Genomic DNA, 57,671 nt, shown 5'->3' on the forward strand with positions numbered 1-57,671 from the left:
TTGAATTTTGAAATTTCTATACAATCATAAACTGAAACATCAACATTCGTTAATCAAAATTGAATATTCAACATTCTTTGAACTTGGAATATTCAACATGGAATTTTGAATTTTGAAATTTCTATACAATCATAAACTGAAACATCAACATTCGTTAATCTAAATTGAATATTCAACATTCTTTGAACTTGGGATATTCAACATGGAATTTTGAAATTAAAAAAAAGACCGCCATTACTGACGGTCTTTTTTTATTGAGCTAAGTGGTGTAACTGTTATTTCCAACCACCACCAAGATTTCTATAAATATGCACCAATGTATTTAATTGATCTTTCTTGATTTCCACCAATTGCAATTGCGATTCTAAAGCATCGCGTTGCGTCATTAACACTTCAAAATAGTCTACACGTGCCGATTTGAACAAATCATTAGAAACCTCGATAGAACGGTTTAAGGCATCTACTTGTTTGGTTTTTAAACCATAACTGCTTTCTAAATTTTTGATTCGGAACAATTCTGTTGACACTTCAAAATAAGCATTTAAAATGGTACGTTCGTAATTGTATAACGCTTGTAATTGTCGTGCATTGGCTTTATTGTACTCGGCTTTTATCGCATTTCGATTGATTAGCGGACCAGCAATATCACCTACTAACGAATACAACAACGATTCGGGAACCGTAAACAAATACGATGGTTTAAACGCTTGCAATCCTAATGAAGCTGAAATATCCAACGAAGGATAAAATTCGGCACGCGCTACTTTTACATCTAGTTTGGCAGCAACCAACTCCAATTCGGCTTGTTTAATATCGGGACGATTAGCCAACAATTGCGAAGGAATACCCGAATTTATGGTCGCTGGAGCTACACTCACAAAACTTGTTTTATCTCTTTTTATTTCTTGCGGATAACGTCCTAATAAAAAGTTGATTCGGTTTTCGGTTTCTTTAATTTGTTGTAAAATTTCAAACTCCATATTTTGCGAAGCCAATACTTCCGCTTGAAACTTTTGAACACCCAATTCGGTAGCACGAGCACCGTCTTTTTGAATTTTTACAATCTCTAAAGCATTTTGTTGCAATTTGATATTCTGTCTAACAATTTCCAACTGATTGTCTAAAGACAGTAATTCGTAATACGAACTTGCCACCTCAGCAACAAGATTGGTAACGACAAAATTTTTCCCTTCAACAGTAGATAAATAGCGCGTTACAGCAGCTTTTTTGGCATTGCGTAATTTCTTCCAAATATCAACTTCCCAATGTGCGAGCGCAGCCACGCGATAGTCTGTTAATGGATCAGGGAATTCTTGCCCTGGTGTAATTTCTGTAGAAGCATCTCCAGCACCTTGACTGGTATAACGTCCTACTTTTTCTACTCCTGCTCCAGCACCAATGCCAATTGTTGGCAAAATAGCACCTTTGCGCATACGGATTTCGCTTTTGGCAATTTCAATTTCTTGTAACGTAATGAGCAACTCTTGGTTGTTTTTTAACGCCACATCAATTAAATCGGTTAGATTTTTATCTTTAAAAAAGGTTTTCCAAGGCGTTGTTGCCATGTTCGCAGTATCTTTACTGGTTACATAGGCTTCGGGCATTGGTGCGCTAGCTGGTGTTGGTGCAACTGCTGGCGCTTTACAACTTACCACCGCTAGAGAAAATCCTAGCGGGATAAGGTAATGGTATAACTTTATATTATTCATCATCATTGTGCGTATCAAATTCTTCGGTTAATGGATTTTCTTCTTCGTTTTTAACGAACTTGGTTTTTTCAGAAATTCTGCCAAAAATGTAGTACAATCCTGGGATAATTAGTACCCCACAAATGGTTCCTATAAGCATTCCACCTGCAGCAGCCGAACCTAAGGTTCTGTTTCCAATTTTACCCGGATCTGTCGCTAATGTCAATGGAATTAATCCTGCAATAAAAGCAAATGAGGTCATCAAAATTGGTCTGAAACGCACTGCAGCTCCTTCTTTCGCAGCATTCAGTACCGAAGCACCTTGACTGTGTTTTTGGGCAGCAAACTCCACAATCAATACCGCATTTTTACCCAGTAATCCAATGAGCATTACAAAGGCAACTTGAGCATAAATGTTGTTGGCCAAACCGAACAATTTTAGGAATAAAAACGCTCCGAAAATTCCGGCTGGTAATGATAAAATCACGACTAAAGGCAAAATAAAACTCTCGTATTGTGCAGCAAGTACTAAGTAAACGAAGCCAAGACAAATTAAGAAGATGTAAATCGCTTCGTTTCCACGAGCCACCTCATCGGCAGATATTCCGGCCCAATCAATTCCGAAACCTCTAGGAAGTGTTTTTTCGGCTACTTCTTTTACCACTTCAATGGCCGTTCCACTACTGTATCCAATAGCAGGAGCACCACTAATTTCGGCAGCAGTATACATATTGTGTCTCGTAATCTCTGAAAGTCCGTATACTTTTTCCATTTTCATAAAGGCAGAAAACGGCACCATTTCGTCACGATCATTTTTAACATACAATTTCAAAATATCTTCTGGAAGTGCTCTAAATTCAGGTGAAGATTGTACAATTACTTTGTACTGTCTACCGTATTTAATGAAACTGGTTTCGTAATTACTTCCCACCAAAGTAGAGAGTGTATTCATAGCATTGTCAATGCTTACGCCTTTTTGTTGTGCAATATCGTTATCAATATCAAGCATGTATTGAGGGAAACTGGCACTGTAGAATGTAAATACCGAAGTAAGTTCGGGACGTTTTTTTAACGCAGCCACAAAATCTCTACTCACGGTTTCCATTTTTTTATAATCGCCAGAACCAGCTTTATCCAACAAACGCAACTCAAATCCACCGGCAGCTCCATAACCTGGTACTGCAGGAGGTTGAAAATATTCGATTGTAGCACCCGAAATATCTTTGGTCTCTTTCTCCAACTCTTCGATTATTTCTTCAACGTTGTGTTTACGTTCGTGCCAATCTTTTAAATTAATCAAACAAGTACCCGTATTAGAACCTGTTCCTTCGGCCAAAATTTCGTATCCTGCTAAAGCTGAAACTGACTTTACTCCTTCCACTTTTTCGGCTACTTTTTGAAGTTTTTCAGCAATTTGATTGGTTCTTTCTAAAGATGATCCTGGAGGCGTTTGGATGATGGCATAAAACATTCCTTGATCCTCACTAGGAATAAATCCAGAGGGAAGGCTGTTGTTTATGAAAAATATACCCGTACAAAATGCCAACAATACTAGTAACGAAACAGACCTTCTGTTGATGAACGTAGACAATATTTTTTGGTATTTTGATGACAAAATATTAAACTTATTATTGAATCCGTCCAAAAAGCGATTGATTAAATTTTTAGGTCGTGCGACACCATGAGTATTTTTCAACATTAAGGCACATAAAGCTGGTGTTAAAGTTAACGCCACAATACCCGAGAGTATGATGGCAGTTGCCATTGTGATCGAAAACTGACGGTAGAAAATCCCAACTGGACCCGACATGAAGGCCACAGGGATAAACACCGCCGCCATTAAAAAGGTAATAGCGATAATAGCACCACCAATTTCTGACATGGCTTTTTTAGTAGCTTTTCTGGCAGAAAGATGTTCTTCTTCCATTTTGGCATGGACGGCTTCAATTACTACAATCGCATCATCGACGACGACTCCAATCGCTAAAACCAATGCAAATAAAGTGATTAAGTTTATCGTGATTCCAAACAATTGCATGAAAGCAAACGTACCAATAAGCGATACTGGAACGGCTATAGCCGGAATAAGCGTGGAACGCCAATCACCCAAAAACAAAAACACCACTAAACCAACCAAAATAAACGCTTCGACTAAGGTATGAAGTACTTTTTCGATAGAGGCATCCAAAAACTTAGAGGCATCATAACTGATTTCATAATCCATTCCGCTTGGAAACGCTTTTTTCAATTCTTCAAGCTTGGCTTTAACGTCTCTAATTACTTGACTTGCATTACTTCCATAGGACTGTTTTATCGTAATTGCAGCTGATGGCTTTCCATCAAGACTAGAATAGATGTCGTACATGGAACTTCCAAACTCAACATCAGCCACATCTTTCAATCGTAATAACTCACCGTTAGCATTAGAGCGAACCACTATATTCTGATAACCTTCTTTAGTAGTAAAACGCCCTTTGTATTTTAATACATATTCAAATGCTTGTGATCGTTTACCCGAACTTTCACCTGTTTTCCCTGGAGAAGCTTCTAAACTTTGATTACTAAGAGCTTCCATAACCTCATCTGTAGAGATTTTGTACGCCAACATTCTGTCGGGTTTCAACCAAATACGCATGGCATAATCACGGTTTCCTAAGATATCCGCAAACCCAACACCATTAACACGTTTTATATCAGATAAAATATTGATATCAGCATAATTATATAAGAATTTTTGGTCTGCTTTAGGATCCTTACTGAATAAGTTTACGTAAAGCAACATATTGGGTTCTTCGCGAGTAATTTTCAACCCTTCACGAATTACTAAAGGAGGAAGTTTATTGGTTACCGAAGCCACACGGTTTTGGATATTAATCGCAGCTTGATTAGGGTCAGTTCCCAAATTAAATACCACTTGAACCGAAGCTTCACCATCATTTCCTGCATTAGAAGTAATGTATTTCATTCCGGGAACACCGTTGATGGCACGTTCTAATGGAATTACTACTGCTTTAATCATCAATTCGCCATTGGCACCAGGATAATCGGCAGTAATATTAACTTTGGGAGGCGAAATAGAAGGAAATTGCGTTACTGGTAAACCCAACATTGACAATATTCCTAAAAAGACAATAATTAGCGATATTACAATCGACAATACAGGTCTTTGTATAAATTTATTAAACATTTTTTATTTTTTTATATCGTTATTACACTACTCCGATTTTAGTCTCAAGGTTGAAATTACTTTCTTTGGATCAAGGTAATCGTATTTAATTTTATCATTATCGTTGGCTTTTTGAATACCTTCTAATAAAATTTTATCGTCAACAGTTATTCCAGATTCCACAACATACAAATCAGGCATTTCACCTTTAATTGTAATCTCACGAGATCGAAGTACATTATTTTTATCGACTACAAACACAAACTTTTTATCCTGAATTTCATAGGTCGCTTTTTGCGGAATAACCACGGCATTTTTAACAGGAACTTTCATTTGAATCTCACCTGTTTCCCCATTTCTTAAAAGTTTATCAGAGTTTGGGAAACTCGCTCTAAAGGCAATATTTCCTGTTTCGTTATCAAATTCACTTTCAATAACTTCTACTTTTCCTTTGTATTTTAAAGGCTGTCCGTTGGCTAAAAGTAAAGTTACATTGGTATCGCCTCTATCTTTTACATTGTTTTGATATTCTAAGTATTCTGGTTCAGAAACATTAAAATAGGCAAACATTTTACTGTTGTCTGAAAGACTGGTTAGCAATTCACCTTCGTCGATAAGACTTCCTAATTTTTTTGGGATTCTATCAATGGTACCGGCAAATGGTGCTCTGATTTCGGTAAACGACAAATGTAATTTTGCCAAAGAAACTTCAGCTCTGGCTTGTTCCAATTTAGCTTGAGCCATGGCTTGTTCGCTTTTAGAAACTACATTTTTTTCGGCCAACATTTTGGCATTTTGCAACTCTATAGAAGCGGATTGAGCTTCAGCTTGCGCTTTTAACAATTCGGCTTCGTAAATTTTAGGCATGATTCTGAATAACAACTGACCTGCATTTACATATTGCCCTTCATCGACATAGATGTTTTGAAGAAATCCTTTTTCTTGTGCACGAATTTCAATATTACGTACCGAACGAATTTGCGAAACATATTGTTTAGTAAAAGACGTATCAATAACGACTGGATTGGTAACAGCAAATTTTACAGCTTCTTCTTTTTCTTCTTTTTTGGAATTACAACTGGTAAGTGACAATAAGGCAATTAAGCCTAAAAACACGATTTTTCTTTTCATGATTAAATATGGAAATTATGCGATTGGATTATTGGAAAATTATTCCTTTAAGCTAATATTTAACAGCATACAAAATGATATAACTATTTTCATGTGAAGTAAAATTACAAATTACTATCACTAAAATAAAAATTATCTTTAGTAATTGCTATTATATATCAAATTCTTAAAACTTTTTGAGAAAGGTAGATGGGACAGGAATTGACCCTTGAGTGTAGAAAAATTTCAAAATATTTTTTACACTCTAATAATGCAAATTGTTGGCTATTTAACGAATATAAGGTATTCATCAAATCATACTTACCAACTAAGAAATTGGTTTTACAATGGTCATTATTATTTTCATTTGCAAAATAATCATCTTCAAAATCAACATCAGAATCTTCTATTACAACGATACTTTGATCTTCAATGGTAGGTTTGATATGCTTTTTGTGAGCAAAATTTTGAAATGATGAATTGGTAGAATTGGCGGTATGAGCACCTGCATAAGAATAACTCCCACATCCTATTAGTAGGAAACTAAAGTACAGTATAATTGAAATTACCCTCATAAGCCGGCAAAATTAGTTAAAATGTTAACAAAACAAAATAAATCGTAGTTAAGAAATGTATAAACTTACGAAAACGTTGTTTTTTTATGTTAATGATATCGTATTCAAACAAATACCTACAAAAAAGCCCTAAGTTCGTCTTAGGGCTTTTTTTGTATTTATTTAACGTCTATAAGTCGTTCAACATTTTGGAAATCTCATCCAATTTTGGCGTTAAAATGATTTCAATTCTTCGGTTTTTGGCTTTGCCTTCTGGGGTATCGTTACTCATTAAAGGCGCGAATTCTCCACGACCAGCTGCGGTTAAATTTTGTTTATTAACTCCTTTATTTTCCGAAAGTATGTTTACAATTGCCGTCGCTCTTTTGGTAGATAAATCCCAGTTGTTTTCAATTCCACCACCAAGATTTCCAGTAATTTTATCGTCGTCGGTGTGTCCTTCAATTAATATAGACAAGTCTGGATTTTGAGCCAATACTTTACCCACTTCCACTACGGCTGTTTTTCCTTCGGCATTTACCGACCAACTTCCGGTTTGGAATAACAATTTGTTTTCCATAGACACGTATACTTTTCCGTCTTTTTCATGAACCGTTAATCCTTTACCATCAAACGCTTTTAAGGATTTCATCAAGGTTTCTTTCAACTTCTTCATACTAGCGTCTTTGGCGGCTATGTATGACTCTAACTCGCTTAAACGTTTAGAACTGGCATCCAAATCGGCTTTTAATTTATTCAAGCGATCTTGTTCTGCTGCCAACGATTTTTCTTTTGCTTCCAATTGGGCTAACAATTCACGGTTTTTATTAATGTTTGCCGAAAGCGCATCGTTACTGTCTTTTTCTAACGCATTATAAGAGGCTTGAAGTGTTTTCAAATTCTTATCTGTAGCGGCATAATCGGCTTGTAATTTATCACGTTCTGCTTTAAGCTTGTCGTAATCCGCTTTGAGTTTGGCACCATCGGTTTCCAATTGATTTTTGGCTTTGTTTAAGGCCTCATTATCATCGGAAAGTTTTCTGTTCTCTTTCTTTAAATCAGCAAATTTATTTTCCAAGTCGTTGTAAATCTTTTTAGACACACAAGAAGTGGAAAGTGCTAACACTAATAATCCTAGGGAAATCTTTTTAATCATTGTTTTTGTATTTATTGAATCGAATCAAAATTAACCCATCAAAAGGGTTGTTCATCTATTAAAAAATTGTGTTATTAACATTGTTATTGACATTTTAGGTTTCCCTATTTAAGCTAGAACGTTTTGTTGGAAACGATTGTGGTTCTTAGCCGTGATGGAAGTGGAAACCCTTTTTCAAGAAAATTGTATTTTTTTCTTAGTGAAGGAAAGCGACCAATGGAAGCTCTTTCTTTGCTTTAGAAAAAAACAATTTTATGAAAAATGTTGCAACGAACAGCGCGATAAGCTACTCATCAATTTCAACTACAATTGGGCAGTGATCAGAATGTTTGGCTTCGGGTAAAATAACCGCTCTGGTCATTCGGTCTTTCAAATTTTCACTCACTAAATTGTAATCAATGCGCCAGCCTTTGTTATTGCCTCTAGCTCCGGCGCGGTAACTCCACCACGAATAGTGGTGCGGTTCTTTATTAAAATGACGAAAACTGTCGATATATCCCGATTTCATAAAGCCGTCTAGCCATTTTCTTTCGGAAGGTAAAAACCCCGAAACGGTAGCATTTCGAATGGGATCGTGAATATCAATCGCTTCGTGACAAATATTATAATCGCCGCAAATCACCAAGTTCGGTACCTCTTTTTTAAGATGATTGATGTAGTTTTGAAACTCATCCATGTATTGAAATTTATAATCCAATCGGTCGATGTTGGTTCCCGACGGCAAGTACAAACTCATTACTGAAACGGTGTCAAAATCGACACGAAGGTTTCTTCCTTCAAAATCCATGTGCTGAATTCCGGTGCCGTATACGATATTTTTGGGTTCGGTTTTACATAAAATGGCGACGCCGCTATACCCTTTTTTCTCAGCTGGAAAATAATATTGGTAGGCATAACCTGCATTTGCAATTTCTAATATCGGAATTTGATCTTCTTTAGCTTTTATTTCTTGAAGACAAATAACATCGGGATTGGCTTGTTGCAACCAGTCTAAAAATCCTTTAGAAATTGCAGCTCTAATCCCATTTACATTATAAGAAATGATTCTCATTGTTAAATTTTATAGTTTTTCAAAAATAGTTAAAATGCCTAAGAATCAAAATGCAATAAACGAATTATAATAAATCTTTAACACCCTAATCGATTTCATTATTTTTTAGAGGTAAATTCGTAAGAATTATTATCTTTGTTACTTGCTCAAAAAACAAATACATAAATGGGTTTAGTTACTGCCAAAGAAGTTGCAAAGGCTATAAATGCTGATAAATATGGAATATTCGGAACTTTTTCTGGGTGGTTGCTTATGAAAGTGCTAAAAATTTCTACGCTCAACAAAATCTACGATAGAAATAAACATTTGAGTGATTTAGAGTTTTTAAATGCCATTTTGGATGAGTTTCAAATTAAGTTTGAAATTCCGGAAGAAGATTTAAAACGGTTGCCAAAAGACGGTGCCTATATTACCATTTCCAATCATCCGCTTGGAGGAATTGACGGTATTTTACTCTTGAAATTGATGCTTGAAAGAGAGCCCAATTTTAAAATTATTGCGAATTTTTTGCTTCATAGAATTGAACCTATGAAAAAATATATAATGCCGGTAAATCCTTTTGAAAATCACAAGGATGCTAAATCTAGCGTAATCGGTATTAAAGAAACCTTGCGCCATTTGAGTGATGGAAAACCGTTGGGGATGTTTCCAGCTGGTGAAGTTTCAACGTATAAAGACGGCAAGTTAGTCGTAGACAAAACTTGGGAAGAAGGTGCTATCAAAGTAATTCGAAAAGCACAAGTGCCTGTCGTTCCTATTTATTTTCATGCTAAAAACAGCCGTTTGTTTTATTCGCTTTCCAAAATTAACGACACCCTTCGCACGGCTAAATTACCCTCGGAACTGTTAACTCAAAAAGATCGTATTATTAAAGTGCGCATTGGAAAGCCAATTCCGGTTGCCGAACAAAATGAACACCAATCCATTGAAGAGTATTCGGAGTTTTTACGAAAGAAAACCTATATGTTGGCGAATTCTTTTAATGAAGAAAGCAAACAACTGCTATCGGTGCCTAATTTAAAGACGCCTAAAAGTCCGAAACAAATTGCTACGCCTGCCAATCAAGAAAAAATGGTGGCTGAAGTAAACAAACTAAGAGATACCGATTGCCGATTGTTGCAAAGTAAAAACTATGAAGTTTTTTTTACAGAAGCCGACAAAATTCCGAACATACTACACGAAATTGGTCGTTTGCGCGAAGTGACTTTTAGAGAAGTTGGTGAAGGAACAAACGAATCTATAGACTTAGACAAATACGATCAATACTACCATCACATGTTTCTTTGGGATGATGAAACCAAGCAAATTGCTGGTGCTTACCGAATGGGATTGGGTTCGGAGATTTTCCCAAAATACGGCATGGAAGGATTTTACTTGAATGATTTGTTTCGATTTGAAAGCGAATTACACGAAATGATGCACAATTCGATTGAAATGGGTCGTGCGTTTATCATAAAAGATTACCAACAAAAACCAATGCCATTGTTCTTGCTTTGGCGCGGAATCATTCATACTACGTTACGTTATCCAGAACACAAGTTTTTATTGGGTGGTGTAAGTATCAGTAATCAATTTACCGATTTTTCGAAATCGTTGATGATTGAATTTATGAAATCCAACTACTACGATCCGTATATTGCCCAATACGTTCATCCGAAAAAGGAATTTAAAGTAAAACTTAAAGACGCCGATAAAGACTTTATCTTTGATGAAGCCGAAGCCGATTTGAATAAGTTTGATAAAATCATTGACGAATTGGAACCAGGTAATTTGCGTCTTCCGGTTTTGATTAAAAAATACATCAAACAAAATGCGCGCTTGGTAGCCTTCAACGTCGATCCTTTATTCAACAATGCTATTGACGGATTAATGTATATCAGGATTGCCGATATTCCAGAAAGCACTATGAAACCTGTTATGGAAGAATTTCAGGCGGAACTAGAACGAAAGTTGGGTGAAAAATTAGAATAGTTCTCAGGTTAAAAATCATAAAAAAAGCTAAACGTAATGTTTAGCTTTTTCTTTTTATTATAAATCCTTAATTTTTTCTTGGTATGCCTTCCAATCGGCTTCGGAAATGGTTTGTTTCTTTTGGTACTTTTTACCTTTTAAATACTCTAAAATGTATTTCGCACGATCTTCCGATTCGGGATGGGTTGAAATCCAACCAAAACCATCAGGGGTATCGTGTTTTTGGGCTAATTCATACATAAAATCAGCCATAGGTTCTGGATTGATGTCTGCTTTCAATAGATACTTTACGCTTTCCATATCGGCTTCTTTTTCTAGAGCTCTATCATAGGCTGTAGAAGATAGTGTTTTGAAAATTTCTTTAAGAATAGCGCCACCTTTACCTCCAGAAGCAGCAGAAAGTAAAACCGACAAGCCTACTTCTTTCGAAAGTTTTTTCATGACATGGTTTTTTTCAATGTGAGCAATTTCATGTCCTAACACACCTTGTAAGGCCTCTTGTTTTTTACATTCTGTAATTAATCCTGTGTAAACTACCAAATGGTTGTTGGGTAATGCAAAAGCATTGATTTCATCTTTCTCAACAATATGAACTTTCAACGAATCACGCTCTATATTATTGGCTTTGCAAATGGGTAAAATCAATTTATCCAATTCTTTTACAATAGAATCGTTGGTAACTACATTTTCAGTTTCCCGAATTTGATCCCAAATTAAATCTCCAATTTTATTTTCGGCAGCAACGGTGTGTTTTTCGATTTTAAAAAATCCAACAAAATCAACACGCGACAAGGCAAACCACATTCCGAAGAACACAACTGCAATGGTCAATCCTTGAAAAATAGTTTTATTTATCATTGGGTTTGCAAATTAAATTAGTAAGATTTCCGAAAAACCATTGTTGAACGTGTTTCCCTTTTCGAGTTTGAACTGCACTATAAATTGTAGAAATAAACTCTAGCAAGTTGAATAAAAAAGCAGTGAATAAATAGGCAAAATACCTGTTGGTAACGTGTTCGTGTCCAAAAATTATGGAAACCGTCCACCAAAATCCGAAACTGTTCATGCACAATAAAGCCATTTGAGAAAATAAAGCTTGCATACAATGCCATCGCACAAAATAAGTGCCTTTTCTATTGGCAATAAAGAAAAAGAAAGTGGCTATCAAATTGATAATGGGCAAAGGTAATCCGGCTACTAAAGCCACTAAAGACATTAAATAGCTGTTGGATGCTTTTTCTGCTTCGTGATCTGAAGGCTTGTAAACAAATGTTGATTCTTGAATCATAATCCTTTTTTAATGTTCCAAATCCAATTTAGTAAAACCAATACAATCAACAAAACAGCAAGCCATTTAGTTTTTAGTATGGTTTCTAATTTATTATAACTTTTATAAAAAGTCTGTTTGTGCGTTGCCCAATCGAAGCCAATCCAAACCGGTAAAATCAGCATCAGTATAGCAACAATTATTCCGAAAGGATTCATTTGAAGTGCTCCTAAAAAATCTCCTTTCAGAAGCATTTTTATAGCTCGTGTAGATCCACAAGACGGACAAGGATAACCCGTTGCCTTCTTAAAGAAACAAAATCTCAAATTAGAACTTTCGGAATAATTTATGTTGTAAAAAAGATATAAAAATCCACTCAAACAAGCTATTACAATAACTATATATAACTTGTTTTTAGACATGAATTAGTATAACGAATTTTGGAACATTTGCATGTTTTTCTCACGAGTAGCTCCCATAATTATGAACCAGTCAATAATAGTCCAAATTCCGAAACCACCACAAGTCAATAGCTTTCCAATTCCCATTCCAGTATCTCCAATCATAAAACGGTCAATTCCTAATCCACCGCCTAATAAAGAAACGATGATGCTAGTTGTTGGATCTTTAAATTGAATAGTTTGTACCATTCCCCATTTTGATTCGTCTAAACTCAATAATTTTTCTCTTACAGCCATTAAATGATGTCCTTCGAAAAACTTAGAATTTGCCATCATGAACATGTCTACTTTACTTGATTCCATAAATTTTTGTTTTTTTTGGTTAGTATTTTTTTGTTTTGATTTGTCTAAAATATAAAAAAATAGTTATTGGTCGGTAATTTAGTACAAAAGTTGCATGATTTTTATCTTTTGTAAAAATTAATAATCTTATTAACAATAGTTTGCGCCAGTTTTTCATGGCTTTCATACGTCCATCCTGCTATGTGTGGTGTTAGCAACACGTTGTCGGCTTCTAGTAAATATTGAAAGGCGGCAGGTTTTTCAGTATCAATAAACAAATTCTCAAACGATAGCTTTTCGTATTCTAAAACATCCAAACCGGCACCAAGAACTTTACCCGATTGTAAAGCCACCACCAAATCGGCTGTTACTACATTGTTCCCTCGTGAGGTGTTAATGAACCAAAAAGGTTTTGCAAAAGCATTGATAAAATCAGTATTTACCAATTTATCAGTTTCAGGCGTCCAAGGAATATGCAAACTCAACACGTCTGCTTGTTGCTGTAATTCTTGCAGGCTAACTTGTTGGGCATTTTCATCACCAACTTGTTCTTGAATATCATAACACAGAACGGTTACGTCAAAACCAAGTAATTTTTTAGCAAATGATTTACCCATATTGCCATAACCTATGATTCCGATGGTTTTGTGTTCTAATTCAAAGCCGCGATTGCCTTCACGAATCCATTTGCCTTCACGAACCAATCGATCGGCACGATTGAGTTTGTTCATTAACGACAACAACATTCCGAGTGCGTGTTCACCAACCGCATTGCGATTGCCTTCGGGCGCTGCAATGAGATGTACTCCTTTTGCAGCAGCATAATCACAATCGATACTCTCCAATCCGGCACCTACTCGCGCTATAAATTGCAAATGGGTAGCTTTATCCAAAAAGGATTGGTCTATTTTAAAGCGACTTCGAATGACTATTCCATGATAATTATGGATTTTTGCTTCAACTTCTTCTTTTGTAGACGTAAAATCGGCTTCATTTTGAAAACCCGCTTGTTCTAATTGTTCCCATAGCAACGGATGATTGCTATCGATATGAAGAATTCTGATGTAATTAATTGTATTCATAATCTGATTAAAGGATAAAAATACTTATTTTTGAGATACTAACACTAAATTATCTGCCATGAAAAACGTATTTTTATTAATCTGTATTGGGATTGCACTACAATGCTTTGGGCAAAAAAAATATTCGTTTGATTGTGCTTTAGCGTATAAAGAACAATGCAAGTTGCATGAAAAGCCAACTGAAATGATTTATTTGATCAATACACAAAAAAACAATTATACCCTTTCCACACATCAAAACAAGGATTCCACAATTTTATCAATTCATTTCAGAGACGAACTTGGCGTTTCGGTAAATGGAGCTATGAACAAAAATGATTTTTACAAAGCAGAAACTATTACAAATGAATGCACACAAACGTTTCGCTACAAAGGTTTAGTCAAAGAAAACTATAAAATTGAAAATTGTAATGACACCATTATTAATGATACTTTATATTATCATTACAAAATTTTTAGCCTAAAAAGTTTGAGTTATCAAAAGCGTAAAAACATTGTTACAGCGCATTTTATTGTCGACAAAAAAAATACATTAAAATATGCTTTTACCATGGCTTCATTGATTTTTAATATAGATTCTAATAAAATCAAAATTCCATTTGGAATAGCAAAAACAATATATTATACCAACACAGAAGGCATAATTACAAGCAAGATGGAGTTGAATGGAATTATTAAAGTAGACAAATACCTAACCATTCCGGAAGAATGTGATTATACTAAAGATGAAATTAGAAATTATAAACCTACCGTTACTTTCAATAGATAACAACTAATTTGGCTATAACCCTAGCACTAATTTAGCTATGGTAAAATACAATAAAATTCCAAAAACATCATTAGTAGTTGTGATGAATGGTCCTGTAGCAATAGCTGGATCGATTTTATTCTTATGCAGAAACAACGGAACTAAAGTTCCAAGCATGGCTGCAAAAAGAATAACTACAATAATGGAAATGGAAATCGCGATTCCTACATGAAATTGACCAAAAACTATCGTATGAAAAATCAATAAGAACAATGAGATTATGGTTCCCGACATCATGGCTACAATCAATTCTTTTTTAAAGTAATTTTGACTAAACTCTTTAAGCGAACCATTGGCCAATCCTTGCACCACAATAGCCGAAGCTTGCACACCAATATTTCCAGCGGTTGCTGAAAGTAGTGGTACAAAAATAATTAGCGTTTTATATTGTTCAAAAGCCGTTTCATTGCCTTTAATAATAAAAGAGGCTACAATCTCTATTATCATACCAATTAAAAGCCAAGGCAAACGGGCTTTTATCATTTCGAAAACACTGTCACCTGCTTCAACGTCTTGGGTAATACCCGCAGCCATTTGGTAATCTTTGTCGGCTTCTTCCTTGATTACGTCAACGATATCATCGATGGTTACACGACCTACTAAACGACCCATTTCGTCTATTACCGGAATGGCTTCCAAATCGTATTTTTGCATGATGCGAGCTACCTCAACATTGGGAGTATCTACTTTAACATAATCTACTTTCTTAATGTAGACTTCACTAATCATCGTTTTGGTAGAGGTCGTCAATAAATCTTTTAGCGAAAGCCTTCCTTTCAATCGGTTTTCATCGTCAACTACATATATAGAATGTACTCGTGTTACATGTTCGGCTTGGCTTCGCATTTCTTTAACACACGTTAGTACGTTCCAGTTTTCGTTCACTTTCACCAACTCTTTTCCCATCAATCCACCGGCAGTGTCTTCGTCGTAACGCAACAAATCGACAATGTCTTTGGCGTGTTCAACGTCTTCAAGTTCGGAGATTACTTCTTCTTTTTTACTTTGAGACAGTTCGGCGATAATGTCGGCTGCATCATCGGTATCTAATTCGTCTAACTCTTCTGCAATTTCTTTAGGAGAAAGTCCGTGTAGAATTTTTTCACGAACATCATCCTCTAATTCCGTTAAAATTTCAGCCGTAATTTCACTATCTAAAATTTTGAAAATATAAATAGCTTCCTCAATTTCTAATTCGTCAAAAATTTCGGCAATATCAGCATGGTGCAAATCGTTCAACAAAAGTTCCAGTTCTTGGTCTTTCTTTTGGTGAATTAATTGCTCAATTTGCTCTAAGAGCTCTTTGCTGATTTTAAATTGCATAGGCTTCTATTTTTTGGGTAAGTTCAATAAATTGATCCACTGATAATTGCTCCGGACGGAGGTCAAAGATACTATCTTCTCTCAAATTATCGGACAAATTTAGCGATTTTAAACTGTTTCGCATGGTTTTTCTGCGTTGTTGGAATGCCATTTTTACAACCGTGTACAGCATTTTTTCACTGCACGGTAAAGTGTAGTTTTCTTTTCTTCGCATGCGCATAACACCCGATTTTACTTTTGGTGGTGGAATGAATACATTTTCATCCACTGTAAATAAATATTCCACTTCGTAAAATGCTTGTGCTAAGACCGATAAGATTCCGTATACTTTACTGCCTTTTTTAGAACAAATACGTTCGGCAACTTCTTTTTGAAACATGCCGGCAAATTCGGGAATTTGATTGCGGTATTCTAATGCTTTAAAAACAATTTGAGTTGAAATATTGTAGGGAAAATTTCCAATAATCGCGAACTGTTTGCCTTCAAAAACTTCGTTGATGTTGTATTTCAAAAAATCTTTAGAGATAATTTTATCTTTCAGCTTTGGAAAATTTTCGTCCAAATAAGTTACTGATTCGGTATCAATTTCAATAACATAAGTGTTGACCGGTTTTTCTAATAAATACTTGGTCAAAACGCCCATTCCTGGACCTATTTCTAATACATCGTTATATCCTTCAAGATTGAGCGTATCAGCAATGGCTTTGGCGATAGATTCGTCTTTAAGAAAATGTTGTCCGAGGTGTTTTTTGGCTTTTACTTTTTCCATAATCAGTGCGAGTAAAGAAATAATCTCGCTATTTTTTAGTATTTCTCGCAAAGGCTCTAAGGCGCAGAGCAAATTGTTTGTTTTTTTAATTCGTCTGAAAAAACTCAGAAATAAATTCCAATTCGGTTCTAAAAGCCAACATTTTATCTCCAAAAAGACGCACTGCTTCTTCTCTCAATCGCGGTGCATCTTCATTGTAATAACGCTGTAATGTTTCTCTACTATCGGTAGTATATTGAATAGCATACGTCAATCCACCCAGTTCTTCTTCTACTAAAACACGAACCAATCGCGCCGAAGTGAATTTTCCTGTAGCTAAAACTTCTGGAATGTGTATTTGTTGCATCCAATGCAACCACTGGTGGTGAACGCTTTCGTCTATATTGGTAGTAACGTTGTATAAAATCATTTTTTTAGGTATTAATCCAAACTCTAAATCTCTTTATCGCCGCGCAATTTTCGGTATTTCTTTTGCGCCGTGACATAATAAATGCTGTCTTCGTGTTTGGTAATTATTTCTTCGTAAAGCGGCTTGGCTTTTTCGGAATCATTCAATTGATTGTAAATTTCTGCCGAATAAAACAAGGCTTCATCAATATAAATGCATTCTTTAAAATTGTCTAAAATTTGTTTGTAGTTGGCCAATGCCGATGTGGTGTCGCCCATACTTTCATAGATTTTTCCAATTCGCAAAAGCGTTACAGGTTCAATAGCATCGCCTTTATTTTCTTTTAAAATGGCTTGAAAAGCAGTTAATGCGTCTTGTTTTTTATCTTGAAACAACAAGAAATCGGCTCTTGCAAATTTCTTTAAGGCTACTTGAGTCGAATCTTCAACGGTATTATCCGAAATCAATAAAAACAAATCAAGTGCATCGTTGGCAATCAATTGCGTCGAAGCTGATTTTAACACTTCCAATTGATGATTAGCCCATTTAAAATCGGCTTTGTAATAACTGGTTTTAGCGATTTTTAAATTGGCTTCTTGCCCAATCGGACTGTTGTTTCCATCAGCTTCAATTTGAGAATAGTAAATTAACGCTTGATTGAATTTTTCTTCATACAATAAAATATCCGCCAATTCCATTTTGGCTTCAGCCACTTGTTCTCTGTTGATAGGCATTTCCAAAATGTTTTTCAAAATCACTTTACCCGTTTCAGGATCTTTCAAATTAAAGGCAGCAAAATGCGCTTTTAATTTTAACAACGATAATGAATACGGTGAAACACCAAATTCTTTAATCAAATTATCCAATTCTAGATTGATAGCGGCATAATCTTTAGGTTGTGCCTTATCAATTTTCATTTGCATCAAATAGGTATGCGACTTAATTTGTAAATCTAAATCTTTGGTATTTTCCAATACAAAACCTAAAATTTCAGTAGCTGCTGCTTCATCGTCTTCTTCAATGGCCAATTGTCCTAAATTGACGATATTGGAAAATGATTCGGGATTTCTTTTGTAGATGGCTTTTTGCTGAATAAAGGCTTTTCCGTATTCTTTCAACTGCACATAATACCAACTCAAATAGTCGTTCCAATATAAATCCTGTGTTTTTTGAATGCGAAGTAACAACGCTTTTTTCAGAGACTCATTAAACGTAAGATCGCTATCTTCAGTCATGAATCGCGACAATTGATTCTGAATCATGACTTGATTTTGTTGGTTTTTAAACGATTCGGTCAAAAACATTTCAATCATCATGTCGGTATCGCCTTTTTGCCCATATAGCAATGCCATTTGGAAGTTAAAATTAAATTTTGGCTCCAATTCTAACGCCACTTGATAGGCTTGAAGTGCATAATCTACCAAGGCTTTTCGCTCAAAAACATAGGCTATTTGATACACTTCATTAGGATTTCTTCGAATTTTATCAATGGCTTGATCGTAACACTTTTTGGCCTTTTCTTGATTTTTTTGCAATTGGTAATTGTATCCCAACTCGACCAAAAAATTGCCTTGTTTGTATTTATCCAATCGGTCTTGAATGGCCTTTTCGGCTTTATCAAATTGCGATAATTGCTGATAACATTCGACAGCTTTCTGAAAAAAATTAAAATTGGTGGGTTGTGCTTTTAACAAATCTTCATAACTCACTAAGGCTTTTTCAAACTCACCTCTATCAAAATAGTTTTGCGCCAATTGTTCGGATTGCCCCTGAACAAATAGCGAAAATGTAAGAAAAAATAAAGTTATAAATAGTTTTTTCATCGAATGGTATTAAAAAACAATGTACTAAAGTAACACATTTTGTGTCATTTTAGTACATTGTTCCGTAAGATTAACTTTTAGTTAATAATATCAAATCCGGTGTACTTGCGCAACACTTCTGGAATCACAATTCCTTCTGGCGTTTGATAGTTTTCTATAATTCCAGCCATAACTCTTGGTAGCGCTAACGAACTTCCGTTTAACGTGTGTGCTAGTTGGTTTTTACCGTCTTTATCTCTAAAACGCAATTTCAAACGATTGGCTTGGTACGTTTCAAAATTAGAAACTGAAGAGATTTCCAACCAACGATCTTGTGCGGTTGAAAATACTTCAAAATCGTAGGTTAAAGCGGAAGCAAATCCCATATCTCCACCACATAGGCGAAGAATTCGGAAAGGCAATTTCAATTCACGCATGATATTTTTTACGTGTTCTACCATCTCATCTAGAGCTTCATACGATTTATCTGGATGTTCTACACGAACAATTTCTACTTTGTCAAATTGGTGCAAACGGTTCAATCCCCGAACGTGCGCACCATACGAACCAGCTTCTCTACGGAAACATGGTGTGTAACCTGTACATAAAACTGGCAATTCATTTTCGTTCAAAATCACATCGCGAAAAATATTGGTAACTGGAACTTCGGCAGTCGGAATTAAATACAAATCATCGGTAGCATCATGGTACATTTGTCCTTCTTTATCGGGCAATTGTCCAGTTCCATAAGCCGAAGCTTCATTAACCAAATGCGGTACTTGGTATTCTTGATAGCCTGCATCGGTATTTTTATCTAAGAAATACGAAATCAATGCACGTTGCAATTTGGCACCTTTTCCTTTATATACTGGAAAACCAGCACCGGTAATTTTGACACCCAATTCGAAATCGATGATGTCGTATTTTTTTACTAATTCCCAATGCGGAAGTGCGCCTTCGTGTAATTTTGGCACGTCGCCTTCTTCAAAAACATTCAAGTTTTCTTCTGGTGTTTTTCCTTCCGGAACAATATCTGCTGGCATGTTTGGCAACAAATACATCTTTTCAGTCAGTTCTTTGGTAAACACCTCAAGTTTATCTGATAGTTCTTTGCTTTTCTCTTTTAAAGAAACCGTTTTTTGCTTTAAAATTTCAGCTTTGGCTTTTTCGCCACTTTTCATCATTTCGCCAATATCTTTGGAAAGCTTGTTGGATTCGGCAAGAGTATTATCCAATTCTACTTGTGTACTTCTTCGATTTTCATCTAAAAGCACTATCTCTTCCACAATAGCTCTGGCGTCCATTCTTTTTTTGGCCAAAGCAGTAATCACTTTCTCTTGATTTTCTCTAATAACGGCTATCTGTAACATGACTAAATTTTTATAAGATTGCAAATTTAAGAAATTGCTTTCTATTTACAGAACATTATAATAAAGAATATACACCTTCGTAAACCCATCAATCATAGCATTTTAATTCAATTTTAATAGTATTTTAAAGCTCATAAAAACTAATATTTAGTATATTCGCAAAAATTTGCATAATCCCATGAAAAAAATCTACTCACTACTATTTGTCTCTTTCATCGCTTTTTCATTTGCACAAAAGCAACAAGAAACGTTAAATGAGATTGTTAATGCTGAAATGAAATCGGCTTTCAAGCAGATGAACATTACGGTTAATCCAAATACTTTAAACTACGACATTACCTACCATAAATTGGAATTTACCGTTGATCCTGAAGTATATTTAGTTTCAGGTAAAATTACTACAACCTATACCGCTCTTGCCAATATGAGCACCCTAACTTTTGATTTAGCCAATGAACTAACGGTTAGTAGTGTGAAATTAAACACTCAAAATTTGACTTTTGTTCAAAACGGAAATAACGAATTGGTGATTACACTTCCAAGTATACAAGCTACTGGTACCTCAGCAACGGTAGAAGTTACCTATTCTGGTGCACCACCCGTTAATGGCTTTAGAGCTTTTACAACCGAAGTTAGAGGCAATGGAAGCAACACGCTTTACACTTTATCGGAGCCTTTTGGAGCGAGAGATTGGTGGCCGTGCAAACAAGATTTGAACGACAAAATAAACAGCATTGACGTTTTTATAACAGCGCCATCACAATATGTTGCCGTTTCTAACGGTATCGAACCCGAGGCACCAGTTATTAATGGCGCCAATAAAACTACTCATTTTCATCATGGTTATGCAATTCCAGCCTACTTAATTTGCATGGCAGTAACCGATTATACCGTTTACAATCAAACCGCTGGAACGGCTCCAAACACCTTTCCAATAATAAATTACATCTATCCTGAAAGTTTTAATACGACTTTACAAACGCAATTGGATCAAACGCCATTAATCTTGGATTTATTCAAAAATTTATTTGAGATTTATCCTTTTCACAATGAAAAATATGGTCATGCCCAATTTGGTTGGGGTGGCGGAATGGAGCATACAACCGTTTCTTTTATGGTTGGATTTGATAGACAACTAATTGCTCACGAAATGGCACACCAATGGTTTGGCGATAAAATCACTTGTGGCAGCTGGAAGGATATTTGGTTAAACGAAGGATTTGCCACCTATTTAGCCGATTTAGTAATTGAAAATTTTGATGGAAACGCTGCTTTTATAGCTGACAAAACCAGCATGATTAATAGCATTACTTCTCAAACTGGCGGAGCTGTATATCTTACCGATACAGAAGCGACCAATGTAAATCGCATTTTTAGTTCTAGATTGACCTATAATAAAGGAGCTATGGTACTTAATATGTTGCGATTGAAATTGGGTGATGCACTTTTTTTTCAAGGAATGAAAGAATATTTGGCAGATGCAAACTTGGCGTACAATTATGCCCTAACAACCGATTTCAAATCACATATGGAATCTGTTTACGGCTCTAGTTTAACTGAGTTTTTCAATGATTGGATTTACAATCAAGGCTATCCAACCTATACCATTACGGCGCAAAACTGGGGTCCTGGACAAGTTAAGGTAACTGTAAATCAAACACAATCCAATGCTTCTGTTAGCTATTTCGAAATGCCTTTACCACTTAGGTTCACTGGTGCTTCAGGACAAACTTTCGATACCATGGTTGACAACACGGTAAACAACCAACAATTTATCGTGTCGGTTCCTTTCACAATCAATGGCGTACAATTTGATCCTGAAAAAGATATCATCTCTAAAAACAATACAGCAACATTAGGCAATGATACGTTCGATTTAGAAAAAGCAATTGCTATCTATCCTAACCCTGTAACCGATGAGCTTCACATTCAAATGCCCTCTAATGTTTCTTTAGAAAAAGTAATCCTTTTCAACAATTTAGGACAAATTGTAAAAGAAAACAATGCGATGAATTTTTCTATTGCTGATGTGTCTTCAGGCGTACTTTATGCACAAATTCAAACTTCAGAAGGGACATTTCATAAAAAAATTATAAAAAATTAGTCCCACAAAACATAATTGATGAAAAGTAAGGTGAAAACCTTACTTTTGCTTTTTTAAAATAAGACCAAATCATAAAAATGGAATTTGTAATCAAACTTTCTCAGTTTCTACTGAGTTTATCAATACTTATTGTTCTTCACGAATTAGGGCATTTTATCCCAGCTAAATTATTCAAAACTAGAGTTGAAAAATTCTATCTGTTCTTCGACGTAAAATATTCGTTATTAAAAAAGAAAATCGGCGAAACCGAATACGGAATTGGATGGTTGCCACTAGGTGGTTATGTAAAAATTGCCGGAATGATTGACGAAAGCATGGATACCGAACAGCTTGCAGGCGAACCACAACCATGGGAATTTCGTTCGAAACCAGCTTGGCAACGATTAATTATCATGTTAGGTGGTGTAACAGTTAACTTCATCTTGGCTTTCATTATTTATATTGGAATGACCTTTTATTATGGCGAACAATATATTGCTAACGATAACATTAAAGACGGTATTTGGGTGAGTAATCCAACCATTGAAAAATTAGGATTAAAAACAGGTGATAAATTTGTATCCATAGATGGAGTTAAAATTGACAAATTTGACGACATCAACAAAGAATTGTTTTTGGCTAAAGAAGTAGTTTTAAATCGTGATGGAAAAGAAGTTAAGGTTAAATTACCTCAAAACTTCATCTCACAATTGATGAAAGGGAAGAAAAATTCCTTAATTGATTTACGTATACCTTTTATTGTTTCAGGATATGGAGAAAAATCGCTCAATAAAGATGCCGTAAAACCTAAAGATATCATTACTAATATCAATGGAACTCCAATCAAATATGCCGATGAAGTTACTAGTATATTAGACAGTCTAAAAGGGAAAACAGTTTCAGCCACTGTGTTAAGAGAAAAAAAAGAACTAAAAGTTAATTTAAAAGTTAATGATAGTGCTAAACTTGGCTTGGTGTTCGCTGGAAGAATCCCATATGATAATATAGAAAAACTCGGCACTTATAAAATTAATAAATTAGAATATGGATTCGTACAATCGATTCCTGTGGGAATTGAAAGAGGTATTAACGAACTTGCAAGCTACGGAAAACAACTTAAAGCAATCTTTACACCAAGTACTGGAGCTTACAAAGGCGTAGGTGGATTTGGTGCTATTTTCAATATTTTTCCTACTTCATGGAGTTGGTTTGCGTTCTGGAGCATCACGGCATTGTTGTCAATTATGCTTGGTGTTATGAATTTATTACCTATTCCAGCACTTGATGGAGGACATGTAATCTTTTTATTATACGAAATGATCTCAGGAAAAAAACCGAGCGATAAGTTCTTAGAAAAAGCTCAATTGGTTGGTTTTGTATTACTTATTGCACTACTTTTATTTGCCAATGGTAACGACATCTACAAAGCAATTGTTGGGAAATAAAAAAAAATAAAAATTTCTTAGTTTTTATTTGCAAAAAATAAAAAACGCCCTATATTTGCAACCGCTAAACCGATAAACATCGGCTCTCAAAAGAGAAAAGCAATAAAAAACGTTCATAAAATTAAAAATATATAGTTTCCTCCTTAGCTCAGTTGGTTAGAGCATCTGACTGTTAATCAGAGGGTCCTTGGTTCGAGCCCAAGAGGGGGAGCTTTTAAAAAGACTTTACAGCAATGTAAGGTCTTTTTTGTTTTATGTAAGTTAATTTAAACTTAATTAACTAGAAAAGTTCATGGTTCTTTGGGAAATCAAAAATCGCCTTTAAGAGAATAACACTTCAGGATGCATCAATTGATTTAATTTTAGTTTTAAATCAGGATTTAACAACTTAAAACCGTATTGAAACGACGCATTCATCCAACCAAATCCCTCTCGGGTTATGTATTCAAAATCGGTGCCTTGATTGCCATATTCCGCAAATACTTTGTGAGAAGCACTCACTACATCATATTTCTCTGGAACGGTTCCATTATAATCACAGGCATTTTTTGTAATCATCCAAAGCCAACGGTAAATTAATTCTTGTGCTTTCTCATGATAGCCATAATTCATCAATCCTTGCCAAATAATAATCTGATGTGGTGGCCAACCATTTGGAAAATCCCATTGGCGTTGCATTTGATTAGCGCTAACAGCAGTTAATGCTCCAGCCGAACAGCCAGCAATACCACCAAGACAAATCAATTTTGGAAGCACCTTATTCACCATCCTATCTGCTTGTTCTTGTGTAGCAATGTTTGCCCAAAGAGGAAAAAAACTAGTAGCTGATAAAAATATAATTTGTGATTGGGTTTCTATATTGTAATCAAAAAAACACGAGTGTACTTCATTCCATAAATATTTATTCATCAATTGTTTTCTACTTTCTGCTTTTGATAACCAATAACTCTGATCGTATTTTCTACTTTCAATCTCGAAATTATCTTCAAAATACAGTGCGATTAATGCTGCAAAATCAGTTTCGTATTTGTATAACATCGCATTCAACTCTACCACATTCAACGAAGCACAAATCGCTTCAATTCGGTAACTGGTATCGTGGCCGCTTTCGCGAACACTTCGATCGTGAATAAAATACGCATCTAATTCGAGATTGTCTATTTTGCGCTCATAATACAATTTTTCATACTCGGGAATAGTTAAATTTCTAGCCTCTGCATAAGGCTTTAAAATACCGTCATAATGCCCAGGCTCTGTTTCAGGAGGTAAACCAAAACCTTGGGCAAAATAACGATTTAATCCATTTTCTGTTTGACGATTTCCTAAAACCATCCAAACCGTTTCATATTCAGAAATTGCAACTTGCAGTTGTTTTTTTAACCAATAAAAATCCTTATCTGGCATGGCTTCAAAAACCTCGCGAATCATACTAGAAAAAAATGGTGGTTGCGTTCGTGTTAAATAATACGAGCGATTGGCATTTAGGATTTTGCCATAATGTGTTATTTGATAGGTAAAATTTTCAACCATACTTTTGGCTAAATCCAATTCCCCATCTATGATCAATCCAATGTTTTCAAAATAACTGTCCCAGCCATACATTTCATTGAACCTTCCGCCAGGAACTGCAAATGGTACACCCGACGTTTTTCCGTCAACTGTTTGTAGCGCCAAAGCTAAAATCCCACCTTCATCATTAATGCTGCTTACGTATTCTGGAGTTATGTTTTTAGGAAGTTGTACGACTTTAATATTGAATTTAGAAACCAATCCTCGATAATATTGCAATGCAAAATCATCCGTATATGGCACATAAATAATCGATTTCTCCGTTTTCGATTTCGAGTCGGTTACAATTTTCTCCAACCCTTTCTCATCCATAGTTCGAGTCAATCCGTTCCAGAAATACTGTTTGATCATTCTGGAAATTCGATTGGCTGGCAATTCGAAAATAGCATCGGTTTCAATACAACTCGATTTATTTTCTTGAGTCAAGATGAGTTCTTGCAACAAATTGGATAAAAAATAAGTACCTTCAACTACAATATTTTCAGCATCAGCATTCAACACAAAACGTTTAAGCCCTTTGTCCTCAATGGTTATTCTTTTATCTCCATCAACATCTTCTTGAAGTAACAGTTGTGAAATAGTTTGTTCAATATTAAGCTGTAGCTTCATTTTTTGCAGTAAGTTTTTTTAATATAAAAAATGAAATAAGCAACATAAACATCGGAATTAACGTGAAATAAAATGCATTTTCTGGCCCTTCATTTTTAAACAAATAGCCAATAACTCGCGAACCAATGGTTCCGCCTAGCGCTGAAAAAACAACTATCAATCCAGTCATTGGACTGTGTAACTTTTTGGGTAATGCACTTAAAACAACCGAATTTAACAACGGATAAATTGGCGCAATAAACAATCCTACCAATGGAAATGCAAAAGCAACTAAAGGAATATCTTTAAACGAATTTACCGTCAATTCTTTTGTACTAAGACTTACCGCTTTTGGTAAAATAAAAACTACAATCAACATCGACATTAAGACACAAAAAGTAAGCACCCAAATCCAATTGATTTTTTTAGTAATTATCCCGGCCAACAGACGTCCTGCTGCCAAAGAAATTGCCAAAATACTGGCCATCATAATGCTAATATTTTCTGGCAAATGCAATACTTTATTATTAAATGTAGGCAACCAAGACATGATTCCTTGTTCTATCATCACAAATAAAAAGGCACTTATAACAAAAACAATAATTAAAAGTTTTGTCAGTAACTTAAACATTGATGCAAAATCTTCAGACAAATTGGTTCCAACTGCTTCCGTTTGATTTTTATAGGACGAAAAGAATAAAAATAAAAAAGATACTAACGAAATAGCGGCCAATAACCAATATACATTTAGCCAAGAATTTGGATTCTCAGACGAATTGAATGCCGGAAAAAGAAAGTAAGCCAAAGCGATTCCAATCATAAAAACACCCTCAATACTGCTCATCAAACTGTTGTGTTCTTTTTGATTTTCAGTTACCATTCCTATCAACGAATAGACCGAAACTTTAATTAAAGCAAAGGAAACTCCTACTGTTGCAAATAATATTTTAGCCGAATTGAATGAATTTCCAAAGTACATAAACACACAGGCAAAAATGACCAAACCCATTCCAATTAACATCCCTCTTTTATAGCCAATTCTTGGTAAAAAAGAAGCAATAAAAAACGACACAATTGCGATTGGTAAATCCTTAAAAGCCTCTAAAATACTAACTTGAACTTCATCAACACCATAATTTTGCTGCGATTTTAGCATCACAATTCCAACGCTGTTTAACAGAATTGCAAACACAAAATAGTTAAGATACATCGCAAGTTTTATAGAGCTGTTTTTCATAATTCTAATTATTTAAATAATCTTTAAAGTCGATTCCATCGGGTAATCTACCTACATTTTGAAGTTTTAAAGAAGCTAATTTTTGGGCTATGGAAAGACTTTCTTCTAAGGTTTTTCGTTTTAATTGAGCGTATAAAAAACCCGTCCAAAAGGCATCACCTGCACCGGTGGCATCTTTAATTTCATTAACAAATAATGCTTCTTGAATAAACAATCCGTGATTGATATCCGAAAGCACTACACCTTTTTTCCCTTTTGTTAGGCAAATAGTTGAAGCTCCGAGACTGTGAAAATAATCAAAAATATAATCTTCTGATTTTACTTCTGCAAAAAGTCGATAGCAGTCGTCTTCACTTAGCTTTACTAACGGATCATTTGAAAGGTATTCTTTGATAACTTGCATCGCTTCTTCTCTGTTGGGCCAAATGCGTTCAGAAAAATTAATGTCAATACTCAGTTTCAATCCCAATTCTCTAGCTTTAGCAGCTCGATTTAAAATGGTAGTTCGTGCCGGATTTTTACTTAAAGCAAAACAAGTAGTATGGAATATTTTGGCATCGGTCAAGAGCTCATCAGGCAATTGATTTTCGAAAATTTGACAATCTGCCTCACGATAGGGAATAAAATCTGGTGTTTCTGTCGATTTTGAAACAAATATAACCGAGGTTGGAGTGGTTTCCAATTTGTTAATCTGTGCCGTATTTACATTATTCATTTTTAATTTTCTGACAATATAATCGCCCAGTCCATCTTGCCCACAAGTGGCTACCAAAACCGAGTTAAACCCAAGTCTGGAAGCATTCACAGCAACATTAGTTGGTGATCCACCCAAAAAACGATGGTAATCTTTGGTGCTGTTTATAGAGGTATTTACTTCATGACCAATAAAATCAATCAGAACTTCTCCAATACAAATAATATCTATTGTTTTCAAATTAAACTAAAACTTTAAAATTATTAAATAACGATTGATGTACCATTACTGTCGCAGCTGCGCTCCAAGCACAAAAAGAAACTCCGTTAGGTTCTTGTGTTTTGGTGTTGAAATTTTCGTAAAATGAAAAATTATTAATCGAATTGGCATGGTTTATTTTACTTAAAACATGCATTGCTTTTTTAGTTTCTGATTTTGCTACTAATGCCAGACCAAAAAAACCATTAACCATTGGCCAACTTCCGCCATTATGAAATTCATATGGAAAATTTCGGAATTCATATTTGCAATTGTTTTTCAACAGATTCCAGTGTTCATCGTTTTCAAAAATAGGTGGCCAAAAAGCTGGAAGCAATCCTAATTTTGTGGAAGATGCCAATAAATCGGCATTACTTATTATCTTATTTTGAAATTCTTCCGAGCCAATGTTCAAGATTAAAATCAATGAAGTGGCAAAAGCATCAATATTCATTTTGTAACCCGCAGGCGAAAAAGAACAAGGAAAGAATCCATTAAATTCTATTTCACTATAGGCTTTTTCGTGGTATTTTTCTTTGGTCGAATTGGGGAAGAAATTAACTTCAATTTGTTCTATAATAGCATTACATTTTTGTGCTATTGTATTGCTTTTCATGAAATGATTGTAACTCTTCAAGGCCCAAACACGCAACAATTGATCGTATATAACATAACCGTCAGTAATATACTCATCGGCCCAATTGCCCGAAAGCGGCACATAAATAAGGTGTTTATTATTGAATTCCCAAGAATCTAAAAGAGCTAAACATTTGTCTATTTCCGTTTGGTATTTTTTAATAAACGTTACATCGTTTGTATAAAATGCGTACTGACAAACACCAATAACAAACCAAGTTATAGCATCTACTCTTCCAGCCAATCCACCATAACTCACTTCTGTTTTTCTTTCATTTATCAAAACATTAGAAGGTATTGTTCCTACTATGTGTTGGTGTTTTGCTAGGGTTTCTAAGGTGTTTTTAAAAGCTTCAATTAGTTTCTCATCGCCAGATGCTAAGGCTGATATGCCACAAATAACACCGTCTCTAGCCCAAACTCTCTTATAATTTGTTGTGTTTTCTGCACTGGCTAAAAATCCATTTAGCGAGGCAACTTCATGCAATAATTCAATTGCTTTTTGGTAGGCTATATTATTCACTAATAACTTGCTTTTTTGTTTTCATAAATAAGGTACATAAAGCACTTAAAACCAATAACACTCCAGCAAAAGTTATAGCCAATCGCGGATCATTGTTTAAAAAATGCTTCATGATGTATCCAAACGTAATGGTTTGAATAAACATTGGAATTACAATCATCATATTTATAATTCCCATATACACCCCATAACGTTCTTTTGGAATACTAGAAACCACCATGAGGTAAGGAATTCCCATCATACTTGCCCATCCAATTCCGAAACCTGTAATGGCTGGAAATAATAAATATTTATTTTCAATGTGTGGAAAAATTAAAAACCCTATTGCTGCCAAAGTCAAGCATCCAAAATGCACATATTTAGCCGAATATTTTTTTGCAAAACCAACCAAGGCAAAAGCCACTAAAAAGGTAACCACATTATACCATCCATTTACCAAACCCGTCCAGCTTACCGCTTGCTCATAGCCTTCTGGATTTGATTTAGGGGTAACATTCCAAACCGAAAGCGCTATACTTTTGGAAGAATTTTGCCAATAACAAAACAATGCATACCATTGAAATAAATAAACTAATGCCAATTGCCACATTACTTTTGGCATGTCTTTAATTGCAGAAAAAATATCAATAAATGGGGTGAAAAAGTTTAATTTTTCCGACTTTATTAAACGCAACTCTTCTTCGGTAGGTGGAATTTCTTTAGTAGTATGCGAACTCCACCATACAGATGCTATCGAACAAATTGCTCCTAAAAAAAAGGAAGCAAAAACCCAAGTCGGTAACTTTCCTGTGGTTCCAATAAAAATTAATGGAAATATAAACAACGAAACATTAGCTAGAGTTTGACCAAAACCAGTGAAGAAACTCTGTGCTTGAAAGCCCATTGGTTGTTGTGAATCGTCAAGTTTGTCTGCTATGAAGGCCCTATAAGGTTCCATTGCGGTGTTGTTCCCAGCATCTAAAATCCATAATAATCCTGCAGCCATCCATAATGAACTACTAAACGGAAAAAGAAATAAAGCGATACTACATACTAAAGCTCCAATTAAAAAAAAGGGTTTTCTTCTACCGCCCAATCTGGGTGACCAGGTTTTATCACTTAAAGCTCCAATTAAAGGCTGAATTAACAAACCCGTTAATGGTCCAGCCAAGTTTAGCAAGGGTAATTGATCGGGACTTGCTCCCAAAAAATCGTAAATTGGATTCACGGCACTTTGTTGCAAACCAAAACTATATTGAATGCCAAAAAAACCCACATTCATATTAATGATTTGCCAAAAACTTAATTTTACTTTCATGCTCATAGTTGAATCCCTTAAAAATTAAAAATAGTTTCCACATCAATGAAGACGAGGAAACTATTAATATTAAACAAAATGTATGAAAAACTATCCTAACATATATCTATGTAAGTCATAATTTTAAGTACATTCAAATATAAAGTTCTTAAGTATTTTGTCCTTTATAATGTACTGAAAATCGGCAAAAAAGGTCACGAAATCGTTTTCGTAAAATGTTTTTACTTTGTAGAATAAGGCATCACGATTTGTGTTTCCCACTCTATTTCGTTACCGCCATTAAATGGATTAGCAAAAAAATGTTCTAATGGTTTGTTCTCCAGAACAAGGTTGTGTTCTTTGGCATAATCTAACAATGCAAACCAAGCACGGTCTGAAGTTCTCATATTGCCATAATAAGTAGCTTTCAAACCTTTCATTGCAGGAATCGTTTTAAACTTCACTTTATCACTTGGAATATAAGCCGTAGCTCTGTCTATAGGAAAGCAATAATTAAATTCAATTTGCTCAGAATCTAAGTCCCATTTTACAATTTCCACATAAGGCTTTCCAGTGATTTTAATTTTATTGTTGGTCAAATACAATGTAATTGCAGCATCGTTCATGATCATCATTTGAGCCTTTTCTTGCAAGACGCTTTTCAGATTTATATAGGCCACAAACTCTTCTTGAGAAGTTCCTTCTCCATTGATTTTGACCTTAAAATTTTGCAAATGTGCTGTCAATGCTTCTTTAAAAGATTTAATTTTTTTGATTTGCTCTTCTTTAAACTTTGTTTTAAAAAAAGGTGCTGTCAATCGATTGTAAAAACTATTACCTTCTTCTTTAATATCCACTTGAACTTCGGTAATGGAATCGTTAACTGGGGTTAATTTCCAAGTATAGTCAAACTTCTGATTTCCTTTTGTCATTTTTTGTGCAATGAAATCAAAATTGTTTTTTTCTACTATGACATACTGTTCGTTCTGACTTTTAAGTTGCTCATTAGACCAATCTTTTATACCTTGAAATACTGTTGCGGTAGCTGTTTTAGCCTTAAAAGTAATGGTATAATCGCTTTTTTTAAGAAATAAATACCAAACAGATACCGCAGTAAAACCTAGTAAAAATACAATGAAATACTTCTTTTTATTTGACATCTTTTTTCAAAAATTTTAATTTTTTAACAATAAACTCACCAACATTTCTACCTTGAATAATTCCGTTTTCAATGGCTGCTTTATAATGAATTCCACCATAAAAACGGCTCATAGAGGCTTCTTTAGCCGCATCTTTAAACGACTTGAATTTTCTACTTGGTAAATTATATGCTAATTCTGTATCGTCTAGATAAACAAAATTCTCTCCAAAAACAGACGTTAAAACTATAGAAGAACATGTTGAAGCTACCGAATGTCCACTGGTATATTCTGGAAAAGGTGGTGTTTGAAGTAATGGTTTCCAATCTTCATCAATATTTTGATTGATAACTGTTTCCGGACGCACTACATTACTTCTAAATTTTTCATCCCAACAACTGATAAAAGCATCAAATAACCCGATGGAAGTGGCTGTAAAAGCATACACGGTTTTATCAAAATCGGCTTTGGAAGTCTTGCAAGCAATTTTAGTAATACCCATCCAATGTCCGCCAGGCGTAATTTTCTTTTTGGCAAACATCATATGTCCTTGATTTACGGTTACATACGGATTACAATCCCAAAACTGTGCAATTTTCATTTCTTCCGAGGTATCCCCTTTTTTAATCATCATTTGACTGATATCATATACTTCTTGCGCTTGTTTAAAAAATGGCGAATTTTTATCGGTAGAATACTTCAAAGCTGGAGCTGGTTTAAACTGTGATGACGAATCCAAAACCAAGGTTCGAATTTTACCCCAATGTGGTTCAACGGCATCCATATAGGAAGGCGGAGTGGGTTGCCATCTTGATTTGTCATTGGCAAAAACCGAATATTTTGGAAACGTACGGGTTTGTTTGTAATTGTCTTTTCCCATCCATTTTTTAATACGTTCGGCCACTTTTAGTCCATATTCTTTTGAAACTTCAAATTCTTTTGAATTTTCATTCTTCCACTTTTTATACAAACTATCACGGAATTTTTCAACCAAGTCTTCTGAAAAAACTAAGGCTTTACTCACTTCCATATGAGCGACCAAAGCCGCTACATTTTTATTGACACCACTTTTAGCATCCAATTTCGGAATCGAATCCAATCCTTTCAATTGCCCTTGAAGCGAATTGTAAGTAGAACTATTTTGAGAAATAACCTCATAAGCTGCAATATTAGGATAGGTATAAATCCTACTGGCTACAGGCGGCGAAAAAATATCGTGAATCAAGATTTGGGTCACATTATCTATCGATGCTTCATAATCGGATGGAGTTACTACAATTGAAGCTTGTTTTTTACAAGAAACAACCAACATACATAGTGCTGCTAGGGAAACTAATTTAAATTTCATTGTGTATTTTTTATTTTTTCAAACTTGGTAATTCGTATACTTCTGCGGGTTTATTGTTGATGGTTATCAAAAGGTATTTTTGGCCATTGACATTCAAGACATCCAAATGTCTAACTGCTTTTTGGGTCAAATCGATTCCAATTTGATTGCCTAATAAAATAGTTTTATCATTTTTGATTAATGCTCCCGAAAACCCGTCAAATCGACTGTGGTAAGGCGTAACACCAAAATAATTTCCGGCGGCAAAAACTTCTTCTTTCGCATCGCCATCAAAATTAGATTTTACAAAACATGTAATTGGTGCCACTTGCAAAGCATTTGAAAACGGTACAAAAGTAAATTTGCCATTGTTGTTTTTCAAATAACCCGATTTTAAAATGTGAACTTCATACAATTTTGCTTTGTCCAACAACGCTGGATCGAAGATTTCTTCTACGGTTTTTCCGGCAAAATCTTTATAGGCATTGAACTTCTTTTTCACCAATCCGCTGAACTGTTCTGCTAGTTCATCCAAGCCCATTGTAGTGTAATATTTTCCTTCTTTTTCAATGGCTACAATGGTTTCAAACGATTCGTTTTTATCAAAATCATCGTAGTACATCTTCATTGGAAATTCTTGACTAGCTTTAAACTTCGAATTCAATCCCCAATTTCCAACCAAATAATCTAAATCGCCGTCTCCATCAATATCAAAAGGTTGAATCGACTGCCACAACCCGTTGCATTTTTCGGGAAGAATTGTTTCGGTTACGTTAGAAAATCGTCCATTAGTATTGGCAAAAAAAGTAGGTTTCATCCATTCACCAACTACAATTAAATCGGTTTTTCCATCGTTGTTAAAATCAGAAAAAACGGCATCAATCACCATTCCTATTCCCGAAAATGTTTTAGCTTCTGTAACTGTAAAATTACCCTTATTGTTGTTCAACAAATAGCAATCGGAAGTACTTCCAAAACGATTATTCTTCGAATTATTTCCAACAAATACATCCATATCGCCGTCTTTATCATAATCAAAAGCTTTGACAACCGAGGCATTTTGCATTAAACTTGGCAACGTTGCCGCTGTTAAATTTTTACCCAAATACAATCGATCTTGCAAATCGGAAGCGTTTTGACCGCCACCAGAAGCCACGAACAAATCGTTACTTTTATCATTATTAAAATCGGCAATTACGGCTGATGCATCTTCATAAATTGCATCTTTTTCTATAGTCGGATATACTTTTTTAGAAAATCCATTGCCGTTTTGAAGGAAAATTTGAGCCGGAATATCTTTCGCACCACCAAAGAAAATATCATCTTTTCCATCGCCATTCAAATCGCCAATAGCGGTTGCTGGACCTCTGTCAGAACGTTGGTATGGAATTAATTTTTGATAGACAAAATCAACAAAATCATTTTCTTGATGTGTGAAATTGATGCCTAAATTAGCATTTGTCTTTTTGAAAATTGGCAAAACTGTTGGATGCAATCTAGTGTAATCAAAAGGTTTTCTGGTAGTATTCGCTTTAATTGTCAAGGTTTGATTGGTTTTAACACCTTTCAAGGTTTGGTATGTTCTATCAGGCCAAATGACCACAATCGAATCTACCTTGGCTTCTTTTTTATATCCAAAATGAATTACTGGTTCGGAAGACGACTGAAATCCTCGCGTTGTTTGCAATTCTTTGTACTGTTTTTTCCCTTTTGCATACGAAATCACTTTGGTTCCAATTCCGAAAGTGTTTTTACCTTGAAATTGCAATTTAATTTTTAAATAATTCGATTGCGCATTCGTTTGATTGATATAAATTGAGGCTTCACTATTCAAGTTATTGGTTACCACATCTAAATCGCCGTCATTATCTAAGTCGGCATAACCGCTTCCATTAGAAATTATAGAATCATTTTCAATCCAATCGGCCGATTTATTTTTAAAGTTCAAATCCGTTCCACCTTGAAAAACATAATTGGTTACTTTGCCGCTTGGCATGCGTTTTAAAGCTTCTTTATCCAATAATTTAGTAGCACTGATTTTGGTTTTTACGCGATCGTTCGAATAATATTTGATGTAATCCAAATCGTTTGGACGCTTCGGAATTCCGTTGCACACAAAAATATCTTGTTCACCATCTTGATCGTAATCGGCAAAAAGCGAACTCCAACTCCAATCGGAAGCTGCCACACCACTCAGTAAAGCCGTTTCGGTAAAATTTGTACCGCCTTGATTGATTTGCAACATATTGCGCGTGTACTGGCAATGATAGCCTAACTTTTCGGTGCGCACTTTGAACATTTGAGGGTTGTCATCTCCGGCCGATGATTTTAGCACTTTTTCATTCTCAGGAAGCATGTCAAGCGTCATGATATCTGGGAAAGCATCGTGGTTGATATCGGCTACATCAACACCCATTGAGAAACGGCTGGTATGCCCAAAATGTTGCTTCAAACTTTCCGTAAAAGTTCCGTCTCCGTTATTAAGATAGTAATAATCATCTTCGTGAAAATCATTACAAACGTAAATATCGGGATAGCCATCTTGATTAAAATCGGATACGGCTAAACCTAAACCATAGCCGTTGGCACCACCAAAAATTCCGGCTTTCTCGCTAATATCGACAAATTTTCCATTGTCGTTTCTGAATAATTTATCCCCACATTCGTAACTTCTTTTCTTGCGAATGTCGGCATTTCCATACGACAATTCCGAGTGTACAGCATGATTAAGCAAGTACATATCTAAATCGCCGTCTAAATCGAAATCGAAGAAAGCTGCCGACGAACTGTAGTTGTCTAAATCCAATCCATATTCGGCTGCACTTTCGGTAAACGTGTTATTTTTATTGTTGATGAACAATTCGTTATGGCCTTCAAAACCATTAATTCCTACTACGGCACACACATAAATATCCAAATAACCATCGCCATTAACATCGGCCATAATAGTTCCAGACTCCCAATCGCTGGTGCCCTCAACTCCTGCTTTGGCAGAAATATCTTCGTATTTATTGTTGCCTTTGTTTAGGTATAATTTGTTTTTCCCTTGATTGGAACTGAAATAAATATCAACCAAACCGTCGTTATTGATATCGCCCAAAGCCACACCTCCACCATTATAGTAATAGAGGTAATCTAGTATAGAAATGTTTTTCTTAGGATCGAGTTCGTTGGCAAAAGTGATGTTACTTTCGCTCGAAGGCAATTTCTTAAACAACAGATTTTCTTGTTTTTTAGAACAGCCAACCAGAAGAATCGAAACGAAAAGGAGTTTATAAAAATTAGTCATTACGCTTGAATATTTTCGGCTTGTTGTCATTTACCACAGCAATTATCGTTGCCGAATTGTTTTTTGTTTTAATTATTTTGATGTTTTTGACTTCACCTTTAATGAAAATACCTGATTTTTCATTTGGAACCCAAGTATAGGTGCCGTTTTTATTTCCTAGCAATACACTGCCATAATTGGCGTCCAATCGAGCATATTGAGGTTTGAATTCGTATTGATTTCCACCCAAAATTAAATCTAAAATTCCATCTTTATTAACGTCCATAGTGCAAATGGCATTCACACTCGAAAACTGTACTTCTTTTGGTAATGCTTTCATTTCAAACTGCCCGTTGCCTTTGTTAATGGCCACCGAACTTTCTTGAACATAAGCTGTTTTTATAATCGAATTGGAAACCACTTCGGGTGTAAAGATTTCTTGAACCGATTTTTTGGCATATTCTTCATAGCTCAAATTCTTCTTTTTGATAGAAGGAATTTGTTTGGCTAATTCGCCTTTCATGTGAATCGGCATGTCTTTTCCATCGATGGTTCGTGATGAAATTTGTTCGATCGTTCCATTATTATCAAAATCGTTGACAAACATTTTCATAGGACTCTCTTTGGTACATTTATAAGAGGTATTAGTTCCTTTGTTTCCAAAAATTAGGTCTTTTTTACCATCATTATTCAAATCGACGCAAGAAACCGTGTTCCAAAATCCTTTTTCATTGGTTAAATTGTTTTTGAATTCCGCCAAACGTCTACCGGTGTTTTTGAAAATAACTGGTGCCATCCAATCGCCTACAATAATCAAATCTTTTTTAGTGTCGTTGTCAATATCTTCCCATATGGCATCGGTAATCATTCCAACTTCATTCATTTTGTAGGCCTTTTTATCAGTACTATTGGTAAAGTTTCCTTTTCCGTCGTTTTCTAATAATAGGTGTTTCGGGTCAATTCCGTATACGCCTGGCACACTTCTACTTCCTATAAAAACATCGGTGTCGCCATCATTATCAAAATCATATGGCGCAATAACCGCTACATTAGCATTTGTAGTTGGTACTGCCGAAGTACTTTTTGTAAACACTCCTTTTCCATTATTAAGATACAAACGGTTTTTATAATTGGCTTGATCGGCTTTTTCATTGCCACCAGAACCCACAAGTAAATCAATATCGCCATCATTATCAGCATCAAAGAAACTTGCAGCCGTATCTTCATACATAGCATCACTTTCTATTGCTGGTTGATTAGTTGGTGTGAAATTAGAGTTTCCGTTATTGAGGTAAATTTTACCCGGAGTTCCTTTGGCGCCGCCAATAAACAGATCGTCATTTCCGTCTTTATTGATGTCTGCTACAGCTAGTGACGGTCCTTCTTGCGATAACATTTTAGAAATTAATCCTTCATAATCAAAGTCGATGTAATCATTTTCTTTGTGAGGAAGTAAGGTATTCGCTTGCTCTGAAAATAGTGGTTTCACTATTTCTTTTTTAGGAACAAAAGCGCTTTTAGCATCGGCAATATTCAAAGTAATAGTTGCATTATTGGCTACTTTTTTAATCGTTTGAAATTTATCATTTGGCCAAATAACTTTTAACGAATCAATTTTTTTGGTTCCAATTCCGAAGGTCATCACATAATCAACAGACGATTGAAATCCGCGAGACGGAATCAATTCCTGACGAATAATTTCTTTTTTAGCATACAATTCGACTATGCTTCCGATGGCAAATTTATTTTGTTTATCGCCTTTAAGTTTGACTTTAACAAAGTGGTTGTCTTTATTTTTTTGTGAATTATTTTGATAAACAAAAGCAGGCATGTTAACATTATTGACAATCAAATCTAAATCACCATCATTATCTAAATCGCCATAAGCCGCACCATTAGAGAAACTTGGGGTTCCTAATCCCCAATTTTGAGCTTCATTGGTGAACGTTAAATTTTTATTATTTCTATAAGCATAATTTGGAATTGGTGTGCTTGGCATTTTATTAATGATATTTTCCATATCATCTTTTTTTCCGGTTATTGCCATCTTTTGCATCACATCATTGGCAAAAAAGTCCACAAAATCTTGATTGGTTAGGTCGTGGTAAATTCCGTTACACACATAAATATCCTTATAACCATCATTATCCATATCAAAAAGTAGAGCTCCCCAACTCCAATCGGTTTTAGCTACTCCTGCAAAACTAGCTATCTCATTAAACTGTCCATTTTTGGAGTTCAATTGCAAGGTGTTTTGCATATATTGATTGAAAAAATCGAGGTTTAATTTTCTTGTAAATAAGTCGTAATTGTCGAAACTTGTAGTCGTTTTTGTTCGTTGATCACCTTCGGGTAACATATCAGTAGTGAAGATATCTGCTAAACCATCGTTATTGATGTCGGCCATATCAGCACCCATAGACGATTGACTAATGTGTGTAGCCCAATTCTGGATTTGTTCGGTAAAAGTGCCGTTTTTATTATTAATATAAAGGTAATCTCTTTCGTAAAAATCGTTAGAAATGTATATGTCTGGATATAAATCACCATTAACATCACCAACGGTAACGCCTAATCCGAAACCAATAAGACTACCGTAAATTCCGGCATCTTCGCTAACGTCTTTAAATTTTCCATTGTCATTTCGCAACAGTCGGTCGCCACCACCTTTCAGAATTGGGTTTACATCCCAATCTTTATCTCGAAGTTCGCGTTTGTTAGAATAATTCAAACTGCTTACTGGTATAAAGCTGTTATTTAAAATATAGCAATCTAAATCGCCGTCTTTATCATAATCAAAAAAGGCAGCATGTGTAGTAATTCCGGTATCTGCAAGGTTATATTCTTTTGCTTTCTCAGTGAACGTTAAATTACCATTATTGATAAAAAGTTCGTTATCTTGTTGATCCCCTTTATTACTTCCAGCGTTACACACATAAATATCCAATAACCCATCTCCATTAATATCGACCATAACCACTCCTGTAGACCATGATTTGGTTCCTTGAATTCCGGCTTTTTTGGAGATGTCTTCAAATTTAAAGTTGCCTTTGTTGAGATATAAAGTATTGGTTCCTTGATTGGAAGTAAAATAAACATCCGACAAACCATCGTTGTTAATGTCTCCAATTGCAACACCACCACCATTATAGAAATTTCGGTATTTGAAGATATTCATTTCTTCTCCATTTTTAACTTCATTGACAAAGTTAATCCCAGTATCTGATGAATCAAGTTGGGTAAACAAAGCGTCTTCACTTTTGGAACACCCAGTAAATACTAGAGCTAGAAGTGAAACTAATGCTAATTTTTTATGCATTTTGATAAAAAGATATTTAATTTTTGTGAAGTGATAATTCAAGCACAATGTATGATTTTTTTTGAGAAATTTGACAAAAAACAGCAAAAAAAAGAGGGCAAAAATTGCCCTCTTTTGAAAATATAACTCAAACAAAACTAACAAACGTTTTATTAGTATCCAGGGTTTTGTTTCAAATTAGCATTGAACAAAGCATCCGCTGGAATTGGGAATAAAAGATATTTAGGATCTGAGTTGTATGGTTTTAATTCTCTTGAATCTAAGAATTTACCAAAACGAATCATATCATTTCTTCTCCATCCTTCCCACCATAATTCTCTTCCTCTTTCTGCATATACACCATCAAGTGTGTTTGGAGCAGGAGTAACACCAGCTCTAGCAGCAATATCTGCTAAAATAGTTCCTGCACTTCCTGTTCCACCTCTCAAGATAGCTTCCACTTTCATTAGAAGAGCATCTGAATAACGCATTAAAACCAAGTCGTTATCAGGATTTCCTAAGTTACCACTATCTGGAATGTATTTCATACCGCGAATTCCGGCTGTTTCTAAAGTAGCACCACTAGTGATTAATGTAACAGAAGGAGTAAATACTAAAGGACTACCATTTCTATCTTGCAACGGCGTCACTCCACCTGGAGCGTATTGTTGACCTACGTTAAATCCTACTGGATTTCCTATACTAGCAATAATACCTGGTGTAGAGTATTTAGCTCTAGCATCTGTAGCTCCAAAACGGTTGTAATATTCTGATAAAGTAGCAAATCCATTCCATCCTGAAGGAGTTTGGTTGTAGTGTGTACCCATTCTCCATTTAGACTGCATGTTTCCACCTGCTCCACCTTGGATATTTTTAGAAGAAAACAATACCTCGTTAGAGTTGTTGTTATCTGGTGCAAAGTTGTCCCAATAGTTAGGAGCTAATGAACTGTTGATTGCATCTACATGCTGAACTACTTTAGTCATGTCAGCAGCAGCGAAGGTTCCTGATCCATCAAAAACACCTTTGTTAAGGTACAATTTAGCTAATAAGAAGTGAGCAGCATCACTATTCACGATACTAGCATCTCCAGCAACTCTTGCAGGTAAACTACCAACAATGGCTTCTAATTCAGAAATGACAAAAGCAGTAGCTTCTGGACGAGACCAAACTTTTGGATCGTCTAACAAATTAGAACCTGCTGGTCTATACGGTGCTTGACCAAATAAATCTACTACATTATAGTAATAGAATGCACGTAAAAAACGAGCTTGTAAAACTTCAGAAGCTGTCCCACCATTTTCAATTACAAGATTACAATTGTAAACGTTTGATAATAGAGAGTTCCATGCTCCTCTAACTTCACCGTGATCTGGTGCCCAAGTTTGCGTGTGAATTTGTCTCCAAACTCCATTATCATCCCAGTCACCACCACGTGTTGGTCCAACCATTGCATCTGTAGACATCTCGTCTAATGCATACATCATTCCTTGACCGTTAAAATCTCTTAAACCGTTATATGCAGCAGCTAATGTTGCAGCGGTATTAACAGATCCTCCAGCAGATGAATTATTAGCAACACCGTCTAATATTTCTTCATCTAAATTAGTACAACTTACGGTTAAGGCAAGTGCACTAAAGCATAAAAATCCTTTTAATAAATTATTTTTCATAGTTTTTTAATTAAAATGTTACATTAAGTCCTATAGCAAATGCTTTTGAACGCGGATATGATAAGTAATCAATTCCAGCAGATGGAACTCCATTTAATGATTTATCAGTATTTACCTCTGGGTCGAATCCAGAATATTTAGTAAATAACAATAAGTTTTGTCCATTTACATAAAAACGTGCTGATTTGATTTTCAATTTATCTAATGTTGCTCCAGTAAATGTATATCCAAAAGTTAAGTTACCCATTCTTAAGAAATCTCCTTTTTCTAAGTATTTAGTAGATGGAGAGTTAGGATCCCCTTGTGCTTGAGCTGAAGTAGCCACATCTTCAGGAACGTTTCTTCCACCTTGGAAAGCACCTTTAAAGAAATAAGCATTAGCAGTATTGTTGTAAATATAGTGACCAAAAGCACCATAGAATGAAGCAGACATGTCAAAGTTTTTGTAAGCCATGTTAGTTGTGAAACCTAAGTTCATTTTTGGCAACCCTTGTTTCCCAACTAATTTTTTAGCTGCTAAACCAAGTCCAGAATTATTACCCGCTGCATCAGCATAGATTGAGTTACCACTTGCGTCATAACCTCTCCACTCATACATATAGTAGCTATAGATTGGTTGGTTATTAGTAACTACTTGAGCATAAGCATTAGATAATCCTTGACCATTTAAAGCCCCTGCTTGAATAAATCCAGCGAAGTTTTTCATAGTATTTTTGATGAATGATGCGTTAGCAGAAACATCCCAAGTAAAATCTCCTTTGTTAATGATTTTGTAGTTTAAACCAACCTCATATCCTTTATTGATTAAGTTCCCATCAAGGTTCACATATCTTGGAGATGGTGGTCCTGGTTGAGTTGAAGCAGCAGGTACTGGGAAAATTAAGTTCTTAGTATCTCTATTGAAGTAATCAACATTTCCAGATAATCTGTTTTTGATTAACGTAAAATCAACACCAAAACCATACGATTTAGTAGTTTCCCATTTCAAATCAGTGTTTGCATTTGAATCCACATTTAACGCTCCATTATTTCCATAAGAAGAACGTGCAATAGCAGAGTTAGGTGCAAATTCTTGGTTACCAGTAGTACCAAAGTTAGCTCTTAATTTCAATGAATTAGCTAATCCTTCTTTACCTTCGAATACTTTGTATCCTAAACCAACAGATGGGAATGAACCATATTTATTGTTAACTCCTAATTTAGTTGAACCGTCTTCGCGAAGCGTAGCAGTTACTAAGAATTTTTTGTATAATGTAGCATTAATTCTAGCATAATAAGATTGTAATTGAACTCTACTTCTGTAAGAAGAAACTCTAAATTCATTTTGCAATCCTCCTTCAATGTTGTCAATCAAGTTCACTTGAGCTGCATCGTAACCTTTACCTGAAGAATAACTTCCATCAGCATTGTAATCGTAATATGAATATCCAACTAAAGCATCAAAAATAAAGTTATCATTAAACGTTTTATTATAATTCAACGTATGCTCAAATGTTTTGTTGAATTTATTGTTATTGATTAATGCGGCTTGACCATACTTAACAGTCCCTGTTCCTGGCTCAGTTGCTTGAGCAACGTTTTGAATATGGATCGATGGTAATAATTGTGATTTTCTAACAGAATTAGATCCTTCAACACCAAATAAGAATTGGTAGTTTAAGTTGTTAGAAATTTTTAAAGTCGATTTAATACTAGCTAAAATTTTGTTTGTGTTAGTATAATCTTTGTATGAATCTAACAATTGAACTGGATTTAAATAAGTATCGCTTCCATAAGCTCCAGTTGGGTTGTTGTACCCTGGATTGTAGTATCCGTCAGGTGAATTATCATAAATTGGGTTAGTTGGATTCCAGTATAAAGCAGCACCAATTAAGTTACCAATAAAACCGGCATTGTTAGAGATTAAAGTAGCTTTATCTTTAATTCCTGCATAGTTAATTTTTGATTCGATTTTTAAATTTCCACCAAAGTAATCGTTAGTGTTGTTTAAAGAGAATGTATATTTATCAATACCTGTGTTTTTAACGATACCTTCTGTATTAGAAGCTCCGAATGATAAACGAGTACTTGAATTTTCTGTCGATTTTGAAAACGAAACATCGTTGTTCACTGTTAATCCACCACGTAAAACAGCGTCTTTCCAGTTGTATACTCTTGAACCTGTATCTGTACCACCATTTCTTACAAAAGTATTACTATCCATCACATCCAATTTACTTGAAAATTTGCTGAAAGTTACGTTTGTACTGAAATTCAATTGTGGTTCTTTCGATTTTGATTTTTTAGTGGTAATAACAATTACACCATTGGCACCACGAGAACCATAAATTGCTGTTGAAGATGCATCTTTAAGGATGGTCATACTTTCAATATCATTTTGATTCACAAAGTTCAATGGGTTTCTTGCTGTTGAAGTACCTAATAAATCATCTCCTCCTGCAGAGATATCACCACCATCCAATGGCACACCATCAATTACGATAAGTGGTCCATTTCCAGAACGGATAGACGAGTTTCCACGAATTCTGATTGAAGACGCAGCTCCTGGCTCACCACTTGAAGAAGTAACTTGTACACCTGATACTTTACCTCTTAATAAATCTGCTGGTGAAGTTGCAGAAATGTTGTCAAAATTCTTAGAGTTTAATTGATCTACAGCGCCTGTTGCATCTTTCTTTTTAACAGAACCGTAACCAATAACTACTACCTCTTTTAACTCTTGTAGGTCTTCTCCCATAGTAACGTTAAGCGACGTTTTTCCAGCCACTTTAATTTCTTGGGTTTTAAGACCAATGTAACTGAATACAAGAACTGCATCTGAAGCTACATTTTTAATTGCATAATTTCCATCTAAATCTGTTAATTGGCTGTTAGATGTTCCTTTAACTGTAACTGTTACACCTGGTAACGGTCCTTTACTGTCTGACACTTTTCCCGTCACATTTTGTGCAAATGCAAAACCCGAAAAAAACATCGTTAGAAATACTAAAAAGCCCTTGAGTAGACTATTTTTCATACGTAATAAATAGGTTAGTTAATAAATTGATTTATAATATAAAACCAAACGTAATTTAATTTTATGAAAACTTTAAGAAACCTTATATCGAAAACGTTTTCGAAATTCCGAAAACGTTTTCGATTGATAATGAATTACATAAAAAAAGTACTAAAAAAATACTATATGTATAAAAAAAGAGTTTTAAAAAAATATTATCTTCTTTTTTTTAGAAAATTTTGGGAAAATTGTACGGTTTTCAAGGCTTTTGAGTACTTTGAACTAAATTTAACTACAAATCCCTTCTGTTTTAATGAAAAATCATCCAAACAGAAGGGATTATGACTGAATATTCTTGAAACTATTCTTTTATAAAAATGGTTTCATTGTTTACTCCAAGACCAATTATCTTCAATGATTTCCATTGTTTAGGCAAAATACCTTTGTTGAATTTTAATCCAGAATCGGTTTGTTCTACGCCTCCAAAACCATAAAGTATCGCTTGCAACATAGCACCTGCTCCTGTGGCAAAATAAGGATTATTACTGTTGGCTGATTCTGAGAATACTCCAAATGGCGGACGACTATTGGGCAAATACGCTTTTACAAAATGCTCATAAGCTTTATCTCTATCGCCCAAACGCGCATATAAAACCGATAAAATTCCATGAGCCATTGCTGGACCGTCTTTTTTATCTACTTTTTCAGAATAGTACGCCAAATCTCTTATAATCTGGTCTTTATCAGTAATAATGTGTAACGGATAAGCCAACAAATTGACATCGCCTTGCTTGATGATTTGACCCGTATAGCCTTTGTAATTTTGTGTAATGCCATTTTCTTTATGAATTACAATATGATCTGAAACTTCTACCCATTTAGGATTAACAGGCTCGCCTAAAATAGTAGCAGCTTTAATTGTGTTGCGCAACGCTTCAATAGCAGACCCATTTGTAAAGGCATTATCATCCACATGTTGTGCATACTCATCGGCTCCTACCACATTTAAAATGGAATAGCTTCCATCTGCATTTTTAACTACGCGACTTACCCAAAAATCGGCTGTCTCTTTCAAAACCTTAAATTCACTTCGCAACCACGATTTGTCTTGAGTTAAGGCATAATAATTCCAAAAAGCAATGGCAACATCGGCGGTTATGTGTTGTTCAAAAATACCTGTTAACGCCCAAGTTGGGGTAGCTTCTTCTCCAGTATCGTCGCTTTCCCATGGAAACATAGCACCTTTGTATCCATAAATAGTGGCTTTTTGTTTGGCTTTTTGCAAGCGATCCGAACGGTAATCCAAACACGATTTTGCCAATTCAGGCTGCAAGGCCAATAATGTTGGATACATCCAAAGTTCTGAATCCCAAAAAATATGACCGTTATACCCTTGAGACGACAATCCCATAGGGGCAATACTTTGACGAGTTTCTGGCCGGATAAACGAATACAAATTATACAAAGCAAAGCGAACACGTTGTTGTGCATCCAAATCGCCTTCAATTTGAATATCACCTGTGTTCCACAATTCTGACCAAGCTTGTTTGTGTCGTTCTACCAATTTATCGATTCCTTCTTGCAACGCAAAAATGGGTTGACGTTCCGATTCGTTTAATGGATCGGTGATATCTTTGGACGTGCAAATTCCTCCTGCTATTGCAAATCTATATTTCTTTCCTTTTACTAATTTTTTGGTAAAACCAACTTCATCTCCTGTTTGTTTCAACGTTTCTTTTTCTCCATCAAATAAAAAAGTGGTGGAAGCTGCAATAGTCACTTTTCCGTTCATTGTTTTGGCTGAAGTTCCAAAAACAGGCATCAAAAACTGATTGTCTTTTAACACACGATACTGCCTTTTAGCTTCTTTCAATTCGTCGGGAACCACCATATAATTATTGACTGAAATCTCGATATCTTTCTTGGGGGTAATTTCGACAATGGCCATCGCCGAATACGGAATGGCTCGGTTGGCCAAAATCGTATAATCAATGTTAGCATAGTCTTTAAACGAAAATGAAACCGTACTTGTACCTTCTTTCATGGATACGATTTGACTCCAATTATCGATAGTATTGGATTGTATCATTTCGTTATTGATACTCAAATGCAAATTCAAAAACTCAATACCACGTACAATTTTACTGATGCCATTTTCAGGACTAGGTTGATACACCCCATTTAGGATGATCTCTTTGGTTTTAAGCGGCTCGTCATTGGTAACAATTCCGATTTGACCGTTAGCCATGGCAACACCAAAATAATTTTGACGTGAATTAGCCGTTAAATGCCATTCGTCTGATTTGTTTTGACTCAAAACAGACCATGTGGCACAATATAAAAACGCTACTAGTTTGAATTTCATAATTTAGGAATATTTTATCCTCAAACTTATCATTTATTTTTTTTATATTTAAGATAATTGTCAAAAGTGTAATTATGTAGCAATCGAAAACGTTTTCGGTTTTATTATGCAACTGTATTAGAATCAATCGGATGTTTCTTTCAGATTATTATATAAATTGTCAGCGGTTTTTATATTTAAAATCACATTAAAGCTGGTATATAAGCCATTTTTGTTTTGATTTTGGCCTTAAAACAATGAATCTTACACTAAAAAATAACCGAATTGAAGTAGTCGATGCCTTGCGAGGTTTCGCCATTATGTGTATTGTTTTGTTACACAATATGGAACACTTTGAATTTGTTTACGAACCCATTCAATTTCCTGAATGGCTAAAAAACTTAGATGCCAATTTCATGGCAGCAGGTTATTTCCTTTTTGGTGGAAAAGCCTATGCCATATTTGCAATTTTATTTGGATTTAGCTTTTACATTCAAAATGACAACCAAAACAAACAAGGAAAAGACTTTAGAGGTCGCTTCTTTTGGCGCATGATGCTGTTATTAGTTTTTGGATTTATCAATACTGCTTTTTACCAAGGAGATATTTTAACGCTTTATGCTATTTTAGGATTGATTTTAATTCCTACTTGTAATTTAAGCAACAAAACAGTTTTAGGAATTGCTTTATTACTGTTGTTTCAACCTCTAGAATGGGGGAAATACATCTACTTGCTATACCATCCTGATTATATTCCTGCTCCAAACCTATCAGAAAGTTATTATAAAGATATTGCATACTATATGAATCACGGTGGATTTTGGGATTATATGATTGGCGATATTACTAAAGGTAAAATCGCTTCCTTACTTTGGTCGTGGGAAAACGGAAGGTTCTTTCAGGCACCAGGTTTATTTTTGTTAGGAATGTTAGCTGGCAGAAAACAATTGTTTATGAAAACCGAAAGCATTATGTTTTTTTGGAAAATAACATTGAGAGTAGCCATTATCGCATTCATTCCATTATTTATTTTTTTAATTTATTTACCTGATTTTGAAAGTAATACATATGCCTTAGCTGAATTAAAAACCATATTTATGTCATGGTCTAACTTTGCTATGACTTTATTTTGGATTGCTTCATTTGTACTATTGTACCATGCTACCAAAATGCAATCTTTATTATCAAAACTAATTCCATTTGGAAAAATGAGTTTATCTAATTACATCCTACAATCTATTGTGGGATCAACATTATATTACAAATATGGTTTCGGTTTGTATCAATATACTGGAGCCCTGTTCTGTTTTTTTATTGGTATCTTTTTGTTTTTACTGAATGTTGCTTTCTGTACTTGGTGGCTTAAAACACACAAGCAAGGTCCGTTAGAATATGTTTGGCACAAATTAACTTGGATTTCATTCAAATAACACCATTATGAACTTAAAAAAAATCACCTATATAGCATTCCTTTTTATGGCATTATCATCGCAAAATAGTTCGGCTCAAGAATCCAAATCAACTGTTGACGCTCTTGAAAAAAAATGGTGGAAAGAAGCCGTAATTTATCAAATATACCCTAGAAGTTTTAAAGACAGTAACGGTGATGGTATTGGCGATTTAAAAGGAATTATTTCTCAATTGGATTACATCAAAAGTCTAGGAATTGATGCGGTGTGGTTGAACCCAATTTATGAATCTCCTAATGATGATAATGGTTACGACATTAGTAACTATCGTGAAATCATGAAGGATTTTGGAACCATGGAAGACTTCGATTTGTTGCTAAAAGGTATGCACGAACGAGGCATTAAAGTAGTAATGGATTTGGTATTTAATCATTGTAGTGATGAACATTATTGGTTTCAAGAAAGCAGAAAATCTCGAGACAACAAATACCGTAATTACTTCTATTGGTGGCCCGCCGAAAAAGGAACGCCTCCTTGCCGCTGGAGTTGGTTTGATGTAAATAGCAATGCTTGGAAATATGATGCCACCACAGATTCATATTACTTACATTATTTTTCTAAAAAACAACCCGATTTAAATTGGAACAATCCTACAGTACGCCAAGAACTATATGCTATCATGAAGTTTTGGTTAGATAAAGGCGTAGACGCATTTCGTATGGATGCTTTCCAATTCATTTCAAAAGACGATACCTTTCCAGAATTGCCTAAAGAAATTCTAGGAAATCCAACAGAAATTATAAAATACTATGGTAATGGTCCGCACTTGCACGAATACATTCAAGAAATGAACCGTGAAGTATTGAGCAAATATCCTAACGTGATGACCGTTTCAGAAGGCGCTGGCGATTCCCCACAAGCGGCCTTAAAATTTGTAGATCCAGACCGAAAAGAATTGAGCATGGCTTATCATTTTGAAAGTGTTGATGTGGGTAAACACGTTTTAGACTTTGGATTGGTAAAATACAAAGACATCTTTTCAAGATACGATGAAACCTTTAAAGACAAAGGATGGTTGTCTATTTTCTTAGCCAATCACGACCAACCTAGAATGGTAAGTAAATTTGGAAATGATACCGAAAAATTCCGTGAAATTTCCTCTAAAATGCTAACCACTTTTGTAATGACGATGCGCGGCACCTCCTACTATTTTCAAGGAGACGAATTAGGAATGGTTAACATTCGTTTTAATAACATTGAAGATTACAACGATGTGGAAACCCGAAATAGATATGAATATTTAAAAAATAATGGAGGCGATTTAGAAGCGTATTTAGAAGACCGGAAACAAACTTCTAGAGAAAATGGTAGAACACCTTTTCAATGGAATGCCTCTAAAAACGCTGGTTTTTCTCAAGGTAAACCGTGGTTGAAAGTAAATCAAAATTACACTTCAATCAATGCCGAAGCACAAGAAAAAGATCCTAACTCTACACTAAACTATTTCAAAAAAATAGTCGCTTTACGAAAAAACAATCCCATATTAATTTATGGAAAATATAGTTTGGTAGATAAAGAAAATCCTGCTATATTTGCTTATACAAGAGAACTTTACGGTAAAAAAATTATGGTTTTATTAAACTTTACAGACCATGAAGCCAAATTGAAATCCGATTTAAAATTAAACAACGCCAAAGTATTATTAGGCAATTATACCAACGCTAGCAGTACCGGAATTTTAAAACCTTATGAGGCTGTTATTTTAGAACTGAATTAAAAATTAGATGAAAAAAATCGCATCAGCATTATTAATCCTAATACTAACCTCTACATTTTTGTATAATGTAGTGGGTTATTATTTGCTGGTTTCTCTTGAAAAAGAGCAAGCTTGGGTAAGTGCTGTGCAAAAAAGTACGAATCAAAATTTTAAAGTTATCAAACTAAATGCATCGGTTTATTCCTTTATGGATGACACCGATTTTGAATACGTAAACGAAAATGTAGTCATCAATAAAAACGTATACCACGTCTTTAAAAAACGCATCAAAGACAACATCATCAGTTTGTATTATTTACCTAATAAACAACAAACTGCTGCAGAAGTTAGTCTTAAAAAACTAGTGGACAACGACCTATACGAGAATGCACCCTTGTCTAAAAAACCCCTTGAAAAACTATTTAAATCCGTCATAAAAGATTATATTCCTTCTCATTACTACAGTAAAGAAGCTGCCTTAAAAACCTCAATGGCAGTTCTTAGTGACGATTCGCATCCAAAAGGCAGGCTACACGCCGGATACAAAACACTCGCCTATGGTCCTCCCAAACCAACATCATCACTTCTATTTATTTCTTAATAGAACACACATTCACGGCTACTGCTGTGATCTGATGATTGTCCGTTACATTAACGAAACCATAATTTGATTTAGTTGAGAATCTCAAATTAGGGTGTTATGTTGGTTGACGTATTTCAAGAAATGATTCCATTTTAACTTTTGATTTATAATAGTAGAAAAAGTTAGTTATTAAAATGCGAATGGTATTTTGAGATAAATGATAAGAGCTCTAATTAATCTATTGGACAATCATTCTGATTCTTACAGTTGCTGCTAGAAAGTATTGCTATAGAGATAAATATAAGTCTTAATCCTATTCCTCATTTTCAATCGAAATTATGATGGAAATCCAAAACCAATAACACTAAAATAATGAAAAAACTATATCTTTTATTCCTGCTTACTGCGGGACAAACCTTCTATGCTCAAACTGAAATTGACGGCATCATGATGGAAAAAAAACAACTTTGTACCGGGATTACCTACGAATACAGTAGTTGGGACAAATACTGGGAAGGAACTTTTTACCGTGAAAACCTAAATATGGGAACGGTTTCTACTCAAAAAACAGCCATTAATGCCAATTATGGTGTAACCGATAAGCTAAATGTAATCTTCAGCTTGCCTTATGTAACCACCAAAGCATCTGCTGGAACCATGATTGGACAAAAAGGAATGCAAGATGCTTCCTTAACCGTGAAATACATGCCTTATGAAAAATCGTTTAAAAACAGTTCGCTTTCTTTTTACACCATTGGAAGCTATTCGTTTCCAACAAGCAATTATGTAGCCGATTATCTTCCTTTAAGTATTGGTTTACACAGTAAAGTAGCTATGCTTCGTCTTATGGGTGATTATCAATTTGGCGATTTATTTACAACCGTATCAGGTGCCTATGCTAAAAGATCAAACATCACTATTGATAGAAATACCTACTATTCTGACCAAATGCATTATACCAACGAAGTAAATTTACCCGATGCAATTACTTTCAATGCTCGTTTGGGATACAGAACCAATCGATTGATTGCTGAAGCAGTGGTGGATACTTGGACTACACAAAAAGGTGGTTTTGACATTACCAGCAATAACATGCCTTTCCCTAGCAACACCATGAACATGACCAAAGTTGGGTTCAGTGCCAAATACTATTTCCCTCAACTTCCTGGATTATCCGTTGTGGCAGCATACAACCACGTTACCAACGGAAGAAACGTAGGACAATCCAATGCCATTTCTGGCGGATTACTTTATATTTTCGATTTCAATAAAACCCATATTAAAACGGCTACAGATGAAAAATAATACTTATAAATTACTAGCAATAAGTTGCTTAGCAATAATGTTCGGAATTTCTATTTCGTGCAACGACGATTTAGTTGAACGCAATATGCAATACCCTCAACTTAACCCAACCAATCCTGATGCAAATGCTGGAACCTGGTCTACACTTCTCTTAACAGCACCTGATGAATTTCCACTACCAGCGCCAACAGCTACGACATCTAGTGCTTATAAAGCCGAAATTAATGAAATTAAAAGCTACCAAGCCAACATTACTGACGAACAACAACGCATTGTAGATTATTGGAGTGCAGGTGGTGTATTGCGTTGGAATGAGATCATGCAAACTTTAGTGGCGCGCCACAACCGTCCACCCTATCAAAACGAAGACGGTACCTATCCAGCTCCTTCGGCAGCCAATCCGTTTGCCAATCCACAATTCCCTTTTTCGAACCCACCTTTTGCAGCTCGTGCCTATGCTTATGTGAGTGCAGCACAATATGATGCTATGGTGGCTACATGGCATTATAAAGCCTTATATCACCGTGATGCGCCTTTTGTAGTTGACAATACGCTTTCGGTATTAGTTCCTAAAAGTCCGTTGCCTTCTTATCCTTCAGAAGATGGAGTATTGGCTGGAGTAACCGTAGAAATTTTAAAACTATTATTCCCAACAGAAATCGCTTACATACAACAAAAAGCTGATGAAGAAAAATTATACCGAATCATTTCTGGTGCCAACGTACGCAGTGATGTTGATGCTGGTGTAACATTAGGAAGGGCTATTGCTGCTAAATTCATAACAAAAGCATCTACCGACGGTGCAGGTGCTGCCATTGGAAATCAAACGCTTTGGACACAATTAGAAACCAATGCCATTGCTAACGGAGAAACTCCTTGGAGATCTTTAGACATACCTGCAAGACCTCCAATGTTGCCATTGTTTGGAAATGTAAAATCATTTTTGATGACTCCAGCAAATGTGGTAGCAAGCCGACCAGGACCACCACCATCAACCAATTCACAACAATTTTTAAATGAATTAAACGAAGTCAAAAGTTACAGCAACGATGCGAGTAGAGAGCATATGAAAATTGTAAGCTTCTGGGCAGATGGTGTAGGAACCTATACCCCTCCAGGACATTGGAACGCTATTGCTAATGAAGCTTTTGTATACCAATATTTCAGTGAAGTACGATGGGCGCGAAATATGGCACTTTTAAACATCTCAATGATGGATGCTGCTATTTGCTGTTGGGATACCAAATACCACTATTTCAATCCTAGACCTTGCCAAGTCGATCCGTCTATTAAAACATTAACTGGTGTACCTAACTTTCCAGCATATGTATCCGGACATTCCACGTTTAGTGGTGCTGCGGCAACTTTTTTATCACATGTTATTCCGTCGAGAGCACAAGAATTTGAAGCCATGGCCAATGAAGCATCGATGTCGAGATTGTATGGTGCTATTCATTATCGAAGTGATTGTGAAGCTGGATTGCAATTGGGTAAAACCGTTGGAAACTATGCCGTGCAACGCGCCTTAATTGATGGTGCTGAATAATTTTTAAAACAGAACATCATGATTACAACATTCAATACCTGCTATTCTAAGTTAAGTACTGCTATGGAAAAACACAGCATCACACTTTTACGAATTGCACTCGCTATTGTATATATATGGTTTGGCGCTTTAAAAGTTGTTGGTATTAGTCCGGCTGAGGAATTAGTAGAAAAAACCGTTTATTGGTTTAAACCTGAAATTTTTATTCCTATTTTAGGTGTTTGCGAAATAATAATCGGATTGGGATTGTTTATTAAACGCTTCATACCCATCACGATAGTTTTGTTGTTGTTACACATGATGGTGACCTTTTTTCCAATGTTTATCGTAGAAAAAGCCTGTTTTGATGTCTTTCCCTATCGTCCTTCGTTGGTTGGACAATACATTATAAAAAACATTGTGTTAATTACTGGAGCTTTGGTAGTAGCCAGTAAATACAATGTAAAAAAGTATCCAACGGCCACCTAAAATCAGAATTACAGGATAAACCTTTATTTGTAAACAACGTCTTTTTTTGTTAAAAATTAAAATCTTGATAAAAACATTTACTTTTTATCATCTAATTCTTATCTATATAGTTATTTAATTCATAAAAAGTCAATTCATATTATTTAATTTGAATTGGCTTTTTTATTTTCTGAGAAACTATAAATAAAGCAATTTTAACATTTTTTTAATAAAACCCTATTTTTGATATTAATTTGATAGCGCTTTATGACTAATTGCCAAAATAAATTTTAATTAAACAATTGAAATTTTAATTATTATTTCTACATTACATGAAAAATTTACTTTAAAATTCTATTGTTTTTATACGCTATTAAGAATTAATGAAAGATGTTACCTTAAAAGAAATTGCACAACAACTTGGAATTTCTATTACCACAGTTTCTAAAGCTTTAAAAAATTATCCCGACGTTAGTGAAAAGACTAAAAAAGCTGTTTTAGATATGGCAAAGTCGCTTCATTTTACTCCCAATAGTTTTGCCGTAAATCTTCGGACCAAAGAATCTAAAACCATAGGATTAATCATTCCTGAAGTAGTCCACCATTTTTTCTCCAATGTTATTAAAGGCATCATTGCCGAAGCCGAAAAAAGTGGATATCTTGTAATTATCCTACAATCTAGCGAATCTAAAGAACTAGAAATAAAACAAGTAGATTTATTAATGAACAAACGCGTTGATGGTATTTTATTGTCACTTTCTAATGAATCTAACGATGATGAACACTTAAAAGAAATTATTCGTAAAGACATTCCATTTGTAATGTTTGATAAAATATCCAAACTTATCAACTGCTCTAAAGTTATAATTAACGACCAAAAAGCAGCCTTTGATGCCACCGAACACCTCATCAACAAAGGATGTAAAAAAATAGCACACATTCGCGGACCTGTAAACCCACAAAATGCTATTGACCGTTTTTTAGGATACAAAAAAGCCCTTGAAAAACACAATATTCCGTTTGACAAAACCCTTGTATACACCTGTAAAGGATCGGAATTTGAGGAAGGCTATGATTTTGCCAAAGAAATTATGGCCGATCACAAGGATGTTGATGGCATCTTCTGTGTGACCGATATTGTAGCTATTGGAGTTATCAATTACCTCAACGAAATTAATGTTGCCATTCCGCAACAAGTCAAAGTTATTGGTTTCAGCAACTGGTTTATGGGACAAGTTATTACTCCTAAATTAAGCACCGTAGACCAACCTGGCTACGAAATGGGCGTGACCTCATTTAACTTACTTCTCGAAGAAATAAACGAAAGAAGAGATTTAAAACCTTTCGTTCCAAAAACCATTGAATTAAAAACAGCTATTATAGAACGGGCCTCTTCATAATAACCCATCACAAAAGCACAAAAGTAAACGCTGCTCCCAACTTTTAAGGATTGGGGCTTTTGTTGTTGCTTATCACCAAACCATCAAAATACAGAACTCCAACAGTTGCTGTAACAATTACGCCATACCAACAACTAATCAATAAATCACTACATTTACAAAACAAACTAATACTAACACTTATGAAGAACTTTAAAATCACACTGTTTGCCGCCACCATACTGATGGTATCGTGCGAGAAAAAAGAACCACTGGTTTCGGGTATCACCAAAAAAAACATGGATACTCTCGTAAAACCTGGTGACAATTTTCAAGAATATGTTAATGGGACTTGGATGAAAAACACCAAAATTCCAGCCGACAAATCTTCTTATGGAGCCTTTGACATGTTGTATGATCAATCGCAAAAAGACGTTAAAGCTATAATTGAAGAAGCCTCAAAAGGTGGTTTTGCCGAAGGCTCCGACCAACAAAAAATTGGCGACTACTATGCTTCTTATATGAACAGAAAAGAACGTGACGCCAAAGGAATCAGTCCTATTCAACCCGAATTAAAAACCATCGATGCTATTGCTAATTATTCAGATTTGGCTGCCTTTTTTGGTGTAGCCAACAGAACTGGACTTGCATCGCCTTTTTCTATATCGGTAACTCAAGATTTTAAAGACCCGAATCAATATACCTTAATGACTTGGCAAGGTGGTTTAGGACTTCCAGAACGTGAATATTATTTACAAAATGATGCTAAAATGGTAGACGTTCGTGCCAAATATATAGCACACATTGAAAACATGTTCCAATTAAGTGGCATGCCAAATGCAAAAGAAAGTGCTACTAAAATTATGGCATTGGAAACTACTTTAGCACAAAATCACATGACTAAAGAGTTGACACGTGAAACCGCTAAATTATACAACAAATACGAAATCAAGAATTTAAAGACGTTAATGCCCGATTTTGACTGGAATGCCATGCTAACTAAGGCTGGTATTGAAAAACAAAAAATTGTGGTGGTTTCGCAAGTTGAATATACCAAAAGCTTGAACAACATCATCAAAAATACGCCATTAGATACTTGGAAAACCTATTTAAAATGGAGTTTAATTAATAATACAGCTACACATCTTACCACTTCTTTAGACAAAGCGCACTTTGAATTTTATGGTAAAGTATTGTACGGAACAGAAAAACAAGAAGACGATTGGAAAAGAGCTGTAAACAATGTAAACAGCAGCTTAGGCGAAATTGTAGGTAAAGTGTATGTAGAAAAACACTTTTCGCCAGAAGCCAAAGAACGCATGACGGTATTGGTAAAAAATCTTTTGAAAGCTTATGCCGAAAGCATCAAAAAATTAGATTGGATGAGTCCGGCCACCAAAAAACAAGCCTTGGCTAAAGTAGATAAATTCATGATTAAAATTGGATATCCTGACAAATGGAGAGACTACTCATCCTTGAAAGTAGTAAAAAACGATTTGTATGGCAATGCGCAAAGAGCTACTGAATTCGAATACAATCGTATGCTAAACAAATTAGGAAAACCTGTAGACAGAACCGAATGGGGCATGACACCACAAACCGTAAATGCCTATTACAATCCATCATTAAATGAAATTGTATTTCCTGCCGCTATCTTGCAACCTCCGTTCTTTAATTTAAAAGCCGATGACGCTGTAAATTATGGTGGTATTGGTGCCGTAATTGGACATGAAATTGGACACGGATTTGACGATCAAGGCGCTACATTTGATGGCGATGGCGTAATGCGTGATTGGTGGACTCCAGCCGATTTAAAAGCATTTAAAGCTAAAACTGCTGCTTTAGTAGCTCAGTATAATGGCTTTAAAGTATTTCCAGACTTGAATGTAAACGGTGCCTTTACCCTTGGTGAAAACATTGGTGACCTAGGTGGATTGAGCATTGCCATTAAAGCCTACAAAATGAGCCTTAACGGAAAAGAAGCTCCCAAAATGGACGGTTACACTGGCATGCAACGCGTGTTTTTAGGTTGGGGACAAGTTTGGCTAGACAAACAACGCGAAGAATCACTGCGCAGTCAAGTAGCTGGTGATCCACACTCGCCTGCCAAATTCCGCATCAACGGTGTAGTACGCAACGTACCCGAATTCTACGAAGCCTTCAACATAAAGCCAACAGACTCGTTATATTTGGCACCAGACAAACGTGTAAAAATTTGGTAAACCCAAACCACTATACAGTAAAAACCCAGCAGCGATGTTGGGTTTTTTTATTAAAACATTATCAGATTAAACAATCTAATTTTTTCAAAACATCAAAAAAACACAGACAATATCTTTTTTTTGATAAAAATAGAATATACACCCCATTTTTTTATATTAAAAACAGTTTATATTGGCATTCTTTTTTAATTTTACCCCTATATTTTAGGGGTTATATAAAATTATAATAAAAATGGCGCTAGAAAAACGTTGGATATCGGCTTTCATCATCATTACCATAGTGGCTTTTACTGGTTTGTTTTGGCAACACCAATCGGCTGGTACTAATTTTAACACAACAGACACCATCAACACCTCCGATGTAGCGTGGTTACTCACTGCTTCGTGCTTGGTCCTGTTGATGACTCCTGGTCTATCGTTTTT

At 35.2% G+C, this 57,671-nt stretch carries 41 protein-coding genes and 1 tRNA gene (1 of these 42 running past the window's edge); 14 read left to right on the forward strand and 28 right to left on the reverse strand.

Annotated elements, in window-relative coordinates; all coding sequences use genetic code 11:
- Positions 1 to 275: 275 nt before the first annotated feature.
- The 6 genes from ACODSI_RS07205 to ACODSI_RS07230 all read right to left on the reverse strand — a co-directional run bounded on the left by ACODSI_RS07205 (position 276) and on the right by ACODSI_RS07230 (position 8,725).
- The gene (locus ACODSI_RS07205; protein WP_488916330.1) at positions 276 to 1,709 is read right to left on the reverse strand and encodes a TolC family protein; all 1,434 of its coding nucleotides are present in this window, start codon (positions 1,707 to 1,709) and stop codon (positions 276 to 278) included.
- Positions 1,702 to 4,875 carry an efflux RND transporter permease subunit gene (locus tag ACODSI_RS07210; RefSeq protein WP_488916162.1) on the reverse strand — a complete coding sequence of 1,058 codons (3,174 nt, stop codon included), beginning with the start codon at positions 4,873 to 4,875 and terminating at the stop codon, positions 1,702 to 1,704. Before ACODSI_RS07210 ends, ACODSI_RS07205 begins: the two co-directional genes overlap by 8 nt.
- Positions 4,876 to 4,902: 27 nt before the next feature.
- Complete coding sequence (locus tag ACODSI_RS07215) at positions 4,903 to 5,985, reverse strand: efflux RND transporter periplasmic adaptor subunit (RefSeq protein WP_488916163.1); 1,083 nt, start codon at positions 5,983 to 5,985, stop codon at positions 4,903 to 4,905.
- Between the two features lie 158 nt (positions 5,986 to 6,143).
- A complete protein-coding gene (locus ACODSI_RS07220; protein ID WP_488916164.1) occupies positions 6,144 to 6,539 on the reverse strand; it encodes a hypothetical protein in 396 nt (131 codons plus the stop codon).
- Positions 6,540 to 6,708: 169 nt separating this feature from the next.
- Positions 6,709 to 7,674 carry an OmpA family protein gene (locus ACODSI_RS07225; RefSeq protein ID WP_488916165.1) on the reverse strand — a complete coding sequence of 322 codons (966 nt, stop codon included), beginning with the start codon at positions 7,672 to 7,674 and terminating at the stop codon, positions 6,709 to 6,711.
- A gap of 286 nt (positions 7,675 to 7,960) precedes the next feature.
- Positions 7,961 to 8,725 carry an exodeoxyribonuclease III gene (locus ACODSI_RS07230; protein ID WP_488916166.1) on the reverse strand — a complete coding sequence of 255 codons (765 nt, stop codon included), beginning with the start codon at positions 8,723 to 8,725 and terminating at the stop codon, positions 7,961 to 7,963.
- A gap of 165 nt (positions 8,726 to 8,890) precedes the next feature.
- Here ACODSI_RS07230 and ACODSI_RS07235 point away from each other — a divergent pair, with 165 nt between their 5' ends.
- Positions 8,891 to 10,696, forward strand: a complete 1,806-nt coding sequence (locus ACODSI_RS07235) for a GNAT family N-acyltransferase (RefSeq protein WP_488916167.1) — start codon at positions 8,891 to 8,893, stop codon at positions 10,694 to 10,696.
- Between the two features lie 57 nt (positions 10,697 to 10,753).
- On the opposite strand, the gene ACODSI_RS07240 is transcribed toward ACODSI_RS07235, so the two are convergent.
- The 5 genes from ACODSI_RS07240 to ACODSI_RS07260 all read right to left on the reverse strand — a co-directional run bounded on the left by ACODSI_RS07240 (position 10,754) and on the right by ACODSI_RS07260 (position 13,788).
- Positions 10,754 to 11,554, reverse strand: coding sequence for a M48 family metallopeptidase (locus ACODSI_RS07240; RefSeq protein ID WP_488916168.1), 801 nt, complete (start codon positions 11,552 to 11,554; stop codon positions 10,754 to 10,756).
- The gene (locus ACODSI_RS07245) at positions 11,544 to 11,984 is read right to left on the reverse strand and encodes a magnetosome magnetite crystal formation protein family (protein WP_488916169.1); all 441 of its coding nucleotides are present in this window, start codon (positions 11,982 to 11,984) and stop codon (positions 11,544 to 11,546) included. The genes ACODSI_RS07240 and ACODSI_RS07245 overlap by 11 nt, the downstream gene beginning before the upstream one ends.
- The gene (locus ACODSI_RS07250; RefSeq protein WP_488916170.1) at positions 11,981 to 12,385 is read right to left on the reverse strand and encodes a DUF2752 domain-containing protein; all 405 of its coding nucleotides are present in this window, start codon (positions 12,383 to 12,385) and stop codon (positions 11,981 to 11,983) included. The genes ACODSI_RS07245 and ACODSI_RS07250 overlap by 4 nt, the downstream gene beginning before the upstream one ends.
- 3 nt (positions 12,386 to 12,388) lie before the next feature.
- Positions 12,389 to 12,727 (reverse strand): TM2 domain-containing protein, encoded by a 339-nt coding sequence (locus tag ACODSI_RS07255; protein ID WP_488916171.1) that lies wholly within the window; start codon positions 12,725 to 12,727, stop codon positions 12,389 to 12,391.
- Positions 12,728 to 12,828: 101 nt separating this feature from the next.
- Entirely contained in the window at positions 12,829 to 13,788 is a 960-nt protein-coding gene (locus tag ACODSI_RS07260) for a 2-hydroxyacid dehydrogenase (RefSeq protein WP_488916172.1), read from the reverse strand.
- Between the two features lie 58 nt (positions 13,789 to 13,846).
- Between ACODSI_RS07260 and ACODSI_RS07265 the strand changes: the two genes are divergently transcribed.
- Positions 13,847 to 14,557, forward strand: coding sequence for a hypothetical protein (locus ACODSI_RS07265; RefSeq protein ID WP_488916173.1), 711 nt, complete (start codon positions 13,847 to 13,849; stop codon positions 14,555 to 14,557).
- A 12-nt stretch (positions 14,558 to 14,569) separates the two neighbouring features.
- Here the strand turns inward: ACODSI_RS07265 and mgtE are convergent, their stop codons facing one another.
- The 5 genes from mgtE to serS all read right to left on the reverse strand — a co-directional run bounded on the left by mgtE (position 14,570) and on the right by serS (position 20,248).
- Complete coding sequence (gene mgtE, locus ACODSI_RS07270; protein WP_488916174.1) at positions 14,570 to 15,919, reverse strand: magnesium transporter; 1,350 nt, start codon at positions 15,917 to 15,919, stop codon at positions 14,570 to 14,572.
- Positions 15,909 to 16,688 (reverse strand): 16S rRNA (adenine(1518)-N(6)/adenine(1519)-N(6))-dimethyltransferase RsmA, encoded by a 780-nt coding sequence (gene rsmA / locus ACODSI_RS07275; protein ID WP_488916175.1) that lies wholly within the window; start codon positions 16,686 to 16,688, stop codon positions 15,909 to 15,911. Before rsmA ends, mgtE begins: the two co-directional genes overlap by 11 nt.
- An 85-nt stretch (positions 16,689 to 16,773) precedes the next feature.
- Positions 16,774 to 17,097, reverse strand: a complete 324-nt coding sequence (locus ACODSI_RS07280; RefSeq protein ID WP_488916176.1) for a DUF4286 family protein — start codon at positions 17,095 to 17,097, stop codon at positions 16,774 to 16,776.
- 23 nt (positions 17,098 to 17,120) lie between these two features.
- The gene (locus ACODSI_RS07285; RefSeq protein WP_488916177.1) at positions 17,121 to 18,899 is read right to left on the reverse strand and encodes a tetratricopeptide repeat protein; all 1,779 of its coding nucleotides are present in this window, start codon (positions 18,897 to 18,899) and stop codon (positions 17,121 to 17,123) included.
- Between the two features lie 77 nt (positions 18,900 to 18,976).
- Entirely contained in the window at positions 18,977 to 20,248 is a 1,272-nt protein-coding gene (serS, locus tag ACODSI_RS07290) for a serine--tRNA ligase (protein WP_488916178.1), read from the reverse strand.
- A gap of 178 nt (positions 20,249 to 20,426) precedes the next feature.
- Here serS and ACODSI_RS07295 point away from each other — a divergent pair, with 178 nt between their 5' ends.
- The 3 genes from ACODSI_RS07295 (at position 20,427) to ACODSI_RS07305 (ending at position 23,987) form a co-directional block, all read left to right on the forward strand.
- Positions 20,427 to 22,352 (forward strand): M1 family metallopeptidase, encoded by a 1,926-nt coding sequence (locus ACODSI_RS07295; protein WP_488916179.1) that lies wholly within the window; start codon positions 20,427 to 20,429, stop codon positions 22,350 to 22,352.
- Positions 22,353 to 22,429: 77 nt separating this feature from the next.
- The gene (rseP, locus tag ACODSI_RS07300; protein ID WP_488916180.1) at positions 22,430 to 23,776 is read left to right on the forward strand and encodes an RIP metalloprotease RseP; all 1,347 of its coding nucleotides are present in this window, start codon (positions 22,430 to 22,432) and stop codon (positions 23,774 to 23,776) included.
- 137 nt (positions 23,777 to 23,913) lie between these two features.
- A tRNA-Asn gene (locus tag ACODSI_RS07305) sits at positions 23,914 to 23,987 on the forward strand.
- A 110-nt stretch (positions 23,988 to 24,097) separates the two neighbouring features.
- Here the strand turns inward: ACODSI_RS07305 and ACODSI_RS07310 are convergent.
- The 12 genes from ACODSI_RS07310 to ACODSI_RS07365 all read right to left on the reverse strand — a co-directional run bounded on the left by ACODSI_RS07310 (position 24,098) and on the right by ACODSI_RS07365 (position 46,622).
- Positions 24,098 to 25,954: a trehalase family glycosidase gene (locus tag ACODSI_RS07310; protein ID WP_488916181.1), complete on the reverse strand. Its 1,857-nt coding sequence runs from the start codon at positions 25,952 to 25,954 to the stop codon at positions 24,098 to 24,100.
- Positions 25,938 to 27,170: an MFS transporter gene (locus tag ACODSI_RS07315; RefSeq protein ID WP_488916182.1), complete on the reverse strand. Its 1,233-nt coding sequence runs from the start codon at positions 27,168 to 27,170 to the stop codon at positions 25,938 to 25,940. The genes ACODSI_RS07310 and ACODSI_RS07315 overlap by 17 nt, the downstream gene beginning before the upstream one ends.
- A gap of 4 nt (positions 27,171 to 27,174) precedes the next feature.
- Positions 27,175 to 28,104, reverse strand: coding sequence for a carbohydrate kinase family protein (locus ACODSI_RS07320; protein ID WP_488916183.1), 930 nt, complete (start codon positions 28,102 to 28,104; stop codon positions 27,175 to 27,177).
- 1 nt (position 28,105) lies between these two features.
- Positions 28,106 to 29,281, reverse strand: a complete 1,176-nt coding sequence (locus ACODSI_RS07325; protein ID WP_488916184.1) for a glycoside hydrolase 100 family protein — start codon at positions 29,279 to 29,281, stop codon at positions 28,106 to 28,108.
- Positions 29,274 to 30,584, reverse strand: coding sequence for an MFS transporter (locus tag ACODSI_RS07330; RefSeq protein ID WP_488916185.1), 1,311 nt, complete (start codon positions 30,582 to 30,584; stop codon positions 29,274 to 29,276). Before ACODSI_RS07330 ends, ACODSI_RS07325 begins: the two co-directional genes overlap by 8 nt.
- 215 nt (positions 30,585 to 30,799) lie before the next feature.
- Positions 30,800 to 31,717 (reverse strand): GyrI-like domain-containing protein, encoded by a 918-nt coding sequence (locus ACODSI_RS07335; RefSeq protein ID WP_488916186.1) that lies wholly within the window; start codon positions 31,715 to 31,717, stop codon positions 30,800 to 30,802.
- Entirely contained in the window at positions 31,707 to 33,044 is a 1,338-nt protein-coding gene (locus ACODSI_RS07340) for a vanadium-dependent haloperoxidase (protein WP_488916187.1), read from the reverse strand. The genes ACODSI_RS07335 and ACODSI_RS07340 overlap by 11 nt, the downstream gene beginning before the upstream one ends.
- Positions 33,045 to 33,054: 10 nt before the next feature.
- Positions 33,055 to 36,312, reverse strand: a complete 3,258-nt coding sequence (locus tag ACODSI_RS07345; protein ID WP_488916188.1) for a VCBS repeat-containing protein — start codon at positions 36,310 to 36,312, stop codon at positions 33,055 to 33,057.
- The gene (locus ACODSI_RS07350) at positions 36,305 to 39,610 is read right to left on the reverse strand and encodes a VCBS repeat-containing protein (RefSeq protein ID WP_488916189.1); all 3,306 of its coding nucleotides are present in this window, start codon (positions 39,608 to 39,610) and stop codon (positions 36,305 to 36,307) included. Before ACODSI_RS07350 ends, ACODSI_RS07345 begins: the two co-directional genes overlap by 8 nt.
- A gap of 152 nt (positions 39,611 to 39,762) precedes the next feature.
- A complete protein-coding gene (locus tag ACODSI_RS07355) occupies positions 39,763 to 41,262 on the reverse strand; it encodes a RagB/SusD family nutrient uptake outer membrane protein (RefSeq protein WP_488916190.1) in 1,500 nt (499 codons plus the stop codon).
- A gap of 10 nt (positions 41,263 to 41,272) precedes the next feature.
- Complete coding sequence (locus ACODSI_RS07360; RefSeq protein ID WP_488916191.1) at positions 41,273 to 44,278, reverse strand: SusC/RagA family TonB-linked outer membrane protein; 3,006 nt, start codon at positions 44,276 to 44,278, stop codon at positions 41,273 to 41,275.
- 340 nt (positions 44,279 to 44,618) lie between these two features.
- Entirely contained in the window at positions 44,619 to 46,622 is a 2,004-nt protein-coding gene (locus ACODSI_RS07365; RefSeq protein ID WP_488916192.1) for a kojibiose hydrolase, read from the reverse strand.
- Positions 46,623 to 46,858: 236 nt separating this feature from the next.
- Here ACODSI_RS07365 and ACODSI_RS07370 point away from each other — a divergent pair, with 236 nt between their 5' ends.
- The 9 genes from ACODSI_RS07370 to ACODSI_RS07410 form a co-directional block, all read left to right on the forward strand.
- Complete coding sequence (locus ACODSI_RS07370; protein ID WP_488916193.1) at positions 46,859 to 48,031, forward strand: DUF418 domain-containing protein; 1,173 nt, start codon at positions 46,859 to 46,861, stop codon at positions 48,029 to 48,031.
- 7 nt (positions 48,032 to 48,038) lie between these two features.
- Complete coding sequence (locus ACODSI_RS07375; RefSeq protein ID WP_488916194.1) at positions 48,039 to 49,787, forward strand: glycoside hydrolase family 13 protein; 1,749 nt, start codon at positions 48,039 to 48,041, stop codon at positions 49,785 to 49,787.
- A 7-nt stretch (positions 49,788 to 49,794) separates the two neighbouring features.
- Positions 49,795 to 50,367, forward strand: a complete 573-nt coding sequence (locus tag ACODSI_RS07380) for a hypothetical protein (RefSeq protein WP_488916195.1) — start codon at positions 49,795 to 49,797, stop codon at positions 50,365 to 50,367.
- Between the two features lie 354 nt (positions 50,368 to 50,721).
- Entirely contained in the window at positions 50,722 to 51,654 is a 933-nt protein-coding gene (locus ACODSI_RS07385) for a transporter family protein (protein WP_488916196.1), read from the forward strand.
- Positions 51,644 to 53,200 carry a vanadium-dependent haloperoxidase gene (locus ACODSI_RS07390; protein WP_488916197.1) on the forward strand — a complete coding sequence of 519 codons (1,557 nt, stop codon included), beginning with the start codon at positions 51,644 to 51,646 and terminating at the stop codon, positions 53,198 to 53,200. Before ACODSI_RS07385 ends, ACODSI_RS07390 begins: the two co-directional genes overlap by 11 nt.
- Before the next feature lie 18 nt (positions 53,201 to 53,218).
- On the forward strand, positions 53,219 to 53,668 hold the full coding sequence (locus ACODSI_RS07395; RefSeq protein ID WP_488916198.1) for a DoxX family membrane protein: 450 nt from the start codon (positions 53,219 to 53,221) through the stop codon (positions 53,666 to 53,668).
- Positions 53,669 to 54,030: 362 nt separating this feature from the next.
- Complete coding sequence (locus ACODSI_RS07400) at positions 54,031 to 55,047, forward strand: LacI family DNA-binding transcriptional regulator (protein ID WP_488916199.1); 1,017 nt, start codon at positions 54,031 to 54,033, stop codon at positions 55,045 to 55,047.
- 182 nt (positions 55,048 to 55,229) lie between these two features.
- Positions 55,230 to 57,248 carry a M13 family metallopeptidase gene (locus tag ACODSI_RS07405; RefSeq protein ID WP_488916200.1) on the forward strand — a complete coding sequence of 673 codons (2,019 nt, stop codon included), beginning with the start codon at positions 55,230 to 55,232 and terminating at the stop codon, positions 57,246 to 57,248.
- 232 nt (positions 57,249 to 57,480) lie between these two features.
- Positions 57,481 to 57,671, forward strand: the beginning of a protein-coding gene (locus tag ACODSI_RS07410; RefSeq protein ID WP_488916201.1) for an ammonium transporter. It continues 1,141 nt past the right edge of the window; the window shows 191 of its 1,332 coding nt (coding positions 1–191); the start codon lies at positions 57,481 to 57,483; the stop codon falls past the right edge of the window.

This window comes from Flavobacterium sp. FG139, from assembly GCF_057809695.1.

Bases quoted from the DNA above. Each gene is read 5' to 3' on its own strand.
- ACODSI_RS07395 (WP_488916198.1), top strand. From the start codon at position 53,219: ATGATTACAACATTCAATACCTGCTATTCTAAGTTAAGTACTGCTATG.
- ACODSI_RS07280 (WP_488916176.1), bottom strand. From the start codon at position 17,097: ATGATTTTATACAACGTTACTACCAATATAGACGAAAGCGTTCACCAC.
- ACODSI_RS07405 (WP_488916200.1), top strand. From the start codon at position 55,230: ATGAAGAACTTTAAAATCACACTGTTTGCCGCCACCATACTGATGGTA.
- ACODSI_RS07310 (WP_488916181.1), bottom strand. From the start codon at position 25,954: ATGAAGCTACAGCTTAATATTGAACAAACTATTTCACAACTGTTACTT.
- ACODSI_RS07385 (WP_488916196.1), top strand. From the start codon at position 50,722: ATGAAAAAACTATATCTTTTATTCCTGCTTACTGCGGGACAAACCTTC.
- ACODSI_RS07235 (WP_488916167.1), top strand. From the start codon at position 8,891: ATGGGTTTAGTTACTGCCAAAGAAGTTGCAAAGGCTATAAATGCTGAT.
- rsmA (WP_488916175.1), bottom strand. From the start codon at position 16,688: ATGGAAAAAGTAAAAGCCAAAAAACACCTCGGACAACATTTTCTTAAA.
- ACODSI_RS07240 (WP_488916168.1), bottom strand. From the start codon at position 11,554: ATGATAAATAAAACTATTTTTCAAGGATTGACCATTGCAGTTGTGTTC.
- rseP (WP_488916180.1), top strand. From the start codon at position 22,430: ATGGAATTTGTAATCAAACTTTCTCAGTTTCTACTGAGTTTATCAATA.
- ACODSI_RS07350 (WP_488916189.1), bottom strand. From the start codon at position 39,610: ATGCATAAAAAATTAGCATTAGTTTCACTTCTAGCTCTAGTATTTACT.
- ACODSI_RS07365 (WP_488916192.1), bottom strand. From the start codon at position 46,622: ATGAAATTCAAACTAGTAGCGTTTTTATATTGTGCCACATGGTCTGTT.
- ACODSI_RS07340 (WP_488916187.1), bottom strand. From the start codon at position 33,044: ATGAAATTTAAATTAGTTTCCCTAGCAGCACTATGTATGTTGGTTGTT.
- ACODSI_RS07390 (WP_488916197.1), top strand. From the start codon at position 51,644: ATGAAAAATAATACTTATAAATTACTAGCAATAAGTTGCTTAGCAATA.
- ACODSI_RS07375 (WP_488916194.1), top strand. From the start codon at position 48,039: ATGAACTTAAAAAAAATCACCTATATAGCATTCCTTTTTATGGCATTA.
- ACODSI_RS07330 (WP_488916185.1), bottom strand. From the start codon at position 30,584: ATGAGCATGAAAGTAAAATTAAGTTTTTGGCAAATCATTAATATGAAT.
- mgtE (WP_488916174.1), bottom strand. From the start codon at position 15,919: ATGCAATTTAAAATCAGCAAAGAGCTCTTAGAGCAAATTGAGCAATTA.
- ACODSI_RS07345 (WP_488916188.1), bottom strand. From the start codon at position 36,312: ATGACTAATTTTTATAAACTCCTTTTCGTTTCGATTCTTCTGGTTGGC.
- ACODSI_RS07295 (WP_488916179.1), top strand. From the start codon at position 20,427: ATGAAAAAAATCTACTCACTACTATTTGTCTCTTTCATCGCTTTTTCA.
- ACODSI_RS07400 (WP_488916199.1), top strand. From the start codon at position 54,031: ATGAAAGATGTTACCTTAAAAGAAATTGCACAACAACTTGGAATTTCT.
- ACODSI_RS07285 (WP_488916177.1), bottom strand. From the start codon at position 18,899: ATGAAAAAACTATTTATAACTTTATTTTTTCTTACATTTTCGCTATTT.
- ACODSI_RS07205 (WP_488916330.1), bottom strand. From the start codon at position 1,709: ATGAATAATATAAAGTTATACCATTACCTTATCCCGCTAGGATTTTCT.
- ACODSI_RS07360 (WP_488916191.1), bottom strand. From the start codon at position 44,278: ATGAAAAATAGTCTACTCAAGGGCTTTTTAGTATTTCTAACGATGTTT.
- ACODSI_RS07335 (WP_488916186.1), bottom strand. From the start codon at position 31,717: ATGTCAAATAAAAAGAAGTATTTCATTGTATTTTTACTAGGTTTTACT.
- ACODSI_RS07215 (WP_488916163.1), bottom strand. From the start codon at position 5,985: ATGAAAAGAAAAATCGTGTTTTTAGGCTTAATTGCCTTATTGTCACTT.
- ACODSI_RS07260 (WP_488916172.1), bottom strand. From the start codon at position 13,788: ATGAATACAATTAATTACATCAGAATTCTTCATATCGATAGCAATCAT.
- ACODSI_RS07220 (WP_488916164.1), bottom strand. From the start codon at position 6,539: ATGAGGGTAATTTCAATTATACTGTACTTTAGTTTCCTACTAATAGGA.
- ACODSI_RS07380 (WP_488916195.1), top strand. From the start codon at position 49,795: ATGAAAAAAATCGCATCAGCATTATTAATCCTAATACTAACCTCTACA.
- ACODSI_RS07250 (WP_488916170.1), bottom strand. From the start codon at position 12,385: ATGTCTAAAAACAAGTTATATATAGTTATTGTAATAGCTTGTTTGAGT.
- ACODSI_RS07210 (WP_488916162.1), bottom strand. From the start codon at position 4,875: ATGTTTAATAAATTTATACAAAGACCTGTATTGTCGATTGTAATATCG.
- ACODSI_RS07355 (WP_488916190.1), bottom strand. From the start codon at position 41,262: ATGAAAAATAATTTATTAAAAGGATTTTTATGCTTTAGTGCACTTGCC.
- ACODSI_RS07255 (WP_488916171.1), bottom strand. From the start codon at position 12,727: ATGGAATCAAGTAAAGTAGACATGTTCATGATGGCAAATTCTAAGTTT.
- ACODSI_RS07315 (WP_488916182.1), bottom strand. From the start codon at position 27,170: ATGAAAAACAGCTCTATAAAACTTGCGATGTATCTTAACTATTTTGTG.
- ACODSI_RS07225 (WP_488916165.1), bottom strand. From the start codon at position 7,674: ATGATTAAAAAGATTTCCCTAGGATTATTAGTGTTAGCACTTTCCACT.
- serS (WP_488916178.1), bottom strand. From the start codon at position 20,248: ATGTTACAGATAGCCGTTATTAGAGAAAATCAAGAGAAAGTGATTACT.
- ACODSI_RS07265 (WP_488916173.1), top strand. From the start codon at position 13,847: ATGAAAAACGTATTTTTATTAATCTGTATTGGGATTGCACTACAATGC.
- ACODSI_RS07370 (WP_488916193.1), top strand. From the start codon at position 46,859: ATGAATCTTACACTAAAAAATAACCGAATTGAAGTAGTCGATGCCTTG.
- ACODSI_RS07245 (WP_488916169.1), bottom strand. From the start codon at position 11,984: ATGATTCAAGAATCAACATTTGTTTACAAGCCTTCAGATCACGAAGCA.
- ACODSI_RS07230 (WP_488916166.1), bottom strand. From the start codon at position 8,725: ATGAGAATCATTTCTTATAATGTAAATGGGATTAGAGCTGCAATTTCT.